The organism is Acinetobacter sp. V89_7 (assembly GCF_029967895.1).
Lineage (GTDB): Bacteria > Pseudomonadota > Gammaproteobacteria > Pseudomonadales > Moraxellaceae > Acinetobacter > Acinetobacter soli.
This window is the reverse complement of the sequence record NZ_JASCAJ010000024.1, coordinates 115343-173013: the sequence shown is the minus strand read 5'-3', so window position 1 is coordinate 173013 and position 57671 is coordinate 115343. Positions and strand designations below refer to the sequence as shown.

General features: G+C 45.8%; 60 protein-coding genes (1 of these 60 cut by a window edge). 19 read left to right on the top strand and 41 right to left on the bottom strand.

Annotated features, from left to right (window positions below):
- On the top strand, positions 1–1007 hold the 3' portion of the coding sequence (locus QLG00_RS06525; RefSeq protein ID WP_282470685.1) for a bifunctional diguanylate cyclase/phosphodiesterase. Its footprint begins 1030 nt before the window's first position; only the last 1007 of its 2037 coding nucleotides appear in the window; the start codon falls outside the window, past its left edge; it ends in the stop codon at positions 1005–1007.
- Here the strand turns inward: QLG00_RS06525 and QLG00_RS06520 are convergent.
- The 8 genes from QLG00_RS06520 to dapA all read right to left on the bottom strand — a co-directional run bounded on the left by QLG00_RS06520 (position 1004) and on the right by dapA (position 7688).
- On the bottom strand, positions 1004–1858 hold the full coding sequence (locus tag QLG00_RS06520; protein WP_119690648.1) for a formate/nitrite transporter family protein: 855 nt from the start codon (positions 1856–1858) through the stop codon (positions 1004–1006). The genes QLG00_RS06525 and QLG00_RS06520 overlap by 4 nt on opposite strands.
- Positions 1859–2066: 208 nt before the next feature.
- Positions 2067–2798: an amino acid ABC transporter ATP-binding protein gene (locus QLG00_RS06515; RefSeq protein ID WP_282470684.1), complete on the bottom strand. Its 732-nt coding sequence runs from the start codon at positions 2796–2798 to the stop codon at positions 2067–2069.
- The gene (locus QLG00_RS06510; protein ID WP_025094598.1) at positions 2776–3435 is read right to left on the bottom strand and encodes an amino acid ABC transporter permease; all 660 of its coding nucleotides are present in this window, start codon (positions 3433–3435) and stop codon (positions 2776–2778) included. The genes QLG00_RS06515 and QLG00_RS06510 overlap by 23 nt, the downstream gene beginning before the upstream one ends.
- Before the next feature lie 11 nt (positions 3436–3446).
- Entirely contained in the window at positions 3447–4112 is a 666-nt protein-coding gene (locus QLG00_RS06505; protein WP_004944663.1) for an amino acid ABC transporter permease, read from the bottom strand.
- 33 nt (positions 4113–4145) lie between these two features.
- Positions 4146–4931 (bottom strand): transporter substrate-binding domain-containing protein, encoded by a 786-nt coding sequence (locus QLG00_RS06500; protein WP_004933682.1) that lies wholly within the window; start codon positions 4929–4931, stop codon positions 4146–4148.
- Positions 4932–5419: 488 nt separating this feature from the next.
- Positions 5420–6139: a phosphoribosylaminoimidazolesuccinocarboxamide synthase gene (gene purC, locus QLG00_RS06495; RefSeq protein ID WP_004933683.1), complete on the bottom strand. Its 720-nt coding sequence runs from the start codon at positions 6137–6139 to the stop codon at positions 5420–5422.
- Positions 6140–6176: 37 nt separating this feature from the next.
- Positions 6177–6782 (bottom strand): lipoprotein-34 precursor (NlpB), encoded by a 606-nt coding sequence (locus tag QLG00_RS06490; protein WP_282470683.1) that lies wholly within the window; start codon positions 6780–6782, stop codon positions 6177–6179.
- 9 nt (positions 6783–6791) lie between these two features.
- Positions 6792–7688, bottom strand: a complete 897-nt coding sequence (gene dapA / locus QLG00_RS06485; RefSeq protein WP_048765213.1) for a 4-hydroxy-tetrahydrodipicolinate synthase — start codon at positions 7686–7688, stop codon at positions 6792–6794.
- Between the two features lie 387 nt (positions 7689–8075).
- Between dapA and pncA the strand changes: the two genes are divergently transcribed.
- Positions 8076–8705 carry a bifunctional nicotinamidase/pyrazinamidase gene (gene pncA, locus QLG00_RS06480; protein ID WP_025094599.1) on the top strand — a complete coding sequence of 210 codons (630 nt, stop codon included), beginning with the start codon at positions 8076–8078 and terminating at the stop codon, positions 8703–8705.
- Between the two features lie 50 nt (positions 8706–8755).
- Positions 8756–9715: a bile acid:sodium symporter family protein gene (locus QLG00_RS06475; RefSeq protein WP_282470682.1), complete on the top strand. Its 960-nt coding sequence runs from the start codon at positions 8756–8758 to the stop codon at positions 9713–9715.
- Here the strand turns inward: QLG00_RS06475 and QLG00_RS06470 are convergent.
- From QLG00_RS06470 to QLG00_RS06410, 13 genes are all read right to left on the bottom strand, one after another.
- Positions 9712–10179, bottom strand: a complete 468-nt coding sequence (locus tag QLG00_RS06470; protein ID WP_004933694.1) for a DUF523 domain-containing protein — start codon at positions 10177–10179, stop codon at positions 9712–9714. The two genes, QLG00_RS06475 and QLG00_RS06470, sit on opposite strands and share 4 nt — an antisense overlap.
- A gap of 2 nt (positions 10180–10181) precedes the next feature.
- Complete coding sequence (locus QLG00_RS06465) at positions 10182–10469, bottom strand: GNAT family N-acetyltransferase (protein ID WP_004933696.1); 288 nt, start codon at positions 10467–10469, stop codon at positions 10182–10184.
- Between the two features lie 106 nt (positions 10470–10575).
- A complete protein-coding gene (locus QLG00_RS06460) occupies positions 10576–11127 on the bottom strand; it encodes a VOC family protein (protein WP_282470681.1) in 552 nt (183 codons plus the stop codon).
- A 15-nt stretch (positions 11128–11142) separates the two neighbouring features.
- Positions 11143–11781 carry a maleylacetoacetate isomerase gene (gene maiA, locus QLG00_RS06455; protein ID WP_282470680.1) on the bottom strand — a complete coding sequence of 213 codons (639 nt, stop codon included), beginning with the start codon at positions 11779–11781 and terminating at the stop codon, positions 11143–11145.
- Positions 11768–13087 (bottom strand): fumarylacetoacetase, encoded by a 1320-nt coding sequence (fahA, locus tag QLG00_RS06450; RefSeq protein WP_282470679.1) that lies wholly within the window; start codon positions 13085–13087, stop codon positions 11768–11770. Before fahA ends, maiA begins: the two co-directional genes overlap by 14 nt.
- 333 nt (positions 13088–13420) lie before the next feature.
- The gene (gene glmS, locus QLG00_RS06445; protein ID WP_151840181.1) at positions 13421–15259 is read right to left on the bottom strand and encodes a glutamine--fructose-6-phosphate transaminase (isomerizing); all 1839 of its coding nucleotides are present in this window, start codon (positions 15257–15259) and stop codon (positions 13421–13423) included.
- Positions 15260–15271: 12 nt separating this feature from the next.
- On the bottom strand, positions 15272–16636 hold the full coding sequence (gene glmU / locus QLG00_RS06440) for a bifunctional UDP-N-acetylglucosamine diphosphorylase/glucosamine-1-phosphate N-acetyltransferase GlmU (protein WP_004944682.1): 1365 nt from the start codon (positions 16634–16636) through the stop codon (positions 15272–15274).
- A 19-nt stretch (positions 16637–16655) separates the two neighbouring features.
- Positions 16656–17171 (bottom strand): phosphatidylglycerophosphatase A, encoded by a 516-nt coding sequence (locus QLG00_RS06435; protein ID WP_025095638.1) that lies wholly within the window; start codon positions 17169–17171, stop codon positions 16656–16658.
- Positions 17149–18066 carry a thiamine-phosphate kinase gene (gene thiL, locus QLG00_RS06430; RefSeq protein WP_282470678.1) on the bottom strand — a complete coding sequence of 306 codons (918 nt, stop codon included), beginning with the start codon at positions 18064–18066 and terminating at the stop codon, positions 17149–17151. The genes QLG00_RS06435 and thiL overlap by 23 nt, the downstream gene beginning before the upstream one ends.
- 14 nt (positions 18067–18080) lie before the next feature.
- Positions 18081–18530: a transcription antitermination factor NusB gene (nusB, locus tag QLG00_RS06425; protein WP_004933735.1), complete on the bottom strand. Its 450-nt coding sequence runs from the start codon at positions 18528–18530 to the stop codon at positions 18081–18083.
- A 3-nt stretch (positions 18531–18533) separates the two neighbouring features.
- The gene (gene ribE / locus QLG00_RS06420) at positions 18534–19004 is read right to left on the bottom strand and encodes a 6,7-dimethyl-8-ribityllumazine synthase (RefSeq protein WP_004933736.1); all 471 of its coding nucleotides are present in this window, start codon (positions 19002–19004) and stop codon (positions 18534–18536) included.
- An 11-nt stretch (positions 19005–19015) separates the two neighbouring features.
- On the bottom strand, positions 19016–20137 hold the full coding sequence (ribBA, locus tag QLG00_RS06415; protein WP_004944690.1) for a bifunctional 3,4-dihydroxy-2-butanone-4-phosphate synthase/GTP cyclohydrolase II: 1122 nt from the start codon (positions 20135–20137) through the stop codon (positions 19016–19018).
- A gap of 295 nt (positions 20138–20432) precedes the next feature.
- Positions 20433–21746, bottom strand: coding sequence for a hypothetical protein (locus QLG00_RS06410; RefSeq protein ID WP_171063718.1), 1314 nt, complete (start codon positions 21744–21746; stop codon positions 20433–20435).
- Between the two features lie 59 nt (positions 21747–21805).
- Between QLG00_RS06410 and serB the strand changes: the two genes are divergently transcribed.
- The 3 genes from serB to QLG00_RS06395 all read left to right on the top strand — a co-directional run bounded on the left by serB (position 21806) and on the right by QLG00_RS06395 (position 24425).
- Positions 21806–23026: a phosphoserine phosphatase SerB gene (gene serB / locus QLG00_RS06405; protein WP_104124010.1), complete on the top strand. Its 1221-nt coding sequence runs from the start codon at positions 21806–21808 to the stop codon at positions 23024–23026.
- Between the two features lie 420 nt (positions 23027–23446).
- Positions 23447–23782 (top strand): ciprofloxacin tolerance protein AciT, encoded by a 336-nt coding sequence (gene aciT, locus QLG00_RS06400; protein WP_004933743.1) that lies wholly within the window; start codon positions 23447–23449, stop codon positions 23780–23782.
- A gap of 157 nt (positions 23783–23939) precedes the next feature.
- Positions 23940–24425, top strand: a complete 486-nt coding sequence (locus QLG00_RS06395) for a hypothetical protein (protein WP_004933745.1) — start codon at positions 23940–23942, stop codon at positions 24423–24425.
- A 62-nt stretch (positions 24426–24487) separates the two neighbouring features.
- Here QLG00_RS06395 and dtd read toward each other — a convergent pair whose 3' ends face one another.
- Positions 24488–24925, bottom strand: a complete 438-nt coding sequence (gene dtd / locus QLG00_RS06390; protein WP_048765245.1) for a D-aminoacyl-tRNA deacylase — start codon at positions 24923–24925, stop codon at positions 24488–24490.
- A gap of 162 nt (positions 24926–25087) precedes the next feature.
- Between dtd and pncB the strand changes: the two genes are divergently transcribed.
- From pncB to asd, 3 genes are all read left to right on the top strand, one after another.
- Positions 25088–26299 carry a nicotinate phosphoribosyltransferase gene (gene pncB / locus QLG00_RS06385; protein ID WP_004933750.1) on the top strand — a complete coding sequence of 404 codons (1212 nt, stop codon included), beginning with the start codon at positions 25088–25090 and terminating at the stop codon, positions 26297–26299.
- Positions 26300–26406: 107 nt separating this feature from the next.
- Positions 26407–27255 (top strand): rhodanese-like domain-containing protein, encoded by an 849-nt coding sequence (locus tag QLG00_RS06380; protein ID WP_119690639.1) that lies wholly within the window; start codon positions 26407–26409, stop codon positions 27253–27255.
- On the top strand, positions 27252–28103 hold the full coding sequence (gene asd / locus QLG00_RS06375; RefSeq protein WP_004944709.1) for an archaetidylserine decarboxylase: 852 nt from the start codon (positions 27252–27254) through the stop codon (positions 28101–28103). Before QLG00_RS06380 ends, asd begins: the two co-directional genes overlap by 4 nt.
- A 53-nt stretch (positions 28104–28156) precedes the next feature.
- Here asd and QLG00_RS06370 read toward each other — a convergent pair whose 3' ends face one another.
- From QLG00_RS06370 to QLG00_RS06350, 5 genes are all read right to left on the bottom strand, one after another.
- Complete coding sequence (locus QLG00_RS06370) at positions 28157–28915, bottom strand: sulfite exporter TauE/SafE family protein (RefSeq protein WP_119690638.1); 759 nt, start codon at positions 28913–28915, stop codon at positions 28157–28159.
- An 86-nt stretch (positions 28916–29001) separates the two neighbouring features.
- Positions 29002–30096 carry a cell division protein ZapE gene (gene zapE, locus QLG00_RS06365; protein ID WP_119690637.1) on the bottom strand — a complete coding sequence of 365 codons (1095 nt, stop codon included), beginning with the start codon at positions 30094–30096 and terminating at the stop codon, positions 29002–29004.
- 153 nt (positions 30097–30249) lie between these two features.
- Positions 30250–31608, bottom strand: a complete 1359-nt coding sequence (phoR, locus tag QLG00_RS06360) for a phosphate regulon sensor histidine kinase PhoR (protein ID WP_119690636.1) — start codon at positions 31606–31608, stop codon at positions 30250–30252.
- A 9-nt stretch (positions 31609–31617) separates the two neighbouring features.
- Complete coding sequence (gene phoB / locus QLG00_RS06355) at positions 31618–32328, bottom strand: phosphate regulon transcriptional regulator PhoB (RefSeq protein ID WP_004933773.1); 711 nt, start codon at positions 32326–32328, stop codon at positions 31618–31620.
- Between the two features lie 196 nt (positions 32329–32524).
- A complete protein-coding gene (locus tag QLG00_RS06350) occupies positions 32525–33223 on the bottom strand; it encodes a TetR/AcrR family transcriptional regulator (RefSeq protein WP_048765255.1) in 699 nt (232 codons plus the stop codon).
- Positions 33224–33415: 192 nt separating this feature from the next.
- On the opposite strand from QLG00_RS06350, the gene QLG00_RS06345 reads away from it, so the two are divergent.
- Positions 33416–34252 carry an SDR family NAD(P)-dependent oxidoreductase gene (locus QLG00_RS06345; protein ID WP_004933779.1) on the top strand — a complete coding sequence of 279 codons (837 nt, stop codon included), beginning with the start codon at positions 33416–33418 and terminating at the stop codon, positions 34250–34252.
- A 65-nt stretch (positions 34253–34317) separates the two neighbouring features.
- Here QLG00_RS06345 and QLG00_RS06340 read toward each other — a convergent pair whose 3' ends face one another.
- The 5 genes from QLG00_RS06340 to QLG00_RS06320 form a co-directional block, all read right to left on the bottom strand.
- Positions 34318–35685: an MATE family efflux transporter gene (locus QLG00_RS06340; RefSeq protein ID WP_111812370.1), complete on the bottom strand. Its 1368-nt coding sequence runs from the start codon at positions 35683–35685 to the stop codon at positions 34318–34320.
- Between the two features lie 87 nt (positions 35686–35772).
- Positions 35773–36942 (bottom strand): methionine aminotransferase, encoded by a 1170-nt coding sequence (locus tag QLG00_RS06335; RefSeq protein WP_111812369.1) that lies wholly within the window; start codon positions 36940–36942, stop codon positions 35773–35775.
- Positions 36943–36975: 33 nt separating this feature from the next.
- On the bottom strand, positions 36976–38283 hold the full coding sequence (locus QLG00_RS06330) for a DUF445 domain-containing protein (RefSeq protein ID WP_004933790.1): 1308 nt from the start codon (positions 38281–38283) through the stop codon (positions 36976–36978).
- 22 nt (positions 38284–38305) lie between these two features.
- Positions 38306–38878: a hypothetical protein gene (locus QLG00_RS06325; RefSeq protein ID WP_111812367.1), complete on the bottom strand. Its 573-nt coding sequence runs from the start codon at positions 38876–38878 to the stop codon at positions 38306–38308.
- 42 nt (positions 38879–38920) lie between these two features.
- A complete protein-coding gene (locus QLG00_RS06320; protein ID WP_004933797.1) occupies positions 38921–39460 on the bottom strand; it encodes a DUF924 family protein in 540 nt (179 codons plus the stop codon).
- A 208-nt stretch (positions 39461–39668) separates the two neighbouring features.
- Between QLG00_RS06320 and gshA the strand changes: the two genes are divergently transcribed.
- Both gshA and QLG00_RS06310 read left to right on the top strand, forming a co-directional pair.
- Positions 39669–41246, top strand: a complete 1578-nt coding sequence (gshA, locus tag QLG00_RS06315) for a glutamate--cysteine ligase (RefSeq protein ID WP_055414861.1) — start codon at positions 39669–39671, stop codon at positions 41244–41246.
- A gap of 18 nt (positions 41247–41264) precedes the next feature.
- The gene (locus QLG00_RS06310; RefSeq protein WP_025095628.1) at positions 41265–41777 is read left to right on the top strand and encodes a disulfide bond formation protein B; all 513 of its coding nucleotides are present in this window, start codon (positions 41265–41267) and stop codon (positions 41775–41777) included.
- Positions 41778–41836: 59 nt separating this feature from the next.
- Here QLG00_RS06310 and QLG00_RS06305 read toward each other — a convergent pair whose 3' ends face one another.
- Complete coding sequence (locus tag QLG00_RS06305) at positions 41837–43180, bottom strand: GPI inositol-deacylase (RefSeq protein WP_004933805.1); 1344 nt, start codon at positions 43178–43180, stop codon at positions 41837–41839.
- A 216-nt stretch (positions 43181–43396) separates the two neighbouring features.
- On the opposite strand from QLG00_RS06305, the gene QLG00_RS06300 reads away from it, so the two are divergent.
- Entirely contained in the window at positions 43397–43981 is a 585-nt protein-coding gene (locus QLG00_RS06300) for a YqiA/YcfP family alpha/beta fold hydrolase (RefSeq protein ID WP_004933807.1), read from the top strand.
- 15 nt (positions 43982–43996) lie between these two features.
- Complete coding sequence (gene parE / locus QLG00_RS06295; RefSeq protein WP_111812365.1) at positions 43997–45877, top strand: DNA topoisomerase IV subunit B; 1881 nt, start codon at positions 43997–43999, stop codon at positions 45875–45877.
- Between the two features lie 27 nt (positions 45878–45904).
- On the opposite strand, the gene QLG00_RS06290 is transcribed toward parE, so the two are convergent.
- The 3 genes from QLG00_RS06290 to alc all read right to left on the bottom strand — a co-directional run bounded on the left by QLG00_RS06290 (position 45905) and on the right by alc (position 48309).
- On the bottom strand, positions 45905–46672 hold the full coding sequence (locus QLG00_RS06290) for a hypothetical protein (RefSeq protein ID WP_119690064.1): 768 nt from the start codon (positions 46670–46672) through the stop codon (positions 45905–45907).
- Between the two features lie 102 nt (positions 46673–46774).
- Positions 46775–47290, bottom strand: coding sequence for an ureidoglycolate lyase (locus tag QLG00_RS06285; protein WP_048765364.1), 516 nt, complete (start codon positions 47288–47290; stop codon positions 46775–46777).
- A gap of 14 nt (positions 47291–47304) precedes the next feature.
- Positions 47305–48309: an allantoicase gene (alc, locus tag QLG00_RS06280; protein WP_004933818.1), complete on the bottom strand. Its 1005-nt coding sequence runs from the start codon at positions 48307–48309 to the stop codon at positions 47305–47307.
- Positions 48310–48522: 213 nt separating this feature from the next.
- Between alc and hpxO the strand changes: the two genes are divergently transcribed.
- Positions 48523–49680 (top strand): FAD-dependent urate hydroxylase HpxO, encoded by a 1158-nt coding sequence (gene hpxO / locus QLG00_RS06275; protein WP_149930692.1) that lies wholly within the window; start codon positions 48523–48525, stop codon positions 49678–49680.
- A gap of 61 nt (positions 49681–49741) precedes the next feature.
- Here hpxO and QLG00_RS06270 read toward each other — a convergent pair whose 3' ends face one another.
- The 4 genes from QLG00_RS06270 to puuE all read right to left on the bottom strand — a co-directional run bounded on the left by QLG00_RS06270 (position 49742) and on the right by puuE (position 52589).
- Positions 49742–50467 (bottom strand): outer membrane protein OmpK, encoded by a 726-nt coding sequence (locus QLG00_RS06270; RefSeq protein ID WP_004933826.1) that lies wholly within the window; start codon positions 50465–50467, stop codon positions 49742–49744.
- Positions 50468–50656: 189 nt separating this feature from the next.
- Positions 50657–50980 (bottom strand): hydroxyisourate hydrolase, encoded by a 324-nt coding sequence (gene uraH / locus QLG00_RS06265; protein ID WP_025095621.1) that lies wholly within the window; start codon positions 50978–50980, stop codon positions 50657–50659.
- A complete protein-coding gene (gene uraD / locus QLG00_RS06260; RefSeq protein WP_171063719.1) occupies positions 50977–51480 on the bottom strand; it encodes a 2-oxo-4-hydroxy-4-carboxy-5-ureidoimidazoline decarboxylase in 504 nt (167 codons plus the stop codon). The genes uraH and uraD overlap by 4 nt, the downstream gene beginning before the upstream one ends.
- 137 nt (positions 51481–51617) lie before the next feature.
- Positions 51618–52589 carry an allantoinase PuuE gene (puuE, locus tag QLG00_RS06255; protein WP_151965126.1) on the bottom strand — a complete coding sequence of 324 codons (972 nt, stop codon included), beginning with the start codon at positions 52587–52589 and terminating at the stop codon, positions 51618–51620.
- 259 nt (positions 52590–52848) lie between these two features.
- Here puuE and QLG00_RS06250 point away from each other — a divergent pair, with 259 nt between their 5' ends.
- The 4 genes from QLG00_RS06250 (at position 52849) to dsbD (ending at position 56546) form a co-directional block, all read left to right on the top strand.
- Positions 52849–53196 carry an HPF/RaiA family ribosome-associated protein gene (locus QLG00_RS06250; RefSeq protein WP_004933837.1) on the top strand — a complete coding sequence of 116 codons (348 nt, stop codon included), beginning with the start codon at positions 52849–52851 and terminating at the stop codon, positions 53194–53196.
- A 178-nt stretch (positions 53197–53374) separates the two neighbouring features.
- The gene (locus QLG00_RS06245) at positions 53375–53917 is read left to right on the top strand and encodes an ankyrin repeat domain-containing protein (RefSeq protein ID WP_004933840.1); all 543 of its coding nucleotides are present in this window, start codon (positions 53375–53377) and stop codon (positions 53915–53917) included.
- Between the two features lie 16 nt (positions 53918–53933).
- Complete coding sequence (locus QLG00_RS06240; protein WP_004933844.1) at positions 53934–54701, top strand: transporter; 768 nt, start codon at positions 53934–53936, stop codon at positions 54699–54701.
- A 21-nt stretch (positions 54702–54722) separates the two neighbouring features.
- Entirely contained in the window at positions 54723–56546 is a 1824-nt protein-coding gene (gene dsbD, locus QLG00_RS06235) for a protein-disulfide reductase DsbD (protein ID WP_151746050.1), read from the top strand.
- Between the two features lie 6 nt (positions 56547–56552).
- On the opposite strand, the gene QLG00_RS06230 is transcribed toward dsbD, so the two are convergent.
- On the bottom strand, positions 56553–57392 hold the full coding sequence (locus tag QLG00_RS06230; RefSeq protein WP_282470677.1) for a GGDEF domain-containing protein: 840 nt from the start codon (positions 57390–57392) through the stop codon (positions 56553–56555).
- Positions 57393–57671 lie beyond the last annotated feature (279 nt).

The window sequence follows — 57671 nt, the reverse complement described above, 5'->3', positions numbered from 1 at the left end:
GTGAAGATGAGGCCACAGCGCATCAGCAGGCACATTCGATTGCAGAGCGTATTTCTCAAGTGATTTATCAGCCTTTTGTACTTGAAAATCAGGTCATTCAAACCAGTGCCAGTATCGGAATTTTTGTATTTAAAGATGATTCCATTCCACAAAATGCACTGCTCAAATATGCGGATATGGCGCTCTATCAAGCCAAGGCCAACGGAAAAAACTGCATTTGTACCTTCGATCCTTTGATGGAATCGCAGGTGGTGTCACGCGCCTCGCTCATTTCAGATTTACGGCAGGCACTGATTCGAGATGAGTTCGAGTTGTATTATCAGGCTATTGTGGATCAGCATAAAACCATTATTGGCTATGAAGCATTATTGCGCTGGATTCATCCGGTACGTGGGCTGATTTTACCTGGCGAATTTATTGAACAGGCCGAGAAATCGGATCTGATCCATCATATTGGCAATCGCGTGTTACGGATGGCTTGTCAGCAGTTGTACCAATGGAGCCAGCATGAACATTCGGCGCACTGGACGGTATCGGTCAATATTAGTGTACAGCAATTTCGCCAATCCGATTTTGAAGACAACGTCATGCAGATCATTCGCGAAACAGAGGCCAATCCTCATCGCCTGCGTTTAGAACTGACCGAAAGTATGTTTTATCGCGATATGCACAGTTCAATTCAAAAAATGAAAAAACTGATCGAAATTGGCGTTCGCTTTTCGATGGACGATTTTGGCACGGGCTACTCATCGCTGAATTATTTGAAGCTATTGCCTTTAGATCAGCTCAAGATCGATCGATCCTTTGTAAAAAATATTGTGGATAATCCGCGCGATCTGGCGATTGTGAATACGATTATCCGTCTAGCGCATTTGCTTGATTTGAATATTGTCGCCGAAGGCGTCGAAACTCAAGAGCAGCTCGACTGCCTAAAAGAAAACCAATGCTTTAGTTTTCAGGGCTTTTTGTTTGGGCAACCACTACCGATCAAGACGCTGTACGATTAGTCCAGTTCTTCATTGACCTGTCCGTAAATCAGTAAGGTAAACACGCCTGTTCCTCCCAAAATATTGCCCAAGGTGGTCGGAAGTAAAAATTGAAGCACATAGTCATAAAGCGAGGCATGCCCCTGATATACCCAGTAGGCCATTTCTGCCGAGCCGACGATCACATGTGTAAATCCACCCAAACCCATCAGATAGGTAATAAAGAAAATCAGTAAAAACTTGTTGGTGGCCGAAGGGAGCATCCAGACCAAGGATGCAATCAGGATACCCGCAGGGATTCCCTTAATAATATTGTCTGTGGCACTCAACGCAGCTACATGATGGGCCAGCTCGTGTAAAGCCTGATCAACTTCTGGTGGAAAAAGCTGGGCGTTGAGTAAAAATAAGGCCGCCAGCGCCGTTCCGATTAAATTGCAGACAAATACAATACTCCACAGCCGAAATACGCCTTTGAGCTTATCAAAGGTAAATGGATTAAAGAGTGGAACCACCGTAGTAATGGTGTTTTCGGTAAAAAGTTGCATGTGTCCAATAATGACCAGTACAAATCCGACCGTGTAGCCCATGTTGGTGACCAGATCTACCCAAAGTGCATCTGCGGGCAAGTAGGCGGTTAGAATGGCTTTAAAAACAAAGGAGAAGCTGATAATCACGCCTGCGGTAATACCTGAGAAAATCAGCGCCTTGGTCGGACGGTTCAGCTCCTCAATGCCATCGCGGCGGATAATTTCATAAACCAAGCGGGGCGAAAGCTTTTCATGTTCTTCCACTGCCATTCGCTCTTGCCAGCTTAGATTGTTGTCGTTTTTTTCTTTTTCAACCTCGGCTTTTTCTTTTTCAGTCTCGCTCATTGCAATTTCCTTTATTGTGATCATGTGATTTTGAAATGCATATAAGCCAGCATCTGGCATTGATTTATGCGTGTTATTCTCTTTATTTTTATAAGATTTTTACAAAGAGTCCAGTATTCAACGAGGTGATTTATGTAATCTTAGATCACTGAGGACGGTAGAAAAAAGTAGGCAATACATCCTGCAGATGAATTGCCCTGAACAGGTTTTAGGCGTGAGTTAAATCAATGAACGAACGTAATTCATCGGTTTGAGGTGCTGCAAACAATGCTTTGGCAGGGCCGTATTCATGTACGCGACCTTCATGCATAAACAGCAAGTAGTCGCCCACGTCACGGGCAAAGCGCATTTCATGCGTGACCATGATCAAGGTCATACCATCTTGGGCCAAGTCTCGTACGACTGCCAAAACTTCATTGACCAATTCTGGATCGAGTGCCGAGGTAATCTCGTCACAGAGCAAGATTTTAGGCGACATGGCCAATGCACGTGCAATCGCAACACGCTGCTGCTGTCCGCCAGAAAGCTGACTCGGCATGGCATCGGCTTTGTGTTTTAAACCAACTTTATCCAGCATCAGCATGGCCAGATCACGAGTCGCCGCCTTATCGACTTTTTTGACAATCTGGACCGCCAGCATCACATTTTGAATCACGCTCAAATGTGGAAATAAATTAAACTGCTGAAAAATCATCCCGACTTTCAGGCGCAGTGCCGTTAAATCGGTTTGCCCGACTTCAAGTAAGGTCCCATCAACCTCGATGTATCCTTCGTCGATGGTTTCGAGGCCATTGATCGATCGCAACAAGGTACTTTTGCCCGAACCACTGCGGCCAATAATCGACACCACTGAACCAGCTTCTACTTCTAGTCCAATACCTTTGAGTACATGGTGATCGCCAAAGCGTTTATGCAAATTATGAATGTGAAGCAGAGCCATGAAGTTTCTTCTCAAGATAAGCTGCCAAGGCAGACAGTGGATAACACAAGATGAAATAACCGATCGCAACCAATCCAAAAACCAAGAATGGTTCAAAGGTGGCGTTGGCCAGTACAGAACCAGTTTTGGTCAGTTCGGTAAAACCAATGATCGAGGTAACGGCAGTGGCTTTTACAATCTGTACGGAAAACCCGACTGTTGGTGCAATGGCGATACGAGTTGCCTGAGGCAAAATCACATAACGAAACTGCTGTAAACGCGTCATCGCAAGGCTTGCAGCCGCCTCCCATTGACCGCTTGGAATCGCTTGTACACAGCCGCGCCAGATTTCGGCAAAATAGGCAGCGGCATAGGCTGTGAGTGAAAAGGCAGCAGCAGCCCATGGTGAAATATCAATACCCAACAGTGACAGGCCAAAAAAGGTCATAAATAATTGAATCAGCAGCGGCGTACCCTGAAAAAATTCGATATACACCACAGCAACTTTTTGTAATATCGGATCTGGGTTAATCCGAAGCATTAGAACCAGTAAGCCACACAAGCCACCGAGCACAAACACCATCAGCGATAACAGTAATGACCAACCCAAGCCATTCAGCAGATTTTGAATAATGTTCCAGAGCGTAAATTCTTGCATCATCATCATGATTAAACGCTCCCTTTAAAGCAGACACGTCCAATTCGCATCAAGATTGCGCGAACGCATACCGCCAACACCAGATACAGCACCGCCACCACAATATAGATTTCAAAGCCACGGAAATTACGCGACTGAATAAAGTTGGCGACAAAGGTGAGTTCTTCCATCGAAATTTGCGAACACACCGAAGAACCCAGCATCACAATAATAATTTGGCTACACAGCGCTGGCCAGACCCGACCCAGTGACGGTGGCAAAACCACATGTCGCAAAATTTGAAAGCGGGTCATGGCCAGTGAAGCTGCTGCCTCGATTTGACCTTTGGGCGTGGCCTGAATACCAGCACGAACGATTTCGGTACTATAAGCACCCAAATTGATAATCATGGCCAAAATGGATGCAGTCCATGCATTCATGGTCACGCCAATGGCGGGTAAGCCAAAGAAAATAAAAAACAACTGCACCAGAAACGGGGTATTACGGATCACTTCGACATAAATCCGAAACAGGGCACTAACCGGTTGAATACGCCAAGCACGGCATGCTCCCCCAATCACCCCCAGTGCCAAGCCAAACACCGTACCAATCAGTGTTAGAACCACTGTACGGCCCAGCCCTTCGGCAATCATGCCGGTGTAGGGCAGAACACTGGAAAACTCAAACTCGTAGGCCATCTCGATCTCTCATTCAAACGGACGTGGGTGACATTAGAGTTGTTTTGGAAGAGGAGCACCCAACCATTGCACCGAAATTCGATTGAGCTGACCGTTACTTTTTGCGGTTTTAATAATGGCATTGAGCTTGCCTTGTAAAGCTGCTTCGCCTTTATTTAGACCGATATAACATGGCGAGTTTTTAATAATGAATTTGGTATCAAGCGGCTTTTTGCTAAAGTGTTTACTTAAGCTTCCCGCGACCACGTTGCCAGTTGCAATCAAATTCACCTGACCTGAGTAAAAAGCCGATACGGTCGAGTTATTGTCTTCAAAACGCTTAATGGTGGTTGAGCTTGGTGCGACTTTGCTCAGCTCTAAATCTTCGATTGAACCACGTGTGACGGCAATCGTTTTACCCGCTAAATCCGCAGCAGATTTTACCGCGATATTCTTTTGTCCAAACACGCCATTATAAAAAGGCGCATACGGGCCAGCGAAATCAATGACTTTTTCTCGCTCAGGATTTTTACCTAAACTTGAAATCACCAAATCCACTTTTTTGGTGGTCAGATAGGGAATACGGTTGGCACTGGTGACTGGCACCAATTGCAATTTTACTCCTAAATCTTGTGCAATCAGTTTGGCTACATCAATATCGTAGCCCTGTGCTTTTAAATCGGTCCCCACAGTGCCAAATGGCGGAAAATCTTGCGGAATTGCAATTTTAATTACACCAGCTTTTTTAATATCGGCCAGGGCATCGGCATGAGCAAAGTTTGAAACTAAAACAGCAGAAAGCGTGGTTAAAGCAAAAACAAAGGATGTACGGTTTGACATGGTCACTCCAGCAAGCATAGGGGAGAACAGATTGTGTATCTAGATTTAGCAACAACCATGCCATGATGAAAAAAAGAAAATTAATTAATATAAGTATATGATTTTAAATTGCTTTAAGGTTTTTATAATTGAATCAATAAAAAGTTGGACTATTTAAAATGCTTAATAATGAGTATAAAAAAACGGAAATAGCCCCTTCTGGTAAGACCAGGTCAGACCAGAAGATAAACATCGATATCGAGGCTGAATCGAATACTAAAAAATATTTTTTAAAAAACTAATATTTTTCAGTATCTTAATGTGGTTTATATAGTGAAGTAAGTAGTGGATGAATGTTCTAGATGCATTAAAATGTACTTTTTTGGATCATTTTTGATCGATGCTTAATTTTTGCACCAGAATTGCCTTCGACGATAGGCTAAGAAAATAAAGATGGAGCAAACATAAAAAAACAGCGCCAAGCGCTGTTTTTTTTAAACACAAGACAATTAGATATCTGTTAAATCGATACCCAAGCGTGCTGCCACTTCTTCGTAGGCTTCAACCACGCCGCCTAAACCTTGGCGGAAACGGTCTTTATCAAGTTTCTTCTTGGTGTCTTTGTCCCACAAACGGCAACCGTCTGGAGAGAACTCATCACCAAGGACGATACGGTCGTGGAACACACCAAATTCAAGTTTGAAATCGACCAGAATCATGTTACCCGCATCAAACAATGCTTTTAACACATCATTGACTTGATAGGTAAGTTCTTTCATTTTAGCCAACTGATCCGCTGTCGCCCAGCCTAAAGCAATCGCTTGAGATTCGTTTACCATTGGATCGCCAAGGCCATCGTCTTTAAAGAACAATTCAAATGTTGGCGGAGTCAGTTCTTTGCCTTCTTCTACACCTAAGCGACGGCACAATGAACCTGCCGCATAGTTACGAATCACGCACTCGACTGGAATCATGTCGAGCTTTTTCACCAACACTTCGTTTGGTGTAAGCAGCTGTTCAAAATGCGTTTCGATACCTGCTTCGGCCAGTTTTTCCATAATAAAGGCATTAAAACGGTTGTTGACCTTGCCCTTACGATCTAGTTGTTCGATTTTTTCGCCATTGAACGCGGAGGCATCATCACGAAAGACTAAAATCAAATGGTCTGCGCTGTCTGTCTCGTATACAGATTTTGCTTTGCCAGTATAGAGCAAGGTTTGTTTTAACATGGGGGAACCTTTTTCAAAAAAAAATCGCCTAGAGAGTCTAGGCTGGCCAGTTTTGGTTAATCTGGTTTAACACTTGGTTGGCAGTCGCAGTATCGGCAAAGCTGTTACTTGGCGTAAACAGTGCCAGATTGTTACTTGTACCAACGGCAGTTAATCTGAGGACAAAAACTTGCTCACCCACTTTAATGGTGGCTTGATACGCATTTTTGTCTTGTGCAATCACGGTGTAGTTCATGCTGTTGAGCGTCGCCATGGTGTATTGCCATACCGCTTCTGATGGACCATCAATTTGCAATAATGGATTTTTGTTTCCATCGGTCACCAAACGCGGACGACTCATGCTCATGCTGGTATTAGATGCAGTTGCAGGTTGCGCTTGTACCTGTTCCGGACGAGGTGCTGCATAACGGTTACCGCGTTTATTTTCAAAATTTGGTGCATGCTGAATTGCCAGATCATCAACAATCGGCGCCGGATACAGCGGTGTAAACGGGCGCATGGTTGCATTGGCAGGCAATTCAAGCGGAGCAACATTAGATGCCTTTTTATAGTCCAAAGAATGATTATTTAAACTCAAGCTGTTACAACCGGCCAAAGCGATACTGGCGATTGCGAAGGTAAACCCAAGACGTAACTGCATCATAATTTGCTCTTATTGAATAATTCCCGCAGCTTTTAGCTGATGACGGAGAGGTTCGCGATATTGTTCGGCGAGAGGAGTCAAAGGAAGACGAATTCCAGTTTCGATTAAGCCCATCTCATGTAGCGCCCATTTCACAGGAATTGGGTTCGATTCGCAAAACAGAATATTGTGTACATTTGCAACTTGCTCATTGAGCGATTTTGCCTGCTCCGACTCACCTTGCAAAGCAGTTGCACATAACTCACTCATTGCTTTAGGAATAATATTGGCAGTGACCGAAATATTGCCTTTGGCGCCAAGCGTAATCAACTCCCATGCGGTTTCGTCATCACCCGAATACACCGCCATGTTGCCCTTTAAACCGTCGATCAATGCTTTGCCACGTGGCACGTCACCAGTTGCATCCTTAATGCCGATAATATTTGGAATCTCGGCCAGACGGATTGCCGTCTCGTTCGACATATCCACGCCAGTACGGCCCGGAACGTTGTATAGAATTTGTGGAATATCTACGGCTTCTGCAATGGCTTTATAATGCTGATAAAGGCCTTCTTGTGTTGGTTTATTATAATATGGCGTCACCAAAAGTGCGGCATCTGCGCCAAGCTCTTTTGCGGCTTTTGTCAATTCAATGGCTTCGTGAGTGGAATTTGCACCAGTACCTGCAATAATTGGAATACGTTTGTTCGCCACACGAATAATTTCTTTAATAACGGTTGTGTGTTCTTCCATGCTAAGTGTTGACGCTTCGCCAGTGGTGCCGACGGCGACAATACTGTTTGTACCTTGTTGGATATGCCACTCAACGAGCTTCTCAAGACCCTTCCAATCTACACTGCCATCTTTATACATAGGGGTGACGATTGCGACGATTGAACCTTGAATGGTCGGTGCTTGCTGAGTCATTTTAAAAAAATATCCTATTGTTCCATCCGGATGAAATAGTAAATACGAAAAGTGGACGGTCTGCAGTATTTTGAGTGTAAGTCACGGCCTAAACAAGTAGGCTGGATGACTATTATGCAAATTATGACTGATCAGAGAGATAAGAACAATATCCTTTGATCAAAGCATGTAAAAACTTTGACACAATACAAAGTCTCAAAAGGATGGTGTGGCCGATCTGTCACATAATCAGTGCGACGCATTGAATCATTGAATTTTTTAACATGACTTGTCAGCGGCGTATGAGTTGCTATGCTGTGAAATATTTAAAATATGATCGATTCCTCATATAAGAAAGACTGCTGAAGCACTCTGCGACGGTGGGCATGAATTTCCATGGAGAGAAAAATGAAACAACCCAATCACGTTGCTTTAATTGTGGTCGATGTACAAAATGGATTTACGCCCGGTGGGCACCTCGCGGTTGCAGATGCCGATCAGATTATTCCGTGTATTAATCAATTGGGTGCTTGTTTTGATACGATTGTCATCACGCAGGATTGGCATCCCGAAGATCATATTTCCTTTGCCCAAAATCATGCAGGTAAACAGCCATACCAGCACATTCAACTGCCTTATGGCGATCAGGTCCTGTGGCCGAGCCATTGCGTTCAAGGGACGCATGATGCCGAATTGCATCCCGCACTTGATTTACCTTCGGCACAGTTGATTTTAAGAAAAGGCGTTCACCGTGATATCGACAGTTACTCCGCTTTTATGGAAGCAGATCGTAAGACCACAACTGGTCTGGCGGCATATTTAAAGGCGCGTGGCATCGATACTGTCTATATTGTGGGTATCGCGACCGATTTTTGTGTGGCATGGACTGCCATAGATGCCTGCGCGGCTGGGTTTGATAGCTACGTGGTGGTTGATGCCTGTAAAGCCATCGACATGAATGGCTCTTTACAGCATGCGTGGCAAGATATGTTAAAAGCAGGGGTGAAACGCATTTCATCGCGTGAGTTATTGAACTAGGTTCAGCAAGCATGCTTTTCACTTTTGGTTTTTAAAGGTTTTATCTCTTCATGACAGCTTTACTTCGTTTTACGGCATTTGTGCAAAAAAGCTTTGCCCTTTGGGTGGTGGTCTTTGCTGCGTTGGCACTCTGGACGCCGGACTTATTTGTGTGGCTTAAAGCTTATATTCCATGGCTGCTGGGGATCATTATGCTGGGCATGGGCATGACCATGTCGCTAGACGATTTTCAAGGCATGCTGCGCCATCCTAAAGCCGTATTGATTGGCGTGGTGGCGCAGTTCGTGGTGATGCCGGGACTGGCCTTTTTACTGTGTCAATTATTTCAGTTGCCTTCAGCGATCGCGATTGGCGTGATTTTGGTGGGATGTTGTCCGGGTGGTACGGCGTCGAATGTAATTACCTATATGGCGCGAGGCAACGTTGCGCTCTCGGTGGCATGTACCAGTGTTTCGACCTTGCTGGCACCGCTGTTGACACCCGCTATTTTTTATCTGTTGGCCAGTCAATGGATTCAGATTGATGCCATATCGATGTTTGTATCGATTTTACAGGTGATTCTGGTGCCCATCGTGATTGGTCTATTGCTGCGACGTTTTTTTGCAGTGCAAGTGAATCGATATATCGAGATGATGCCACTGATTTCAGTCGTGGCGATTGTTGCGATTGTGGCGGCAATTATTGGGGCCAGTAAAGCCGCGATTTTACAGTCGGGCGCGTTGATTTTATCTGTGGTGATACTGCATAACGGACTTGGGTTTTTAATTGGCTACTGGGCCAGTCGAGCATTTAAGCTCTCGCATCGCGATGGCAAGGCGATTGCGGTTGAAGTGGGGATGCAAAATTCAGGTTTAGGTGTGGCACTGGCCGCGGTTCATTTCGCGGCATCACCATTGACCGCTGTACCGAGTGCCTTGTTTAGCTTATGGCATAACATCTCAGGCGCGTTGCTGGCGACTTATTGGGCGCGTCAAAGTCGTCAAGAAACAGATACAACATCTGTTGATTAGTGTTGTCGTTGATACCAATCTTCAAGTTCATGTTCGGACAAAACATCAAATCCGTACTGTTTGAGCAGTGCGGCAGTTACGCCTAAACCTGCCTGTTTCTGGCCATTAAAATGCCCGTTATAAATAAAGTGCGAACCGCATGAGGGGCTATTTTCTTTAAGGACAATTGCGCTGGCATTATGCAGTTTTACAATGCGTAGTGCCTGATGGGCACCTTCGATGAAGGCGGCTGTAACATCTTCACCCGTCGCATCTATCACCCGTGCGCGACCAGCCAAAACATCCTCACCCGAACCGCCCTGAATTTCGGCAGCAGGGCGAGGGGTAGGTAATCCGCCCAAGCATTCGGGACAAATACTTTTGGCCAGACCTTGTGCCAGCAGACGTTGAACCAGTGCAACAGGACAACTTTTTGCATCGTAACGTACTGGTTCACCAGCCAAACAGGCACTGACCAAAATCATATTTATGCGTCTCGCAACACATCTTGCAATTCAGGGCGTTTATCAAATACCGATTTTGCATATGGGCAAAGTGGAATGACCTTGATTTGATCTTGTCGAGCAAAGTTGATTAATGCATCGAGCAACTCACGGCCAATGCCTCTTCCACGATACGCACTTTCGACTTCGGTGTGGTCAATACTCAGGCTATGATCGCCTACCCAAGTAAAGTGCATTTCACCCGCGACTTTGTCGTCATCTAGGGCCTGAAACATGCCCTGTTTGCCATCTTCTATTTTTTGTATGTCCAAAGCATTCTCCTGCTTATACGATATTATGGGGCTGCTTATTGCGGCATGCCTCGAACATAGCATGAAAAATCAAAAAAATAGCGCCAGTATACATAACTCCTCAAAATTAGATTTCGCTCAATTCTTCAGCATGTAAAAACTGTGTATGATGTGGGGCGCGTTTGGTGCGTGTCCACTCGTCTAGCATCTCTTGTTTGATCTGATCTGTAATTTTTGCAATCTTTTCAGGCGAGCGCGGATCATCATAAGTGAGTTCGATACGGTGTCCATTCGGATCGAAAAAGTAAATCGAGTGGAAAATTCCGTGATTGGTCACGCCTAGAACGTCCACAGCATTGTTTTCCAGATGTGCTTTGGCCTCAAGTAAGGTAGCTTCGTCTTTTACACGCAGTGCCAGATGCTGTACCCATTTCGGGGTATTTTCATCTCGGCCCATATCCGGTTGATGTGGCAACTCAAAAAATGCCAGTACGTTGCCATTGCCCGCATCTAAAAACAGATGCATATATGGGTCGAAGGCTTTGGTTGAAGGCACATGATCTTCGGCAAAGGCCAAAATAAAATCCATATGCAGATTCTTTTTGTACCATTCGACGGTTTCTTTGGCGTCTTTGCAGCGATAAGCCACATGGTGGATTTGTTCGATTTTAAATGTCATGCTCATGTCCTTATTTTATGCAGCATCGGGTTGTTGTTCTGGCGCCGCTTCAATAAACGCGGGGAGGGTCATACACTGTGCATAGACCGCTTCAATGAGTGGATAGGCGCTTAAATCAATTTGAAAGCGTTTGGCGTTATAAACTTGTGGAATCAGACAGCAATCTGCCATGGTCAGCTGATCACCAAAACAAAATTTACCTGCCGTCGCCTGTAATTGGGCTTCCAGGCTATTTAGGCCAGTCACGATCCAGTGCTGATACCATTGATTTTTTTCGATATCAGAGAGCTTAAGGGTGCCTGTTAAATATTGCAGTACCCGCAGGTTATTTAGCGGATGAATATCACAGGCAATATTGAGACAAAAGGCACGAACTTGGGCACGTAAATGGGCCGCTTGGGGCAAAAGTCTTGGATCTGGATATTGCTCTTCAAGATATTCAAGAATACTCAGCGACTGGGTCAGAACATGCTCTTCGTCTTGTAAGGTCGGCACCAGCTCGCTCGGATTAAGCTGTACATACGCAGGTGAGTGTTGCTGACCGCCATCTTGAAGTAAATGAACGGGTACAATTTCGGCAGTCAGTCCTTTAATAGCAAGTGCAATGCGGACTCGAAACGCCGCCGAGCTTCTAAAATAGCTATACAGTTGCATAGTCGGTACGTTCCTGTGCTTCGGTTTCTTGAAAAGCGAATTGACGTGCCGGCAAGATCGTGCCTGTCACTTCGCCAAAGCCAATCCGTAAGCCATTTTTTTCACAATAGCCTTTCATGATTAGCGTATCGCCATCTTGTAAAAAGCCGCGCTGCTCACCGTTTGAAAGTTGTAATGGGCGCGTATTATTCCATGTGAGTTCAAGCAGCGAGCCATAAGAATCTGGAGTCGGGCCAGAAATAGTACCTGACCCCATTAAGTCACCCACTTGTACATTACAGCCTGCCACCGTGTGATGAGTTAGTTGTTGTGCCATCGACCAGTACATATATTTAAAATTGGTGCTGCAAATCACATCTGCATGTTGTTGTTCGGCAGCTTTGAGTTCTACCGATAAATGAATGTCGTAACTGTTGGCCGAAAGATCTTCTTGTAAATAAGCCAGTGGCAGTGGATCTTGTTGTGGCGAATGCGTTCGAAACGGTTCAAGTGCCTCTAGCGTGACAATCCATGGCGAGATGGAAGAGGCAAAAGTTTTGGCATTGAACGGCCCGAGTGGTACATATTCCCACTGTTGCAAATCGCGCGCCGACCAGTCGTTAAACAGCACCACACCAAAAATATGATCCCATGCGTTTTCAATTGAAATCGGTTCACCTAGGTGAGTTGCCTTGCCCACAATAAAGCCCGTTTCCAGTTCAAAATCCAGCTTGCGACAGGCTGAAAAGACAGGACGCTCCTGATCGGGCAATTTGATTTGACCCGATGGACGCACAATATTGGTACCGCTTACCACCACCGAGCTGGCGCGTCCGTTATAGCCCACAGGTAGCTCAGACCAGTTCGGCAATAACGCATTTTTGGGGTCACGAAACATGCAGCCCACATTGGTGGCGTGTTCTTTAGACGAATAAAAATCGGTATAGCCCGGAATATGTACAGGTAAATGCATCACCACATCGCTTTGCTGATAAAAAGCGTGCTGACGAAGTGCGGTGTTATCGCGAAGCGTCGATTCATTTTTAGACAATAAGCGCTGCAAGGTTTGTCGCGTGCTGTGCCAATACGCTTTACCACTTTCAATAAATTTATTTAAGGTGGGTTGGTCGAAAAACTGTTCACCCTCTTGGAGAGTTAAAAGCCCTGCACGCTCAAGTGCCGCCAGATCGACCACCCAGTCGCCGAGTGCCACGCCTACACGGCGTTTACCTGTTGTGGTTTCGCTAAAAATTCCGTAAGGCAAATTCTGAATAGGAAAATCCGAAGTCGGGAAAACCTCGATAAATGAAGATAAATGCGCGCTCATGTCAGCATTCCTTGGCATATCAGTAATCTCTTTATCTTTCATCATACGGATTTTTTATAATTACGCAATACGAAATTTATTTATGAATAATGTAATTATATTGATAGTTAAAAATTTAAATAGATAAAAAAACCTGCAATAGATGCAGGTTGAATTGTTGATGCCAAATAGAATCTAAATTTAGCGGCTTACTTCATAAGCATAAAAAAATCCACACAGCGATGCTTTTCTAGAGCATCGCTTGTGTGGATTTTTAAGTAATTCAGTATGAGACTTTATTAAGTAGTATTTATAAAGTACTCTCATACAAAATTAGTTTTCAAAATCAGTTGCTTACTCTACGGTAACTGATTTTGCAAGGTTACGTGGCTGATCGACATCTGTACCACGCAATACCGCCACATGATACGACAGTAACTGTACCGGAATACTGTACACAATCGGTGCCAGCCAAGCATTCACATCTGGAATTAAAACCACATGCTGACGGTCTTTGTCGCGAATACCGCTGTTTTCATCGGCAAACACAAACAGTTCACCGCCACGTGCCTGAACTTCTTCCATATTCGATTTTAGTTTATCGAGCATATCGTCTTGCGGCGCCAAAATGACCACAGGCATTTCGTTATCGACCAAGGCCAACGGGCCATGTTTTAATTCACCCGCGGCATAGCCTTCGGCATGAATATACGAAATTTCTTTCAGTTTCAATGCACCTTCAAGGGCAATCGGATAATGTGTACCGCGGCCCAAGAACAAGCAGTGCTGCTTTTCAACAAACAGTTCAGATAAACGTAAAATTTCCGTATTGTGTTGCAAAGTATCGAGCATGACTTTTGGACAATGCCACAATTGCGATGCAATCTCTGAAATTTGTTCAGCGGCAATTTGCTGCTTCACCTGACCAATTTTCAAAATGAGTAGCATCAATGCTGCAAGCTGAGTGGTAAAGGCTTTGGTCGATGCCACGCCAATTTCTGGGCCTGCGAGGGTTAGCAAATGATGATCTGTTTCGCGTACCATCGATGACGTGGCCACGTTACAAATGGTCAGAGTCGAGATCTGAATATCTTTGGCTTTGGCACGCTTTTGTGTGTCACGTAGCGCTGCCAAGGTGTCGGCAGTTTCACCAGACTGAGAAATACAGATATACAAAGTATTCGCCACAATCACCGGTGAGCGATAACGAAACTCGCTAGCAATCTCCACCTGACACGGCACATTAATTAATTGCTCAAACCAGTACTTGGCAATCATACCGGCGTGGTAACTGGTACCGCAGGCAATAATCTGTACGTTTTGGATCTGTTTAAAATCCACTTCGGCCAAGTGCAAGAAATCATCACGCAATGCATTGCCATTTAAGGCTTGTGAAATGGTTTGTTGAATAGCTTCAGGCTGCTCATAAATCTCTTTGAGCATGTAGTGCTTGTATTCGCCTTTCGATGCATTACTGACCGCAGCATCAAGCTCTTTAACCGGACGCTCGATTTTTTCGCCATGTGCATAAATTTCAATACTGTCACGGGTCAGACGGGCAATATCACCTTCTTCCAAATACACAAAGCGATTGGTCACAGGTAAAAGCGCCAACTGATCTGAACTGATAAAGTTTTCACCAATCCCCACACCAATCACCAGGGGCGAACCTTCACGTACGGTGATCAACTCATCTGGATGATCCTTATGCACAATACCCAGCGCATAAGCGCCTTTAAGCTCTGGCACTACACTACGAACTGCATCGAGCAGGCTGGTTTGCTCTTTGAGCGCATGATGCACCAGATGCGCCACGACTTCGGTGTCGGTTTGTGAGGTAAAGACATAGCCTAGCGCTTCTAGGTCATCTTTAAGCTCTTGATAGTTTTCAATAATACCGTTGTGCACCACAGCCACATCACCCGAAATATGCGGATGTGCATTGTGTTCGGTCGGTTTACCATGCGTGGCCCAGCGTGTATGTGCAATACCTAGAGAGCCGCTTAATTTGCTCTGTGCAACGGCCTCGGCCAAATTGGCCACTTTTCCTACACGGCGCTCGCGCAGGATATGCGATGGACTCACCAATGCAACGCCCGCAGAGTCGTATCCGCGGTATTCAAGGCGTTTGAGACCTTCAATTAAAATCTCACTAATGTTGCGTTCTGCAACGCCTCCGACGATACCACACATGCCTAATACCTCTTATTTTTTCAACTTTTGCGGACGTTGATAATTTGCTTTTTCAATTTGTTGCGCGCGCTCAAATGCCAGTGCATTGTCGCTCACATCACGGGTAATCACCGAACCTGCACCCACGGTGGCACCATTGCCAATATGTACAGGCGCGACCAGTGAACTGTTAGAGCCAATAAATGCAGCATCGCCAATCACAGTTTTAAATTTATTTGCACCATCATAATTGCAGGTAATGGTTCCTGCACCAATATTCGAACCAGCACCAACTTCGGCATCGCCCAGATAGGTAAAATGGTTGGCTTTTGAGCCGACCCCGATACGGGTATTTTTCACTTCAACGAAGTTGCCGATGTGTACGTCGTTGGCCAGCTCTGCACCCGGACGCAAGCGCGCAAATGGTCCGATCAGAGTATTTTCACCCACAACCGCATTTTCAAACACGCTGTAAGGTTGCACTTTTGTGCCAGCAGCAATACGGGTATTTTTTAATACGCAACCTGCGCCAATTTCGACAAAATCGCCCAGTTCACAATCACCTTCAATAATCACATTGATATCGATTTTGACATCTTGTCCAATTTTGAGCGTACCACGTACATCAAAACGAGCCGGATCACTCAAGGTGAGACCCTGCTGCATCAGGCTTTTGGCTTGTTGCAATTGAAATTCGCGCTCGAGCGCTGCCAGTTGTAGACGGTCATTGACGCCTTCTACTTCATAGGCCAGTTCGGGCTGAATTGATGCAATTTCCAAACCGTCGGCAACGGCCATGGCCACAATATCGGTGAGATAGTATTCACCTTGGGCGTTGTTATTCGATAGCTTTGGTAACCATGCGTGCAGTTTCTGATTACTGACGCAATAGATGCCAGTATTAATTTCCTGAATCTGACGCTGTTGCTCAGTGGCATCTTTATGTTCCACAATCGCTTGAATCTTGTCGTTGTCACGAATGATGCGTCCATATCCGGTCGGATTGTCCACATTGAGCGTAATCATGCCAATGCCAGTTGCACTTGATACGGCAAGGAGCTGATCGAGAGTTTCTTGGCGCACCAACGGCACATCGCCATACAAAATCAGTGACATGCCTTCTTGTGGTAATACGGGTAATGTCATCTGAACCGCATGACCTGTGCCCAGTTGTTCGGCTTGCTCAACCCACTGAATATTTTCTTGCTGAAATTGTTGTTGAACGTGTTCACCACCGTGTCCATAGATGGTAATAATATTTTGTGCATGCAGTTGTTTTGCCGTTTGAATGACGTGTCCGAGCAAAGGACGGCCTGCCAAAGGCTGTAATACTTTAGGAAGGCTAGAGCGCATACGCGTTCCTTTGCCCGCAGCAAGAATAATAACGGTCGTTGTCATGAATAACCTACTTAACGGTTTAGACCAGTGATAAATATATCAAAATACACAGTGCAGCCCAGAGCCCTGCAATCAGATCATCAAGCATAATGCCAAATCCGCCATGCACCTGTCGATCAATCACTCGAATGGGCCACGGCTTCCACACATCGAACAGCCGGAATAGGGCAAAACTGATGAGGGCCCATTTTACATCCATTAGATTAAAATAGATTAAAGGCAATACGGTAATCGATTGTCCTGCAAATTCGTCCCAGACAATCCGGCCATCATCGTGTACACCCATCAGTTCTGCGGTTTTCCCACAGAAAAAAATCCCGATTACACTCATCAGTGCAATCAGAGCCACACTTGGATAAAAACCGATCCAGACCCAAAACGGAATGAACAGTAAGGCAAAGGCCGAGCCAAAAGTGCCGGGTGCTTTGGGCGCCAAGCCTGAACCAAAACCAACACCACAAAATACGATGCAGCGATTGAACCAAGACATGCGTTTGAAGTCGATTGAAGGTTTAGGCAAAGTGTTGGTATCCATGCAGTTGAAGCGGGTAGTCCTGTCCTTGATAATGATAGGTCAATTGTTGTTGTGCGGTAATCTGACCAATTTTTGTGATTTTGGTATCGAGAGAATACTGTTGAAGTTGTTCAAAATGTTCAGGTGAGATGGTAAAACACAGCTCATAGTCGTCGCCCCCTGCAAGTGCAAACTGCCACTTGGCTGTATTTTCAAGCGCTTCGAGTGCAGGGTCGAGCGGTAGCTGCTCAAGATCGAGCTGCGCCCCAACATGAGATGCTTTTAAAATATGCCCCAGATCTTGGGCCAAACCGTCGGACACATCAATCATGCTTGATGCAAGCCCTTTCAGGCGTTGTCCGAGTTCGCAGCGTGGTGTTGGATAATCCAGTCGCTGCTGCAAGGCAGAGCCTAAATGTGCCAGACCATAGGCAGCGTCACCCACTTGACCACTGACCACCACATAGTCACCCACCTGTGCGCCAGATCGGCATACGGCTTGCTGCTGATCGACATAACCAAGCGCCGTCACCGTAATGGTGAGGTGCGGGCTCTGTGTGGTATCGCCACCAATGAGGTGTACCCCAAATTGATCACAGCATTGATATAGGCCACGACTAAACTCACTTAACCAGTCATGATCGACTTCTGGAAGGCTAAGTGCCAGCAAAATACTGTGTGGTTTAGCTCCCATTGCAGCAATATCAGACAAATTAACTGCAACACTTTTCCAGCCAATGGCATGGGCAGAGGTGCTAAGTGGAAAATGCCGACCCGCAATCAGGGTATCTGTACAGATGACCAGTTGCTGGCCATGTGGCGGCGTAAGCAGGGCTGAGTCGTCACCAACACCAAGTTCATCGCCATGTAAGGCCGAACGGGAAAAATATTGGTCAATTACAGAAAACTCAGCCATGCACGCAACACGCCTTAGTTGGCTTGTTGTTTTTCAGCTTCACGAAGTCGAGAAGCCAAACGATCAAGAACACCATTGATGTATTTGTGGCTATCGGCACCACCAAAATGTTTGGCCAGCTCAATCGCTTCGTCCAGAACAACACGATACGGGATCTCGAGATGGTCTCGAAGTTCATATGCACCTAAACGTAAGGTTGCCAATTCGACGCCATCCAGGGCACTGAGTTCACGGTCTAGTACCGGAACAAGTAACGTATCCAATGTTTCATGTTGTGCAACCACTTGCGTGAGCAATTCATGATAGTAGCTGAGATCGACCTTGTGCATCGCATTTTCGACACGGGTACGTGCTTCAATTTCATGCACAGGGTTGTGGCTCATTTGCCATTCATAAATGCCTTGTACAGCAAAACGACGTGCTTTACGTTTCGCTGCATAAGCGGCTTGGAGTGTTTGCGACATGCTTTAGATTGCCTTTAACAGATTAACCATTTCAATTGCAGTTAAGGCTGCTTCAGAACCTTTATTACCTGCTTTTGTACCCGAACGTTCAATTGCCTGTTCGATACTGTCAGTTGTCAATACACCATTGATAACCGGAAGACTACTTTCAAGTGCAACCACACCAAGGCCTTTGGCACATTCGCCTGCAACGAAGTCGAAATGTGGAGTACTTCCACGAATGACTGCGCCCAAAGCAATAATGGCATCAAATTTGTTAGAATCAGCCAATTTTTTAGCAACGATTGGCAATTCCCAAGCACCTGGTGCGTAAGCAACAGTGATATTATCCTCGCTAACGCCATGACGTTTCAAGGTGTCAATTGCACCTTCGAGTAAATGCTCAACGACAAAACTGTTAAAACGACCCACTAAAATCGCGTAACGGCCTTCGCTCGCGAGATGTAATAAACCTTCAATACGGCGAATTGCCATAACAACCTCGATTAGTTTTCTAGAGTTTGATCTGCGGTGATGTATTTCACCACTTCCAAGTTAAAGCCAGACAGCGCGTTAAAACGTAAAGGTGAACTGAGCAGATTCATTTTTTCCACGCCCAAATCACGTAAAATTTGTGCACCGACCCCAATCGTTTGATATTGCTGTGACAGCGCAGCATTTGATTTTAACGGTTTCGGTTTGGTCAAGCTTTCAAGGGCAGGGCCCAAATCTTGTAAATGATCCTGTCCAATCCAGACCAATACGCCACGCTCTGCGGCAGCAATGGTGCTTAAAGCACGATCCAGATTCCACGCCGGCTCACCGCCTTGCTTATTGAGTTTGAGCAAGTCGCGGGTCGGGTTAAAGCCATGAACACGCACGGTGGTAACGCCTTCACGCGGTTCACCTTTGACCAGTGCCAGATGGATATCCGGATTTCCAACTTCACGGTAGCGGAAGAGCTCAAAGTGACCGTATTCGGTTTCGATAGTTTGCTGGCTCAAGCGCTCGACCGTCTGTTCATTGGTCATACGGTAATGAATGAGATCGGCAATGGTTCCAATCTTTAAACCATGCTTTTCTGCAAAGACTTCTAAATCGGGGCGACGTGCCATGGTGCCGTCTTCGTTGATGATTTCGCAAATCACCGATGCAGGTTCAAGCCCGGCTAGTCGAGCCAGATCACAGCCTGCTTCAGTATGACCGGCACGGTGAAGAACACCGCCTGGTTGTGCCATTAAAGGAAAGATATGGCCCGGTTGTACAATATCGCTTGGTTTGGCATGCGCAGCCACGGCAGTGCGAATGGTGTGGGCACGTTCTGCTGCCGAAATACCGGTGGTGATGCCTTCTGCGGCTTCGATCGATAAGGTAAAGTTCGTGCTGTGCTGTGCGCCGTTCTGGTCGACCATGAGCGGCAGGTTTAACTGCTGGCAGCGTTCACGACTTAAGGTCAGGCAGACCAGTCCACGCGCGTGCGTGATCATAAAGTTGATGTCTTGCGGACGTACATGCGTCGCAGCAATGACTAGATCACCTTCATTTTCACGGTCTTCATCATCAATTAGAATGACCATTTTGCCTGCACGGATATCTTCGACAAGCGCTTCCACATCACTTAGTGGCATAAGCCTTTCCCTTCTCACTGTGTCCGAAGACGATTATCTTTCACAATTTGTAGCATAGTTTAGCGTGTTTTCACCGAATTTGCCTATGCTGCATGCATTTACTTTCTGGCATCCCTTTATACACAGAACCGAAGTCACTTGAAAAGCCTAAATGGATCGAAATTAAAGCATTCTGTCCACGAAATAATCAACGTTTTAGTCATAAAAAGAATGAACTTTTCGCATTTTCTGATAATTCAACCCATAAAAAACAAAAAAACCCGCCAGCGCGGGTTTTAGTGATGTGAAAGCGGACTTAAATTTTTGAGGTATGGTCTAAAGAGGCATCAATCGATGCGCGCGCCTTTTTTCCCATCAGAATCTCGGTGCGAATACGCTGTGCAGTCTCGGCGCAGTCATTGTTCATACCGTTCATCATAAAGGCATGACGGGTCATCACATTACTTGGATTCGGCATGGCAACCAACTGGAATGCCTCACCCACTACTTTAAGCTGATGGTGATTGAGGTGCAATGCAGATTCTTTGGCATGCAAATAGCCAGTCAGGCGCTGCGCTGCCTCGAGTGGATTAAGTTGCATGGCCTCAACGGCAGTCGAGACAGCAAAACGGGTTTGCAGGGCAAAACGTTTGTCTTCACGATAACGCTTGTACAGTACGTCAGAAAGCAACTGGAACACGGCACCTGTCATGAGTAAACACAGTGTACCTTGTGTAGTTGGCTTACTCATGATCAAGTTGGCGCCCTGCTGCTGAAATTCATTGACCACCTGAATCTCGTTTGGATTCACATGGTAATGCTTGCAGCTCAGCTCAATGCTTTTTTGTAAAAAGATCTGGCAGAGCTTGAAGTAGGGCACCGAAACAGACTGGTTGACGCTATTGAGTAATTGTTTCGGATCGTAAAACTGAATATTCAGTGCCACCGCCTGATCGCCTTGCGTGTGCTCAGGCAATACCACGTCTGGAATCTGAATGGCTTTTTGCTGCGCCTGCTGTTTGGCCTGTGCCACCAAGGTGATGGTATTTTGCTTTTCTGTTTCAAGCGCCTGAATCAATTGCTGGATTTCATGCTTTAAGCGAGTTTCACTGTTGATGCGTGCCAAATATTCACTGCGGCTTGGTCGAGCAATGGCGCGATATGCCAGCCAGAGGAGCAAGTGAATCACAAACATGGCCAAAATGGTCAACCACTGGGTTCTTAAGATTTCACCAATGCTGGGTTTAATCAGCGTGATTTCAATGGTGCCGACTTTCTTTTCGTTTTGCAGTGCATCCCGTACAAACACTTCGCCTTGGCGAGTTTTTTCCATACCACTGGTGGCCAGTACCTGCTTGTTGGCATCCAGAATACGGATTGAGGCCACGCTAGGGTTGGTGGCATAACGGTTGGCAATCAATGCCAAGGATACCGTATTGGCCGGTTCCAGCTCGGTCAGACTGTCGGTGACCAGTTGACTGGTCATCAGTTGCCCCTGACTCGCACGGTTCTCATTGAGTTGATGGGTGGTTGCAATCACCATTAAAAAGGTATGCAAAGCAAAACTTACGATTAATAGGCTAGCAAATAGCCCTTGTCGAGGTGCATTCAACGTAAACTTCCAAGGCAAATAGATTCAATTTCGATTATGATTCTTACAATAGTTGTAGCTCAAACCCGAGTCAATTCATGCGAGAAATCATTCTTATCTCTTTTTTGGGACCCGACCAACCTAATCAGTTCACCCGATTAATGCAGGTATTGTCCGTTCATTCCTTACATATTCTAGATGTCGGCCAGGCCGTTATTCATAATCAGCTCACCTTGGGCATCGTGGTTGCATCCGATGACGAAACCGCTACAGCACTAGCGATGAAGGAAATTTTGATTCTAGCACATGATATTGGACTGACTGTGCGCTTTAAACCCATCTCAAGTGCAGAATACGATCAGTGGGTCAGCGAAGGTGGCCGTACACGCTATATCGTGACTGCATTGGCGCCAGAATTGACCGCTTCACATTTACAAGCTGTTACCAAAATTGTCTCCGATCAGGGCTTCAATATCGAAACAGTGACCCGGTTGTCGGGCCGCCCAGCACTGGGTTCGCAGCAAGATGCACCGCAACGTGCCTGTGTACAGTTTGGTTTAAGTGGGCAAATGCTCGATGCTCAGGCCATGCGTGCGGCATGTTTAAGTCTTTCTGGTGAACTCAATATCGATGTGGCAGTTCAAGAAGACAACGCCTATCGCCGTAATCGTCGTTTGGTCTGTTTCGATATGGACTCGACCCTGATTGAGCAAGAAGTGATTGACGAACTGGCATGTGAAGCAGGGGTTGGCGAGCAGGTGGCTGAAATTACCGAGCGTGCCATGCAGGGCGAGCTGGATTTCCAGCAAAGCTTCCGTGCACGTGTGGCCTTGCTTAAAGGTTTGGATGCCTCGGTACTGCCGCGTATTGCTGAACGCCTGACCATTACCGAAGGGGCAGAGCGCCTGATTTCGACTTTAAAAGCATTGGGCTACCGCACCGCGATTTTATCGGGTGGTTTTCAATATTTTGCCGAATATCTACAAGATAAACTCGGTATAGACGAAGTACATGCCAATATTTTAGATGTGAAGGCAGGTGTGGTGACTGGTGAGGTAAAAGGTGCCATTGTTGATGGCGCCCGTAAAGCCGAACTGTTGCGTGATCTGGCACAGCGAATGGGCATTTCACTTGAACAGGCCATTGCAGTTGGTGATGGCGCGAACGATCTGCCAATGCTGTCGATTGCCGGATTGGGTGTGGCATTTCGTGCCAAGCCATTGGTGCGTCAAAATGCCAATCAGGCCATTTCGAGTGTAGGTTTGGACGGTGTACTGTATTTACTTGGGGTGCATGACAAGGATCTGACACGCGCCTAAAAGGCTCGATTTTCAGGCTTTGAACGCTGCTCGATGAGCGGCGTTTTTTATATGAAATTCCCATCCAATCCAGCCCTTTAGCCCAACACGTCAATTGATAAATTTTGAAACGTATCGCGCAAAAAAAAATTAAAAAACACTGCTTTTTGAGGATATGGCGTTGTAATGACACGCCAACAACGATCAGCTCTAGAACGGCGCTTTTTTTGATGGTTGAAAATGTGTAATGACAAAATAATGTTGCGACAGGGTGTGTCGTCACAAGCCATTTTGACTCTTTTTTTCTAAAAAAAACCCTCCATAATGCAGCTACAGACAAAAACAGATGCGTTGTTGAATGCACGATGTTGAATGCGTGAAGGGACTTAACTTGATGTTCTGCTCGGGATGCAGAAACTTAATCTTAGACGGAGGTTTAGTATGGTAACAGCCAGCTTCGCCACACTGCTTGGTGTCGGGATGATCGTGCTTGCACTAGCTGTTGTATTCTTTTCGCCGTACCGTCATTGGCTCGGTTTCATGTTTGCAGGTATGTTTTTTTGGGGCTTGATCGAGGTTGTACGTTTTGGGGTACAGACCGTATTTGAACTGCCGGTCACCTACAGTTATCTTGCGGCATTAAGCCTGTCGATGGTCACGGTCACCATCATTTTACTGCGAGAAGACAAGCGCGCACAAAAAGCCTTGGCAAATCGTCAGTATATCGAACACACCCCTGTCTATGAGGACGATCAGCAGCAATATTCGAGCCGCTAAACGGTGTGATCCAGTCATAAATCAGGTGCAGTCCGGCTGCGCCTTTTTTACTTTTTTTATCATCTTTTATGAACGAAACACAGTATAGCTGCCGATACATTTGTGCTAGGATGACCCAGTTCATTTTTTGATAAGAATACAAATAGGCTTAAATGTCATGAAACTTTCTTCTCTACCTGTCGTGAAGTTACCTCTGGTCGACTTAAGTACCGATCCGCTTGACTTACTGGTCATGGGTTTGGCTTTACGTATGAAGCAGTTGGCACGTACCTGCCCGAAATTTATTGAACTCACACATGACCGTGCCTTTCGTATTCAGATTGGCACCGATTTGGGTTTTGCGCGCCAAATCATCGTCAATCACGGTCAAATCGAGACAGCCGCGGGCAGTGCAGAAAAAGCAGATTTTATTTTGCAATTTGCCGACAGTGAGCAGGGCGTTAAAACCTTGATCAAAGGTGATCCAACCGCATTTATGACGGGGATGCAAAATGGCACGATCAAAATGGAAGGCGATTTTAGTCTGTTGGTCTGGTTTAATCAGGCAGCAAAACTGATTCCACCAAAGCTACCAAAGCCAGTGAAGCTCAAGATCAAGCAAGCTCGCCAGTTTTTAAAAGAAAAAACCGGCAAATCGTTCTAAGTCAGAATAGATGTGTACAGCAGGCGCTCGGTATCGGGCGCCTGTTTTTTTTAAGGTTAGTTTTAAATCTCGAGCTGAAACGTCACTGGGCCATCGTTGATCAGATGCACTTTCATATCGGCTGCAAATATTCCGGTTTCAACCCGAGCAAATTGCGATTTGGCATACTCCACCAATTGTTCATAGAGTACTTTGGCGTCTTGCGGTGGCATCGCTGGCCCAAAATCGGGACGCAAGCCTTTTTGGGTCTGAGCCATTAAGGTAAACTGTGACACCAGCAGTAAGCCTCCCTGCGCCTGATCGATATTCCAGCCCATTTTGCCGTTTTCATCATCGAAAATCCGGTACTTTAAAATCTTATCGATCAGTTTTTTACCTTTGTCGAGGTCATCGTCTTTACCTAGACCTAAAAAAACCAGAAGTCCATGCTGGATCGCTCCTGTGGTATGTCCATCGACCACCACGTGGGCTTCAAGGACGCGTTGTAGTAGTGCGCGCATGACAGATCTCAAAAACGAAATGTGCAAAATACTATCAGAAATACAGCAAAAGTCAGCACATTGCCACAGTGTTGACAGGACAAAGGTCTTATACAAATCAAGGTGATTCTTGCCAAAAAAATGTGGTTTAATGCATAAAGCTAACCTGCATGTTTGTTGTCTATGTCTCCAATCATTCATTCATTACTCGATACCGATCTTTATAAATTTACCATGTTGCAGGTGGTGCTACATCAATTCCCCCAGACGCACAGTGTGTACCAGTTTCGCTGCCGTAATCTGGATCAAACGGTTTATCCACTGACGGATATTCTGGATGATCTGAATGAACAACTCGACCACTTATGTGCGCTCAAGTTCAAAGATGATGAACTGCAATATTTGCGTTCCTTTCGATTTATTAAAAGCGACTTTGTCGATTATTTAGAGCTGTTTCAGCTCAAACGCCGTTTTATTCGTGCCAGTATCGATGCCAAAGGCCGTTTGGACATTAGTGTTGAAGGCCCGATGATTCAGGCCATGATGTTTGAGATTTTTGTACTGGCGATTGTCAATGAATTGTATTTCCGACGTATTCGCACTGAGGCTGTGCTTGAAGAGGGCGAACGACGCCTGCAAGCCAAACTTGAATTACTCAAGCAGTATGAAGCGCAGCACGCAAACGACGAACCGCCATTTCTAGTGTCCGATTTTGGTACCCGTCGTCGCTACAGTCTAGAATGGCAAAAGCACGTGGTCGAGTCGTTTCATCGTAGCTCACCGCATGTGTTTCGGGGTACCAGCAATGTATTGCTGGCTAAAGAATTAAATATTACGCCAATTGGTACCATGGCACATGAATTTTTGCAGGCATTTCAGGCGCTTGACGTAAGATTACGCAATTTTCAAAAAGCGGCCCTAGAGGCATGGGTACAAGAATATCGTGGCGATTTGGGTATTGCCCTGACCGATGTGGTGGGGATGGATGCGTTCTTGCGCGATTTCGATCTGTACTTTGCCAAGCTGTTTGATGGATTGCGTCACGATAGTGGCGACCCGTACGAATGGGGCGACAAGGCCTATGCACATTATCGACAATTAAAAATTGATACCAAAACCAAAATGCTAACTTTCAGCGATGGCCTGACCTTACAAAAGGCATGGGAATTGCATCAGTATTTTAAAGACCGCTTTAAAGTCAGTTTTGGGATAGGCACCAACCTCACCAATGATATGGGGCAAACGCCACTTAATATTGTATTAAAGCTGGTCGAGTGCAATGGACAGTCTGTGGCGAAAATTTCAGACAGTCCGGGCAAAACCATGACTGATAACGACACGTTCTTGGCCTATTTACGTCAGGTATTTGACATTGAAGATGTGGCACTGGTGTAAAAGTGATTGCACTTTTTCTGCTAAAGATGCATGAAAAACAGAAAGACCTGAAAAAAGCCTATGCTAAAATGAGGCATGGCAAACCTAGAGAATGTGATTAAAACGAAATGGCCGTACCTGAAATCAATTTGGGTTTATTGATAGAGCCCGACGAACTGCTGGCGTATCTGGATCATCCGCGGTTGCGTATTGTCGATTTAAGCCGAAGCTCGGTGTATGAACAATTGCATTTGGCACATGCTTACGCGCTTCGTCCGGCACAACTGGTTCGTCAGGAAGAACTCGCTACGGGACTCTTACCCGATCAGGCTCAACTTGAAGCCCTGATTCGCCATTTGAATCTTTCACCCTCACATCATGTAGTGGTCTACGACGACGAAGGTGGTGCATGGGCAGGACGACTGATCTGGACCTTACACTGCCTCGGATTTACCCAAACCAGTTTGCTTAATGGCGGGATTCATGCGTGGCTTGGGGCCGGATTACCCACCACGTCCGAGGTGGATACGGTTGAACCCGTCAGTCATTTATACCCGGTCAATACTTCACATGCTGCCCAATATCAAATCCAGTATGATGAGCTGCGCACCTTGATTGACAGTCAATCGGTACAGCTTTGGGATTGCCGCACACATGACGAATATACCGGATTAAGACTGGCTGCCCGACGCGGTGGACATATGCCCGGCGCACTTCATTTTGAATGGAGTACTGCCCTAAACCGCGAAAATCATCTAAAATTGCATCCATTTGAACGCACTCAGCACCGATTGCAACAGCTCGGCTTTCGTCTTGACCAGCCTGTTATTGTGTATTGTCAGTCCCACCATCGTTCGGGATTGGCGTATATTTTGGCACGTTTGCTTGATTGGCCGGTGCGTGCTTACGACGGGGCATGGAGTGAATGGGGCAATCGCCTCGATAGTCCTGTGATTACCGGAGAACAGCCATTTTGAGCTTAACGTCACGATTAAAAAAAGATTTATTTATAAAAGCACAATCGCTTGTGCCACAGCATCAGTTAAGTCGCGTGGTGGGTAAGCTTGCCGAGAGCGAAAATCTGCTGGTCAAAACCGCGGTCATTCAGGCGTTCAAAAGCAAATACGGCATTGATTTATCGATTGCACAACAGGCCGATGCCCTAAAGTACAAATCTTTTAACGAATTTTTTACCCGTGCTTTAAAAGATGGCGTCCGTGTGGTCGACAATGCCCAAGACAGTATTGTGTCGCCTGCCGATGGTGCTATTTCACAAATCGGCAGTATCGATGACGGTGAGGTGTTTCAGGCCAAAGGACAGTCTTTTTCGGTTGAAAAACTGATTGGCGATCCGCAACTGGCGCAGCCATTTAAACATGGGCAATTTGCAACGGTGTATCTATCGCCACGCGATTATCATCGTGTGCATATGCCGCTAACAGGCCGTTTAACTGAAACCTTGTATATTCCGGGTGAGCTGTTTTCGGTGAATCAGGTGACAGCCGAAAATATTCCGGGTCTGTTTGCACGTAACGAGCGTATGGTGTGCCTGTTTGATACCGAGCTGGGCCGTATGGCCGTTGTGCTGGTGGGCGCGATGATTGTGGCTGGAATTGAAACCGTGGTCACAGGCAAGGTGAAACCGACTGGACGCCTTGAGCTGAACCATCATGATGTGGTGCTTGAAAAAGGCGATGAGCTGGGTCGTTTTTACTTGGGTTCTACCGCGATTGTTTTGTTTGAAAAAGACAAAATGGCTTGGGAAAGCCAGTTTAAAGCCAACTCGGTGGTGGTCATGGGTGAGAAACTCGGTCACACGCTTTAATCAATATGTGTGTCGTGTACAGCCTGAGTAGACAGGCTGTACATGGTCAAAAATTATGAATGGGTCAAAGCATATTTCAGTAAAATTGAAAGCCCAGAGAAAAAAATCACCACATGAATAATTTTTAAAAATTGCGCTTTAGAGAGTTTAAGCGTGATGTGTTTTCCCACGTAGCTGCCAATCAGCATCGATGGTATAAAAAGCAGCATCAGTGCAAAGATGTGCCACGAAAAATACACTCCAGCAAGTGCAAATAGGATGACGCGTAGCAGCGTACTACAGCCAATGAGTGTGGTTTGTGTGATACGGATTTTTTGTGGGTCTTGTAAGCGACCATTTAAATAAATCGAATACATAAATCCGCCACTGCCAAACATGGCACCCAATAACCCACCGCCGAATCCAAAAGGAACAACATGTTTGGAGTCAAAGCGACGCTCAGGTTGAATTCCACTTAATGCATAAAGCGCATAAAGTAAAATAAATACCGCAAAAGCCAATAAAGACGTTTCAGGTTTAATTTTAAGCAGCAATAAAAATCCGATCAGACTACCCACACACATCAGCGGAATCAGCCGTTTAAGCTCGGTTATATCGGCTTTTTTACCATCTCTGATGAGATTCGACAGGGCAGCACATAAATCTAGAAGTGCCAGTAAGGGAATAATCTCGGCCAATGGTAAAAACTGGAGGAGAACTGGGCTGGCAATCAGCGCCGTTCCAAAGCCAATCATGCCAAAAATAATATACGAACACAGAACAGCCATGAGCATGACACTGATCTGAACGATGGAAAAATCGATAAAAGCCACGCTAAACTCCGTTTTTATTGTGTGAATCATCGACTGCGCGAGATCGAGATGTGGCAAGCAAGACCTCTACGCAGCAGCTTATGGTGTTAATGAATCTCTTTGTGCGTGACGGCTATACGTGCCTCGTGATAGTCACGACTTTGCATTTCTTGTAAGCGCGAAAAGGTGCGCTGAAATTCGAATTTGAGCTTTTCATCGTTGTAGAGCTGTTCAATCGGCTGCTCAGCAGTCAAATACAGCACTACTTTTTGCTCATACAACTCATCAATCAGATAAATAAAGCGTCGCACTGCATCGTAAATGGCGTCCGTTAACTCGGTGATATTGCTAATTAGCACATGGTCATAGCGACGACACAGCTCGATAAAATCTGCTGGACTACGTGCATCGCGGCACAGCCGATCAAAGCTGAACCACGCCACGCGCTCATGTAAGCCAAGTGCCTCTAAATCGCGATGATTGATTTGAATCAGCGTGGGATGTGCATTGTGCTGGGTCAGATGCCGATAAATACTGCTTAACCATGCATCGGCCGTTGCATCGAGGGGTGAGAAGAAAAACTGATCCAGAACATGGTGGCCTTTTACCACGCGATAATCGAGGGCATTGCCAATCTTGAGAATGTGGCAATGCGTATGAATATGCCGGATGGTCGGTAAGAAACGCTCTCGGTGTAAGCCATGCTTGTACAAATTATCTGGATCGATATTCGACGTTGCCACTAAAATCACGCGCTTGGCAAACAGTAAGTTAAACAGATTGGACAAGATCATCGCATCAGTGACATTGCTGACAAAAAACTCATCGAAGCAAATCAGTTTATATTTTTTAATCAGGTCATTGGCAATGTGCTGAAGTGGATCACGCGTGCCGCGGTAATGCACCAGCTGCTGATGAATATTTTTGAGAAAATGATGAAAATGGATGCGGACTTTCTTTTTATAGCTTAAGGACTGGTAAAAAATATCCATCAGCCATGTTTTACCGCTGCCAACGCTGCCCCACATATAAAGCCCACGAATAGGGCGCTGTATAAAAAATGCTTTGGGGCGTTCCAGTTTCTCCCAGATCTCATTTAATTGTTCAATAGCCGCCTGCTGCGAAGGATCAGCCAAAATGGCTTGCTGCTGAATCAGAGCCTGATAGTACTGTTTTGGGCTCTGGCCGGTGTACTGTGTCATGTCGATTGCTCGTATAGCCCATCTTGAAGGAGGCTTAATCAAGATTTGTTATGATTATAAAAACAATAACCGCCACTATACGCAGATTGTGGCGGTTTTAACAGATGGAATCAGCATGTTGTGCTGCCCAGCAATACAGAGCAGAGGGTGTGTTTACATCATCTGGTACAAACGTTCTTTGGGGAAAATGGCCTTGAACGTCGAACCTTCATTTTCTTTAGATACGACATCGAGATAAGCGCCGTGCTGCATCAGCACATGTTTAACGATGGCCAGCCCAAGACCCGTTCCGCCTGTGGCACGGCTGCGGGCGCTGTCGACACGGTAAAAACGTTCGGTCAAACGCGGCAAGTGTTTGGGATCTATACCAATGCCGTTGTCTTGTACGGTAAAGTAGCCGTGTTCGCCATCGTCGTGCCAACCAATGGTAATAATTCCGCCCTTGGGCGTGTACTTGATGGCATTGGTGATCAGATTACTAAAGGCGCTGGCAATTTCCATATCGGAGCCAATCAGATCACAATGGCTGTCGATATCCAGATTTAGGGTATGTCCGTAGTCGACATTGTAGGCCTGGGCGTCGTCAAAAAGCTGATTCATCAGACTTGGCATTTCAATGATCTGATTTTTGGCAATGGTTTTATTATTTTCCAGATTCGAAAGTAACAGCAGATCATTCACCAGTGCATTCATACGTTTGGTTTGTGATTGCATTTGATCGAAAGCGCGTTTCCAGCGTGGATTTAAATCTTCCTGATCGGTGAACGTTTCGATGTAGCCGCTCAAAACGGTCAGGGGCGTACGTAATTCATGCGAAATATTGTCGACAAAATCTTTACGCATCTGCTCAAGATTATGAATTCGAGTGACATCGTAGGCCACCAGCAAACGACTTTGCTCGCCAAAACGGGTCAGTTTGATCTGTACATACTGATCGTCAAACAACGACGATTTGATTTTGATGCCGTCGGGCGCCTGATCAATATGATTAAAATATTCAATAAATTTGGGCTGGCGTAAAATACTTAAAATATTGTGACCGCGATCGAGAATCTTGATGCCCAGTAAACCCTCTGCCGCTGGGTTACACCATTCAATCTGGTGCAGGTCATCAATTAGCACCACGGCTTCATTGAGTGCAATCAATGACGATTGCGCACGGTCAATCAGTCCGACCATTTCGGCCTGTACAATCCGCTCTTGACGCTGTGCGCGATATACATTGAATAACAACGCGCCCCAGATACCGTTTAAATTGGGCGGGGTATCGTAGGGACGATTCGAGATCCATTCATTGACAATGTACAACGACCGAAGCTGCAAGCCAAAAAAAATCAGAAAGGCAATAAAAATACCGGCCCAAAAGTAGCCCAAACCCAGACCAATACAGGAGGCAATCACCAGAAGAAAGGCCAGTAGGCGTAAATCCTGTTTGGCAAATGCCCATAAACTACTGTAACGAAAGCGTTTATGTTCGCGTGCCAGTTCGGGGACAGGATACGGTTCGTACATAGTCAAGTCTTAGCCTGCTGCCAAATCTGCGCGGGTCGAGAAGCGATACCCCGTGCCACGCACGGTCTGTACAAAACGATCGACACCAAAAGGTTCGAGTACCTTACGCAAGCGTCGGATATGTACATCAATAGTTCGGTCTTCAATATAGACATTGCCACCCCAGACCTGATCGAGCAACTGTGCGCGGGTATAGGCGCGTTCAGGGTGAGTCATAAAAAAGGCCAAAAGACGATACTCGGTTGGCCCCATGTCTAAGATATTGCTGCCAAAACTGACACGCTGACTGACTGGATCTAAAATCAAGCCGTTGGCATCAATCACTTTTTCACCGCTGAGTGCATTGGCACGACGCAACACGGCTTTAATACGAGAAACCAATTCACGTGTGGAAAACGGTTTGGTCATGTAGTCGTCTGCACCTGCATCTAGGCCTTGTACCTTATGGTCTTCTTCGCCACGTGCAGTGAGCATAATCACTGGAATTTCAGCCAGATTTTCGTCACGTTTGAGACGGCGACACAGATCGACCCCACTGATCCCGCCGGGTAACATCCAGTCGAGTAATACCAGAACTGGGCGCTGATCGACAATCATCTGATGTGCCTGTTTCGCATCTTCTGCCTGCAAACATTGAAAGCCTGCCATATCCAAAGAGGTATGGATCATTTCGCGGATGGGTAATTCATCATCGACGATTAAAATATAGTCATCTTTCACAGCGCAATATCCTATAGGGGTTCAAACGGTAAACCGCTTTTATTTATGACAGGCTTATTACAAAGATTAATTATGACAGTATCATTGCAAAAATTGCACTGAAGTGGATTTTTGCAATGAATTGTGACAAATAAAACCACAATCCGATCGTTTAATACCGGCGTCGTCATTGAGATTTCATCGATCTAGGCTGTGGTCAAGCTTTAGATTGAGCCGGATCGTGTGACAGCTTTTCCAGCAGTGACACAAACACAATCCGGCAGGCAAACAGCACATCATCTAGAGATTGTTTGAAGCCACCCATCACCCAGCGAATCGCCACCTGTGTGACATAACCGTTCAGACCTGAAGAAACCAGTGAAAGCTCTTGCTCGCTATAACGCAGATTGGGCATGCTCAGCATCACCAGTGCCTGAATCATGCGATCAAAACGCATCATGGTTTCTTGAATGGTGGCCTGATTATGTAATTCCTGCACCAGCATGGCATCGATATAAATAATACGTGCCAAGCGTGGATCGTCTTTAAGCGTGCGTAAGAGAGCAGTTAAGCCCGCATCGATCATGTTTTCCGGCGTGGCGTTGTGTTTCATGACGGCTTGCATCACATTATTTTGCAGCGTTTCGATCTGTTTTAAAAAGATCGTCTGAAACAGGTCTTCGCTCTTTTTAAAAGATTCGTAAAAGTAACGCTCTGTAAGCTTGGCTTGATTACAAATGTCTTTGACGGTTACAGAAAAAAAGCCTGAAGTGCCATAGGCCTCAATTCCAGCTTCGATAAGTTTTTCTCGTCTTGCCGTTTTCCGCTCGGTCAGGGACAGCCCCTTAAACTGGCGCTCCTGCGATTTTTTTTTGGAAGACGACGCACTGTGTCGATCAAGTTTGGCTGCGGTCATCGCTGCAAGGGTTCTCCGAAAGTCTGTTGTTAGTGTAGCAAGTTTTTTTACAAATGACCGAATCAGTCATCGGCTGGTGTTGGTATTTGGTGGTACTTGGACTATATTGACAATGTGGATTGTCAAAAATATAGTGATGTTGAGTGCGACGTGGCAAAATGGGTCAATCGCTCAAACTTGAAGGAAGCGAACATGAAAAATTTTAAAAATAAAGTGGCAGCGATTACCGGTGCAGGTTCAGGGATTGGTCAGCAATTGGCGCTATTGCTTGCAAAAGAAGGTTGTCACTTGTCATTGAGTGATGTAAACGAAGCAGGCTTAGAGGCCACAGTTGCGCTACTCAAACCCTATCAAATTCGCGTGACCACCAAAAAAGTCGATGTTGCCGACCGCCACGCTGTTAAGCAGTGGGCACAAGAAACTGTGCAAAACCATGGCTCGGTCAATATGATCTTCAACAATGCCGGTGTCGCGCTTGGCTCAACAGTTGAAGGCGAAAGCTATGAAGATCTGGAATGGATAATGAACATTAATTTTTGGGGCGTGATTTACGGCACCAAAGAGTTTTTGCCGCTGATTAAACAAAGCAAAGAGGGACATATTATCAATATTTCCAGTCTTTTTGGTTTGACGGCGCAGCCCACCCAATCGGCTTATAATGCATCAAAATTTGCAGTACGTGGCTTTACCGAATCGTTGCGTCAAGAACTGGATATTGAAAATTGTGGCGTGAGCGCATTATGTGTTCATCCGGGAGGAATTCGAACCAATATTGCCAACGCTGCCAAAATGAATGACAGCTTGAAAACACTGGGAATGCATCCGGAAAAGTCGATCAAATCGTTTAATAAGCTGTTGCGTTGCCCACCTGAAGAGGCGGCTCGCCAAATCTTAGATGCGGTGCGTAAAGACAAGCGCCGTGTACTGATTGGTAACGATGCCAAGACACTGGATCTAATGCAGCGTCTGTTCCCAACGGGATACCAGAAAGTGACTGCACTGGCGACGTCAATGAGTAAAAAATTCTAAGCATTTCATGCCATGCGCTGAAAAAAAGGACCGATACAGTATCGGTCTTTTTTTTATCGCCCTAATTAAATCAGTGCGCGAACGGCCTTTTTCTTCCAGACAAACTGATAATAAGCCGCCTGTAAAAAACTCAAGCATACAAAAGCCAGCGCATAAGCAATCCAGATACCTTTTAAGCCCCACATTGAACTGAACCAATAAGCACAAGGGACTTCAATCAGTAAGATAGCCACAATATTAATGATCATCGGCACATTCACTGTCCCGCTGGCACGCATGATCGAGGCAAAAATTGAACCGGCACCAAAAAATAAAATTGACCAGAGTACAATAAACAGCAATTCTTGACCCAACTCGACCACACTTGGATCAGTGATAAACATTGCCATTAAATACTTTGAAAATAAATACGCTAAAACCACCAGACTACCAGTAATGGCGATGTTCATTCCCAAAGCCGTACGCGTGACTCGGGACAATAGATCCGATTTCCCCATACCAATTGCTTGTGCCCCAAAAATAGAAGCCGCAATCGAGATAGAGAGTGCCGGAAACTGAATATAATTCAACACTTGATTCACTGCACCATAGGCCGCAGTTGCATTGGCACCAAAGCGATTGACCAGCCCGACAATGACCAGTCCGGCCACCGAGGTGGTGATCATCTGAATACCGGTTGGAATACCCAAACGTAAAATCAGTGGACTAACTTCGCGGTTATGCCGAATATGACGCAGCAGTGCCCAGTCAGGCTTCAGCGGATGATTCTTTTTATTCAGGTAAATCGCCAGAAACCCTAAAACCAATACATAACCGAAAATAGTTGCAATGGCGGGTGAGACAATGCCCATTTTGGGAAAACCAAAATAACCGCCGATTAACACGGGTGTGATCACCAGCCCAATCAAGCTGGTCATGCCGAGCGCAATCAATGGCGTGATGCTGTCGCCTACACCACGTAAGATCGAGGTATAAATAATATAGACAAACAACAGCGGACTACCCGCCAGCATCCATTGCACATAGGGCAACGACAAATGCATCACTTTGGCATCGGTGCCCAGAAGGGTCAGAATTTCACGGCTAAAGAACACGCCGAGTCCTGCAATCACACAACCTATGATGAGGGTCATAAACAACGTAGAGCCGACTACGGTTCGGACTTTTTCAATATTTTGTGCGCCCCAAGCCTGACCAATTAAGACCGTAGAGCCTGCCGATAGCCCAATAATAAACGCCATCATACAAAACAGAATTGGAAAAAAGACGGCCACTGCCGCAACGGCATTGACACCCATCATTTGTCCGACAAAGACGGTATTAATGGTTCCCGATAGACTTTGTAAGGTATTGGTTGCAATTAAAGGAAGCAAAAAAATTAAAAATGTTTTCCATAACTTCTGCTCTGTAATCAACGAGCGTTTTGGGGACATTGGCTCTCCTTGGCACGTGCGATTTTATTGATCTTTGATTTCAAAATAGCACGTGCGGGGTAGGGTATAGTGAATATATTTTCTATTTTATGATAGCCAAGGCGAGCACTCTGCAAGACGCTGTGTCGCTTGTGTGAGTGTCTGTTCTGTTTTTGCAAAGCAGAAGCGGATTAAACGCATCTTCGGATCGGGTGATTGATAAAAAACACTTAAGGGAATAGCCACCACACCATACTGTTCAGCCAAGAAATAGCACATCTCCACATCGGTTAAATCGGGTCGAATAGCGCTGTAATCGACGCATTGGAAATATGTTCCCGGTGTGGGCGTAAACTGAAAATGGCTTGCGCTGAGCCCTTGATTAAACAGATCGCGTTTGGTCTGATAAAAATCAGGAAGTGCTGGAATATGGGTGGGGTGCTGGCGCATGTACTCAGCCAAGGCAACTTGTGCTGGGGTATTACCACAAAAATTGGCGTATTGATAAATTTGCCGAAAGCCCTGCATGAGCACTGGACTGGCCACGCAGTAGCCGGTTTTCCAGCCAGTCACATGAAAGGTTTTGCCAAATGAACCCACCACAAAACTACGTGCCCTGAGCGCTGGAAAATGCAACGCGCTATAATGACGCTGCTGATCGAAGACCAAGTGCTCATAGACTTCATCGGACAACACCAGTAAGTCATGCTGTTCGACCAGCTCAATCAGCTGCTGCCAGTCGTCTAATGACCATAGTGTTCCGGTGGGATTATGCGGAGTATTGACAATAATCATGCGGGTATGTGGACGGATTGCGGCCTTCACCTCGCTCCAGTCCACCGCAAAATTGGGTGCCTTAAGCGCAATATGGACCGGAATTCCACCCGCGACCCGCACTGCCGGTGCATAACTGTCATAGCTGGGATCAAATACAATCACTTCATCGCCAGCCTGCACCACCGCTTGAATCGCTGCAAAAATCCCAATGGTGGCTCCCGGCGTGATGGTTACTTCATGCACAGGATCAATCAGGAGCTGATCGCGGCTCAGAAACAATGCTGCAACCTGTTCTCTTAGGGGCAGCCAGCCATCGCCCGGTGCATATTGATTATAACCACTGCGTGTCGCATCACACAGGGCTTCAATCAGTGCATCGGGTGCGGCAAAGTCAGGAAATCCCTGAGACAGATTAATGGCTTTAAGGCGCTGCGCCAGAGCAGTCATGGTGCTAAAAATGGTCACACCCTGATTGGCCAGCTTAAACTGAAGGGGCTGCATTGGTTGAATGTCCACGCAATAATGATCAATCGGTTATAGCATATAATCGAACAATGCACGGATAATCCCGAGTGTCAGTCCAATGAAAGCACCCACGACCACACCATTGACCCGGATCATGTGTAAATCGCCACCCACTTCATTTTCAATCTTTCCGATCATTTCGCTGGAATCCCATTCGTGAATGCGTTCACTGATGTAGCGAATAATTTTATCGCTGTACTGATCACTAAACACGATGGCCAAGCCAGTCATTTTCTCATTAAGTACCTGACGCACGGCCGCATTTTGAACCAGATTATGCCCCACCTGCTGAATGGCCACCTGCAAGTTGTGTGCAATGCCAGAGTCGGCTTTAAGTAAATCGCGCTTCACGGCATCGCATAAAATCACCACGGCACCGCTGATAAAGTTTAAGACCTGTGGACTGTCCAGCAAGGCATCTTTGCCTGCATTGAGGCGCTGGCTTGCATCACTTTGACCATCCGAAAGTTGCAGCATCAGGGTTTGGGTATATTCTTCAATGCCTTGGCGCCACGGATGTTCAGGATCGGCCAGCATCGATTCCACTTTTTCGATCAGTGAATCGATGGTACGTTGTTGTACATCAATTCCAATCCAGCTGGCTCCTTTGGCCAGTTTCCATACCCCCAGCTCTTTAAACAAGGTACGGGTCAGTTCACGGGCTTGTTCTGGGTGCGTCACAATCCATTCATGTGCGAGATCTAGACCACGCTGTAACACATCTTGATGAAAGTCATTTTCAAGCACCGCACGCAGCATTTCGCTGGCCAGTGCATTGATTTTAGTACTTTTTACCCACTCTACGCTGTTACTCTGAATAAACTGCGCGATTTGCTGCTGCCCTACAAATTCAAATAATTTCGGCACGGTCTGCTGGATCAACTGCACCACTTGGGTATTATTTTTAGGATTTTCAAGCCATTGACCGACTGCCAGGCTCAGGTCGGTCTTATTCAGGCTTTGCTCGACCACCTGCGGCGACAGAAAGTTTTCCTGTACAAAGCGTCCCATCGACTCGGCAATTCGGGCTTTATTGCGCGGAATAATTTCGGTGTGATCAAGTAAAAACTTGGGAATTGGAATTTTTCCAAAAGGATTACGAAACAGAACTGTGATGGCATACCAGTCTGCGAGCCCACCCACCACGCCCGCTTCGGCACCCAGCATAAAAATATGGATCACCCATGCATATTCAGGGAAGAATTTTGCTGCAATCATCAGCAAAATCCACATCACGACCGCACTGATCAGCGCGATCGTCGCCAGACGTTTGCTACGGTGGAGGTTGGGAGAGTGGGTTGTAGACGCTGGCTGCATAGGCTTTGCTTAGTCCTTGGGGTCAGTTTTTGAGCATATTCGGCGCAGTAGCAGGCTGAGGCATAAGCACTTCGCCATTTGGGCCCAAACCATACTTGGCACCCAGTGAGCGAAGAATCAAAGTGGCATCAAAAGCATCTGACGGCGCTGTTTTCTGATCTTTAAAACATGCAATAGTATAAGACACTTCAACCGGATCGAGATTGACCACTTGTGGGGTATCAAAGAACGGGTCCGGCCAAAAGGCAGGATGGCGTCGGTAATAACCGTAAGGGTAATACATGCTTGGCGATGAATACACCACAGCCTGACGCGGTGGTTTCTGGGCCATATTGCTTGGATCATTCAGCACCTTAAAAAAGCGAAAGCCATTTTTGAGTGTTGTTTGCGCAGCCTTGACCAAGGTGATTTCTTCTGCGGCGCCATAACTCACGGAGGAATCCGCTTTAAATCCAATGCGAAAACTTTGGCTGTTTAGCGGATAACTGGAAAATTGCCCCAGTTGATCGAAGGTTCTGGGTTTATGCGGTAAGCTGGCACAGCCGGTAAAAGCCAGACTCGTGGCAAGCAATATCGAAACAGGAAGATATTTCATAACAACCTCCAACAAGGACGAGGCAAAATTAGCCCAGACGCATCAGAAATGACTGCCGGGCTGGGTAAGAAATTCAAGCTCCTCCGCACTGGAGGTGCGCCCCAAAATAGCGTTGCGGTGCGGATAGCGGCCAAATCGATCAATAATCTGCTTATGCTTTTTTTCAAAGCTTAGGTTGGTTTCATTACCCAAGCGCTGAAACAGTTTGAGCGCAAACTCATGAATGGCTTTGGATTCACTGTGCATAAACGGCATATATAAAAATGAGCGCTGCTCTGGGCTTAACTGTGCATCGAGTTTGAGCGCGATCGCCTCTTGTGCAAGGCCCAGCGCGAGTGGATCTTGAGCAAATGCACTGGCGTTGTCACGATAAAGATTGCGTGAAAACTGATCCAGCACAATGATTTCGGCCAGACGGCCTTCTGGTGTGTGTCGCCATGACCAAAGCTCGACGGCACAGGCCTGCCGATGTATTGCCTCAAAACGTGTTCGAATCAGCTGATCAAATGCCAGGTCTTTGGCATACCAAAAATCGGTGTGTTCGGGGGCAAACCAGAAATCCAATACGTCTTGATAATTCATCGAAATTACAGCTCGTTAGCAGATATTCTTCAATAAAATCACAAATCTTGCATGTCTTAAATACCAAGTTTGTGATAAAAAAGTGCCGAAATGAAAATATTCAATTTTTTCGAAATTAGTTTTGCCGCTGCTATGCCCAACATAATTCACGTTATACTAATAACATTATGATTTTGTGTAGTAGTTCTATCATTAGCGAGCATTGTTCATGAGTCAACCCAATTCGACCTCTCAATCTGTAGTGCAAACTTGGGTGGATTCGTCATTATTAAACGGCATGTTGCGGGGCATCGAGCGCGAGAGCTTGCGCATGCAAGGCAACGGCTTTTTATCACAGCAACCCCATCCGCACGGTCTGGGCTCGGCACTGACGCATTCACGCATCACCACCGATTACTCTGAAGCCTTGATGGAGTTTATTACACCGCCCAAAGCCAGTATTGAAGAAGTTTTAAGCGAACTTAAAGACATTCATGCGGTGGTGCATGGGCATCTCGATGAAGGTGAGAAGTTATGGCCACTTTCAATGCCATGTATGCTCGATGATGAAGAAGAACAAATTCCGCTGGCCAATTATGGCACATCCAATATTGGTCGCTTTAAAACGCTGTATCGACGCGGGCTAGGTGTACGCTACGGCCGTCGTATGCAAACCATTTCGGGTGTGCATTACAATCTGTCATTTCCAGACACGTTATTTGAAGCCTTGCAGGCGCATGAAACCGACCACGCGCTTCAGCAGATGAACTTGCAAGATTATCGAAGCCATCGCTATTTTGCCCTGATTCGTAATTTTATCCGCCTGACGCCACTGGTAATTTTTTTGGTTGGGGCCAGCCCGTCCGTATGCCGCTGTTTTCTGACTGGACGCGAGCATCATTTGCTGCCACTGGTTCGTGGAACATTATATTTACCCGATGCAACCGCATTGAGAATGGGTCGTCTGGGTTATCAAAACTCGGCCCAGAAGAAACTCGGCATTCATTACAACAATCTAAATGGATATCTGGAAGGTTTGCAAAATGCGGTAAAAACGCCGTATGAGGCCTTTAGCGCGCTGGGCTTAAATGATGATCAAGGTAAGCCGATCCAGATTAATGATCATGTGCTGCAAATCGAAAACGAATATTACAGTCTGGTGCGCCCAAAGCAGGTGCCGCAAGGCGGTGAAACGCCATCGGATGCGTTACGCAACCGTGGGGTTGGCTATGTAGAGTTGCGTGCTGTTGATGTCAATCCGTATAGTCCGATCGGAATTGATGAAAACACAGCAGGCTTTTTAGAGGTACTCGCTTTGTATTGCTTGCTTCTGGACAGCCCGCCACTTGAGAGTGATGAGCAAGATATGATTGAGCGTAACCAAACTGAAGTGGTCAATCGGGGTCGCGCGAAAACGGCTCAAATTGAGACCTCTGACGGAGTTTACGCTGTACGTGACTGGGCGCGTCAGCATGTGAATGAAATGCAAGCCTGTGCCGAGTTACTCGATGAAAGCTACCAGACATCGTTGTACAGTGATGCTTTGCGCGTTATGCAGCAGCGCATTGATGACGTGAATCAGTCTTTGTCGGCACAAGTGATAAAAGACACCTTGACCCACGGTGGAACATGGAGCTTTGGCAGTGTTTTGGCCGAGCAACATGCAAATATCTATGATCAATATTCGTTAAGTGCTGAAAAACAAGCCTATTTCGAGCAGCTTGCTCAACAGTCACGTCAACAACAGTATCAACTCGAACAAGAATCCTCGCTCAGCTTTGAGGATTATCTTGCTCAATTTCGATAAAAATTTTGAGGAATGCGCATGCAGTGGAGTTATCGCTTCGTAAGTGGTGTATTGGTTCTGGCCAGTATTGTCGGCATGTCTTTTGCGCTCTACTTGGAGCATGTAAAAGGACTTGAACCTTGCCCGCTGTGTATTTTTCAGCGTGTCGGGCTGATGGCGATGGGCATCATTGCACTGATCGCATTTTTGCATAATCCAGTTTCAAATGCAGTGAAACGCTTTTATGCCTTCTTGGCTTCACTGGGGATTTTATGGTCGGTGGGTGTGGCATCGCGTCATGTCTGGTTACAGACGTTACCACCCGATCAGGTGCCTAGCTGTGGGCCGGGCCTGAACTATTTGCTCGATGCATTGCCACTTAAAACTGTCATGCAGCAAGTGTTACAAGGCTCTGGTGAGTGTGCCGCAATTGACTGGACCTTTCTGGGTCAGTCCTTACCGGTATGGTCTTTGGCGTATTTTGTGCTCATCTTGGCGATCTGCGTGTGGCAGCTTTTACGCCATTACCCGATCTACGCCAAGAAAAAATAGAAATGCAATACACAATCCCGAATGATGTTGCATCATTCGGGATTTTTTTCGAGTTGATTTTAGGTTTCCGCAATGCCATGAAGTGATGGCGTTGAATGCTGAGGAACATTGATCATATGCGTTTGGACACCTGTGGTGACATAATCTTGATGCTCAGGATAAAACCAGCGTGTGATCTGCTCTGCAACACTCGAATGGTACTGAATTTCAAAATGGTTCAGTCCATTAAAAACCGCTTTGTGGGCATCGGGAACTTTTAAATGAAAGCGTGGATTAGGGTGTTCGCCCAAAGCACTTTTTACACTGACCAGATAATCTCCAATAATCGACAAGGCCTTGTTTTTAACGTTTTTAAACTCGACTGTGCCCGCAATTAAAAAGGTATTGATATGAGACGGTAGTGGAGCCGGTTTACGATTGTCATCCATGAGCCCAATTCGGGCTTCTAAATGTTCCCAGTCATCATCTCGGACACTACCATGACGCAAGTCTAAAATCCCGTTGCTGCGAATATTGACCAGATGGCCAATTAACTTCACAAAGGGAAAGCGCCCGAGTCGATCTTGCAATGAAAAGCCAAAACGCTCAAGTACCGCGCCGTGGTGAGGCGAGCCAATACAGACCAGATTATCGACCATCTGTATCCAGCGATACATATTTTGCTTGCCATAAAACAGCGCACTGCGCGACACCAGTCCACCCATACTATGACCGATTAAATCAATACTGGTAATGCCCGGATTTCGGTTAATCAGATCTTCAAGTGTATTTGACAGGCTACGGCCATTGGCAGAAATACGCCGACCCGTATTGTAATTCAGATACAACATAAAATTGTTGTCGCGCTGGGCCAGCAGCCGCTCTCCAATGCCCCCAAAATTACGGTTTGACCAATCGGTATGATTCATGCACAGGCCATGCACAAAAATTACCACACGGCCAGCCAGATCACCTTGTTGCAAGGCGCCATAATGATCATAAAGCACCATCGGAAGTGCCAACGGATTTTGATATTTGAGTAAATAATCGCCGAGCACACCGTTTAATGCGCCCACCAAAAAATGCAGCATCGGGGTCAGCGGTTTGTCATGCAAAATTGGAAATTTTTCGATAATACGACGCAAACTGGGTGCAATAAACATACGGCCATAACGCTGCAGCATGCTGTATGAAAAGGTGTAGATATTCTGAACTTGCGGAATACGCAAAAACCGGCTGGATTGTTGTTCGCTCATCCCCAGCGTATTTTTTAAAATTTCATGATGAATGATTTGCACAATATCATGCACCCCCCACAAGCTGGTGCTCACCAGTTGCGCAAGGCCTTCAAGCACATCCGCTTGACTGGGCGGTGTACGGTCCCATTTGCAATATGTCTCATGAAGTGGAGTTAGACTGGTCATGATTATTTTCCCCGACTCACAAGGCCCGATACTTTATTTTTCATATGCTTCAGGCTATAAAACAGTTTATATGTCATCTTAAGCGCTATACAGTGCAATGTTTCAACATACTGATGAATGGCGCGTAGAGAGATGTTTTTTGTCTGACAATCGCGTATTGCAACAAAAAACCTATATAGCCTTACCGTTTTTACTCATTATACGTGGTTCGTAGTGATGAATCTGATCTATTTACATGGCTTTAGAAGCAGCCCGCAGTCCATTAAGGGGCAGCAGCTCAAGCAATTTGCCGAGAACGATCCAGAAGTATCTGTACATTTACCCGATCTAAATCTGCCGCCGCTTCAGGTCATGCAAAAACTTGATCAATTGGTTGAATCACTTTCCGATGTCGCGCTGGTCGGCAGTAGTCTGGGCGGCTTTTATGCGACTCAACTTGTCGCAAAACATCATCTGCCTGCTGTGCTCATTAATCCGGCCATGCGACCATGGCAACTGTTTCGCGAGCTGTTTGCAGATGAAGCCTTGCCATATACCGTGGCGGCTGGCTGGACGCTTGATCATCAGCAACTGATTGAACTTGAACAGATCGCGGTCGCTCAAATCGAGGTTGCCGACAAAATACTCGTGCTGTTACAACAGGGCGACGAAGTTTTGGATTATCGCGAAGCACAGCGCTATTATACTCAGTCATCGCCTGTATCCTTGATTTTCACGGATGCACATGGTAACCATGCCATGGAAGATTTTGAAAAAAAACTGCCATTTATTCTGGCATTTTTATCCTATTCGCTAAAATAAAGGAAGTCCCCCAACGTGTCACAATATACGGCTCAGTCACTTGAAGTTTTGTCAGGTTTAGATCCGGTTCGTCGTCGTCCCGGTATGTATACCGATACAACACGACCAAACCATCTGGCGCAGGAAGTGATTGACAATGCTGTCGATGAAGCATTGGCCGGGCACGCCAACAAAATCCGCGTCACCGTGTATCAAGATGGCTCGTTATCGGTCGAAGATAACGGCCGAGGCATGCCGGTGGATATCCACCCAGAATATGGCCAAAGCGGTATCGAGATTATTTTGACCAAGCTGCATGCTGGGGGGAAATTTAGCACGGATAATTATCAGTTTTCTGGTGGATTACACGGTGTGGGCATTTCTGTGGTCAATGCCTTGTCGAGCCGGGTAGAGGTCGATGTTCAGCGTCAGGGCAACCTGTATAAAATGGTATTTGAGCATGGTGAACCGACTGGCCCTTTAGCAGTACAGACGGGTAAAGCGCCGAAACGTGCCTCCGGAACCACGGTTCGATTCTGGCCAGAAGCCAAATATTTTGATTCACCTAAATTTGCACTGAAAGCACTCAAGCACAATTTAAAGGCCAAAGCTGTTTTGGCAGCCGGCTTACAAATTATTTATGAGGATCAAATCAATAACGAAACCATCGAATGGCAATTCGAAAATGGTTTGGTCGATTATCTCATGGACGAACTCGAAGATCGTGAGATTTTACCCGCACCAGCTTTTTTAAGTAGCGGACAGGCAGAGCGCGCCAGCTGTGAATTTGCCATTTGCTGGAATGTTGAAGGTGGCGAGCAGATTCAGGAAAGTTATGTCAACCTCATTCCAACGGCGCAAGGCGGTACGCATGTCAATGGTTTACGCTCTGGCGTGACAGAAGCCTTGCGTGAGTTTTGTGAGCTACGTAACTTATTGCCACGTAACCTTAAACTTTCGGCAGAAGATGTTTGGGATGGCGTGAATTTTATTTTGTCGCTTAAGTTTCAAGAGCCGCAATTTTCTGGCCAAACCAAAGAGCGTTTATCGAGCCGTGAAGCCTCGGGAATTGTACTCAATATTGCCAAAGATGCCTTTGCGCTGTGGCTGAATCAGCATGCCGAAATTGCCATGCAACTGGCGGAAATGGCCATTTCCAAAGCAGGGCGTCGTTTAAAAGCCGCAAAAAAAGTTGAGCGTAAAAAAATAGTCTCAGGGCCGGCATTGCCCGGCAAACTGGCCGACTGTGTAGGCCAAACCCGAGAAGAATCTGAGCTGTTTATTGTCGAAGGTGACTCGGCAGGGGGCAGTGCCAAGCAGGCGCGAGATAAAAACTTTCAGGCCATCATGCCGATTCGCGGCAAAATTTTAAATACGTGGGAAGTGTCGTCAGATGAGGTACTGGCCTCACAGGAAGTGCACGACATTGCGATTGCCATTGGTGTCGATCCGGGTAGTGATGATTTATCAGAACTGCGCTACGGTAAGGTTTGTATTCTGGCCGATGCAGACTCGGATGGTTTGCATATTGCCACTTTGCTGTGTGCTTTGTTTGTGAAGCATTTTCCAGCTTTGGTCGAAGAAGGGCATTTGTATGTGGCCATGCCGCCTTTGTTTCGAATCGATGCCGGAAAGGATGTGTTTTATGCCTTGGACGATGAAGAACTTGATTCAATCCTGAGCAAGTTAAAAACCAAAAATCCGCAAATTACCCGATTTAAGGGCTTGGGTGAAATGAACGCCAGTCAGCTGCGTGAAACCACCATGGACCCAGATACGCGCAGACTGGTTCAGCTGGATCTGGATGATGCACACATGACCGCGGGTTTACTCGACAAGTTACTGGCCAAGAAGCGCTCAGCCGACCGTAAGCACTGGTTAGAACAAAAAGGCAACTTGGCTGATATCAGCGTATAGCTGAAACAGGAAATAAACTATTCAAGTTTATTTCCTGTTTATTGCTGCAATCTTGGAATCCGACTCGACTTTTTGATAGATGCCATCGGCAAATACGTTGTGACCAAAGCCACATGCGGACTCACTTTCACTTTGTTTGATGGTAATAAACTGACCGATTTTGGTATCTGCATTAAATGCTAAATCGATTTTACAGTCTTGATAACGGTACTGTGCCTGTTTTTGACTCAGCGGCATTTGAATCGTGAAGTTACCCATATTGGGGCCATAAATCAGCCCGCGTAAACCAAAATAATAACCTTGAAAATCGATTTGATAGCTTTTGGCTTTTTTGCTGACAAAAACGTAATTCCATTGCCCGAAACCATTTGGTCGTACATAGGTGCCGTCAAGGCTGCTAGAAATCGCAGGTGGAGGCAACTGTTTTAAATTAAAACGACTGGTATCTGTCGTGCCATCGCGCAAGAACCATGCACGCGCCCAGAGCGGCTGTCCATTTTTGGCATAACTGAGCCCAACATTATTGTTGGCCAGATCCATATCGCGTGCAGTCAATTTAGAGCCACTTTCTTCCTGATTTAAAATACAAAAATGTGTCCATGACGCCTGTAATTCAAACTGATCGATCGCTTTGGCATAGTCGCGCTGATCGTAATATTTTTTCCCTAGCTGTGCATAGGATTTAATCTTGGCGCAGCCTTGCTTAAGTTCTTGTTCATATGAAATTTCGGCAGCACTAATTTGTGCGATTGCAGTGCCTAAAAGTAATACACTCAGTTTAAAAAATGTCGTCATTGGTCTTGTTCTGTTTTCATGTCATACACGCTATGTTAGCGAAGTTTAGCGCAATATAAAATCAAAAGCCCCGACGAATCGGAGCCAATGCGTAGCGAAACTTTATATCATTTCTTGGATGCAAACCGGTTGCTCGAATCGATAGACATCACAATTGTGGCCTGTACCAATCCGATCAATCACGGCAAAGTCGCTGGGTGCTTCAAGTGTCAGTAATGGATGATGCCATGTGCCAGCACGATAATTCACCCCCTGACTGCCATCAGACACAAACGCATGAATCTGATCGAGATCTGGTTGATCGGGATGCGTCTTTGAGGCCAAGGCCACCACAATCAGAAACTTCTGACCCTGCATCGGAATAAATGCTTGCGATCCGGCAGGATGTCGCTCAAGCATCTCGATCTGAAATGGCACAGCAGTGGCTTTGATATTTCGAAAAATACTAATACCAGCTTTGGCTTCACCCTGAATTTCCGTTTCAACAATGGCATGATAGCGCTCGGTATGCGCATCATTGATGTGAAAAAAGGCATGCCCTGTACAGCTGATCACCTCGCCAAAGGCCTGAAAGTTTTCAACAGTGAGTGGCTGAATCTGAATGTTTCGTTGCGGCATAATGAATTCTCGGTTTAGACCAGTTTGCCCCATAGACGAATACGGCTAATGCCACCATCTGGAATCATATTCACGCGAATATGAGAAATTTTTTCGTGTGCCAAAATTTCATTGATATACGCATGGATATGATCCATCTGCATATCTTGCGCTTCTAGAAGGAATGGCCAGAACATGCTTTGCGGAATTAACTGTGGGTCGGTAGCATTTTCAATATAAATGGCTTGGATTGATACTTGCGCAGGGTAATTCCCTTTAAAGTGTGCCGTATCGATCTCAATTTTGTCGATTTTTCCTGCTTTGCCCAGTGCCAGTACACACCAGTCAAATCCTGGTGCACGGCGACGTTTGGTTTCCCAGCCGTCACCCATGTTTACACCACGGCCCGGATTAATCAAATTACGCGGATGACCAAAATGTGCGTCGCTATAGGCAATGACGCGGCCACCGTTTTGTAACGCCAGTAAATCTAAGGTTTGGTCTGTATCTGTGGTTTGAATCTGGACCTCACCATAGACACGTAAACGTGCTACACCACCATCTGGGAAAATATTTAGTCGAATATGCGTGAAAATACCGTCTTGATTCACATCAAAAACATGATGCTGGCTTGGCCCTAAAATCGAATTGCCTAAAAGTGGTTGCCACTTTGCGTGTGCAGTGTCTCCATTTGGTGCATAGCAGCCCTCTAATGAGGCAGATGCCGGATAATTGCCAGTAAAAAAAGTGGTGTCAATATCGACAGCCTGAATCGTGCCTGCAACACCAAGTTTCACAATGCACCAATCATAACCAGCATGACGTTTACGACGGGTTTCCCATCCATCCATCCATTTTCCGTTGTCGTCAAACTTGTCTTCGACAAAGATTGGTGCTTCAAATTGCAGCATCCGCTTTGCCTCAGCAAAAAAATCATCTGAACATTCAACAATTTGAGCGCCAATTCTGGTATCTGCCAGATTGGTTAGCGAATGTAGTGCTGATGGGAGTTCAAATGCTGGTGCAAGAAGCGTGGCCATTGTATATTTCCGTTATAAGTAATTAATCAAGATCAACTTGACGCAAGTTGATGTGTCTTTTTAACTCAGAATGATACAAAAATGCATCATCATCGTGCTTTGTTATGCAGGGTATATGCCAATTCTAATAATCTGGTGCATTTCCCTACACGTGGCATGGATTTGGCTTAAGACAATATAAGATAAAAGTGTCGTAAAAATAAGGAGTAACACATGAATGTGGTCATTATTGGTGCAGGTATGGGCGGCTTAACGACAGGTATTGCCTTAAAAAAGTTTGGTCACCAAGTCCGCATTTATGAGCAAGCGGAGCAAATTCTTCCGGTTGGTGCCGCCATTTCCCTCTGGTCAAATGGCGTCAAATGCCTGAATTATCTCGGTTTAGCCGATAAAATTGCGCGACTCGGCGGGCAGATGGATCATCTGGCTTATGTGGATGGTCTGAGCGGCGAAGTCATGACCGAATTCAGTTTGCAGCCTTTAATTGAAGAGGTGGGTCAGCGCCCTTATCCGGTTTCTCGTGCCGAACTGCAAGCCATGCTGATGGATGAATTTGGACACGATGATATTCATTTGGGTAAGCGCATGGTGTCCTTGAAAGAAGTTGAACAAGGGGTCGAAATCCACTTTGCCGATGGTAGCAGCACGCATGCCGATATACTGGTGGGCGCTGATGGAACGCATTCAATTACTCGTGCTTACGTTTTGGGTGAGCAGGTCGAGCGCCGTTATGCCGGTTATGTCAACTGGAACGGTCTGGTCGAGATTTCTGAAGATTTGGCTGGCCCACATCATTGGACCACCTATGTGGGCGAAGGTAAACGTGCTTCACTCATGCCTGTGGCCAATGGTCGCTTTTATTTCTTTTTAGATGTGCCATTAGCTGCGGGTCTGGAAAATGACAGATCTACTTATAAAGAGCAATTAAAAGGATATTTCTCAGGCTGGTGTCCGCAAGTACAAACCCTGATTGAGCGCTTAGATCCGCAAAAAACCAATCGGGTCGAAATTTGTGATATCGAGCCGTTTGCACAGTTCTACAAAGGTCGCGTGGTTTTAGTAGGCGATGCTGCGCACAGTACCACGCCGGATATCGGGCAAGGTGGCTGTCAGGCGATGGAAGATGCGATTTATCTGGCACGTTCACTGCAAATCAATACTTTAAGTATAGAAGACGCGCTGAAACGTTATCAGGAGAAGCGCAACCAACGCGCCAATGAAATGGTACTTCGGGCCCGTAAACGCTGTGATGTGACGCATATGAAAGATGAAGCTGTGACCCATGCATGGTATGCAGAATTGCGTCAGGAAAAAGGGTTGCACATTATGAATGGCATTATTGGCAATATTGTCGGAAACCCGCTGGATTAAAGCCTTTATAGATCTAGATGAGTTGGCATCGGGATACATGGCGTATCCCGATGTTGATATTTTAAAAGTGGTATTTGACCAAGGCACTGACGTTATGCTCGTCGAAACCTTTTAAGCCAAATTTGTTATTCCAGATGGAATGCTCAATACCTAAATACAAACGTGTGTCTGGTGAAATATGTTTGCCCACGTTCCATTTGTACTGCGTGGTCCAGTTTAATTCGCTGGCATGATCGCCTTCAGCGGTTGACCAGTCCATGAATCCGTCTACCAAGAACTCTTCCTGCGCAACTTTAAATGGCAGCGCATAGACCGCTGTCATCTGGTAGTCATCGTCGGTTTTTTCGTTGTTGGCACGGTAAAAGTTCAGTGCAAAATACTGAAAATACGGCACGTTGAAATCGACCGCGAAGCCGTAAAGGAAGTTGTCAAAGTTATTGCCATTGGCACTGTTGCTTTCCCATGTGGTCGACACCAACACATCTTTGATTGGCCCATAGGCAAAGGAATGCCCAGTAATTTCACCTAAGCTAAAACGAGGTGATAGCTCGAAGTAGGTACTTTTATAATCGTCGCTGCCACGCATGCGATCCATAAAAAAGAACACATCGGCATATTTCACTTTGGCTGCATATTCAAGCGTAATGGTGGTTTCCTTTTTATCCACCACTTCGTAATTTTCTCCGTAAAGTCCTGTCACACTAAAATCTTGCCAGATCGGTTTCGCATATAGTGCGGCGCTGCCAGTCATCATCAATGCGGCACAGGCCAGTTGCGTCAGCTTCATAATTTTTATCCCCATAAAAGCGCGTCAATAATAGCGCGCCGGGGCTAAAATAAAAGCAGAATTTAAACTTTCACTAAAACTCGGCAGTTTATACAAAGCCAGTCCCTTGGCTTTGTAATGATCTGGTTTTAAAGGTGTTCCTCGCCATGATGGCACTGATAAACGAGCGTATCGCAAAAAGGCGTTGTATTAGCTGCCACGATAGGTCGAGTAAGCAAAAGGACTAATTAAAAGTGGCACATGATAATGCTCTTCTGGGTTTTCAATATTGAATTGAATCAATACATTGGGGAAAAAAGTCTTGAGCTGTTTCTGTGCAAAATAAGGCGCTACATCATATTCGAGTAAATAGGCGCCAGCGCTTATTTGCGTTAAACCAAATGCTTTTAAACGGCCATCTTGGTCGGTGCGGCCTTGGCCCAGCAGCGTGCGTGTGGTGGCGTCGTAGAGACGGACATCTACATTTTGCGCGGGTTTACCCAGATGCGTATCTAAAATATGCGTGCTGATCATGGCTCAATTCCTTGAGAAAGTCTTAAAAGGGCAATCGCTGCAAGCTGTTCATGCACGATTTGTTTTTCGGTGTCGATATCATGCGACAAACGCTGGTTCAATGCACTGAGCATTTGGTCACTGCTCAAACCTGCGGCCTTGATCAAGAAAATAAAACCAAACTTTTCTTCATAGGCCATATTGCCTTCAAAAAGTGCGCGTTGCGTGGTTTCATCTTGCTTTACCCCCGATTGCTCTGCATCGGAAAATGCAGCTTCGCGCTCAGTCAATGCTTGCTTGGCTTTCTTTTCACCGATACGCGGATGCGTCGCCAGCGCTGCTTCAATATCTTGCCATGTCCAGCGTTCGGCTTGATTTGCCGCGGTGCTCAGTAGCTCATCACGAGATGAATAGGGACGCTGTTGGCTTAGTGTCTGAGTCCATGATGGAATATGTACACATGCATGCAACACGGTCTTTGCATCGTCGATCGGCGCAGCATTAAATTCAGAAAAACGCACTGTTTTCATCCATATGCAAAAAGGTACTTCCTGATTATGGAGCAATTACAATGCCACTGGGAATAGATATCTCCAAAGCGAAATAATGGAGATATCTATTTAATGATGATGTCTATTTAGATATGTTTTCAGGCGCTTTAAGGTGCCTGATAAGGATGCTGCGTATACCAGTGTTTGGCGATATCGTTACGGCGACAGATCCACACCCGATCATGTGACTGCACATAATCTAAAAAGCGTTGTAATGCCTTGAAGCGTCCAGGGCGACCTAAAATGCGGCAATGCATACCGATAGAGAGCATTTTTGGTGCAGTTTCACCTTCAGCATAGAGCACATCAAAGGCATCTTTGAGATACTGAAAAAACTGCTCGCCACTGTTAAAGCCACCCGGTGAGCAGAATTTCATATCGTTCGATTCAAGCGTGTAAGGGATAATTAAGTGCGGTCGGGTGCTGCCATCGGGTTGGGCCAGCGTGGTCCAAAACGGCAGATCATCGCCATAATAGTCACAATCGTATTGAATCTGTGGGAACTCCGCCAAGAGCTGACGCGTATTGGGGCTATCGCGTCCGGTATACCAACCGATGGGTGTTTCGCCAAAGAGCGCTTCTAATACAGAGAGTGCCTGATCCATATACATGCGCTCAGTCTCAAGATCCATATCTTGATAATGAATCCAGCGCTGCCCATGAGAAACCACATCGTAAGGACTGTTTTTAATCGCGTCTACAATGTGGGGATGACGTGCCAAAGCCATGCCCACACCAAAAATGGTCATGGGTAGGCCACGTTTTTGAAATTCCTGATGAATCCGCCAAAAGCCTGCACGTGCACCATATTCGTACATCGAATCCATCGACATATGTTTGGACGGGAAGCTTGCTGCACCAATAATGTCCGATAAAAACTGCTCTGAACCGGCATCGCCATGCTCAATATGGTTTTCACCGCCTTCTTCGTAGTTGAGTACGAACTGGACGGCAATTTTGGCTTGATTGGGCCAGTTGGCATGCGGTGGCTGGCCATGATAACCGATTAAGTCGCGAGAGTAGGGGGTAGTGTTCAGTTGCTCGATGAGGTCTTGGCCTCTTAAATACGACGCGGTCACAATCATGCATCCTTTTTGATCAAAATGACGAAAAAAATAAAAAAATCAGCTTGCATATTTTTGAGTATAGACGGATATTGAAGTTAGAGAAGATCTTCAAAGACCCAAAAACAACATCTCACAGATGGATAAAAGGAGATAACAAGCCATTACACAATGTTGATATACAACAGCACCAAATTAAAGCATGCTCAAAACGTGCCAATTAAGTTTTGCATAGATTGTTATATAGAATTACAGATATAAAGAGGATGGGATTATGAATATTGAAATCCGCACAGATAAACACATCCAAAGTAGTGAACGTTTAATTGATTATGTTCGTGCAGAACTTTCTAAAGAATTTCAACGTCATTCAGAACGCATTACCCATTTTTCGGTTCATCTGAGCGATGAAAACGGTGAAAAACGTGGTGATGAAGACATTCGCTGTTTAATCGAAGCGCGTCCGGCAGGTTTAAAGCCAATTGCGGTGAGCCATAAAGCAAGAAATGTCGATCTATCAATTCATGGTGCGATTGATAAACTGAAACGTAACCTTGAACATACCTTTGAAAAACTAGAGCCGACACGTGGTGGTCGAGTTGAATTTGCTGACGAAGAATAAGTCAGTCATCAAAAAAAGCCCGAAAGGGCTTTTTTTATGTCATCACAATTTACAGGTATGATTGGACGACTACACGATTCAACAGTAGTATTTTTCTGAGTATGCTTTAATTCGTATCTAATAAATGAAAAAATAACAGCAAACCTTTCTTTATACTCTTTAGCTTTGTGAGATGCTCATGTTAACAGACCAACAAAAAGCCTTTGTTCAGGCCATCGAAGAATTAGACCTTGAACAGGTTAAACGCCTGTTAGCATCAGGTCTCGATCCGAATTTCATCGATCTTGAAAAAGGCCCGCCAATTTCGATTCTGTGTGACGGCTTGTTTCAGTGGTGGGAAAATGTATGCGAAGCCTATGAATCGGGTGAGCCACTCACTGAAGAGCAAAAGAAGCAACAGCTTCAAGTGCATCTTGATATTTTAGAAGAACTGATTCAGGCCAAAGCCAATTTGCATTTGTGGGATGCAGAGGAGCTCTATGGTCCGCTATGGGATGCGGCAAGCTCAGCGTGTGTCCCAGTGGTACAGCGTCTGCTTGAAGAGAAGGTTGATCCGAATACGCGTGATGAAGAAGGTCTGACGATCTTGTCATCGATCAGTGATTTATTTTTTGATTGTGACTACGACGAAATTGACTGGTCTGAAGCATTAACAGAAGAAAAACAGACATTGGAGTTACTGCGTCAACATGGCGCCAAAATGTCAAAAGAATTGACTTAAAACACAGGGTAAAACGATGAAAAAATTACAAACATTGGTTTTTATATTGGGTACAACGGCCAGCATTAGTAGTTTTGCGGCTGAATTTTCATTTGATCGTCCCGGAACCGGCTTTGGGACTGGTATAACGCCAGTGGGGAAATTGGCGTGGGAGCAGGGACTTCCATCGGTCTCTTACACCGAAGCCAATGTCGATGGGGCTAAAGAACGCGTGACCACCGTCAATGGGGACGTGCTTTTACGAACCGGTTTGACGCAAGATTTAGAATTGCAATTGGGCTGGCAGGGGCCATTTTGGTCGCAGTACAAACGTGCAGGCGTTAAAAATGAAACCCATGGTTTGGGCGATATCAGTGTGGGTTTGAAAAAAGCCATTGATCTGAACGATGACCGACTCACGATGGCAGTATTGGCTCAGGCCGTGATTGCTACAGGCAATGACGAGTTTTCTGCACATGATGATATTTATAGCCTAGGCTCGACCGTTGCCTACGATTACAGTGACTTACTTGAAACTTCGATCAGCATGTTTTACGAAGTTCAAAACAGCAACTGGGCGGTCACTGCAGTACCGACACTGGGCTATAAGTTTGGGGGCAAATGGTCAGGGTTTTCCGAGTTTGTGTATCGTAAAGCCGAAAGTCAAGATTATGAATATGGTCTAGGTACCGGTGTGATTTATGCACTCAATGATCGTACCCAGTTTGATGCCAGCGTTGGTGTACAGCTCAATGGTAATGATCGCGGTTACACCGGTGGTTTTGGTGTGTCTTACCTGTTTTAAATCTAAGGTGTAAAAATATTTATGCAGATGTCGATTCGACTACAAAATAGCATTGCCGCGAGCTTGGGTGCATGGATTGTCTTGATCTTCATGCTTGTGCAACATGCGCAGGCTGCTGAAGGATTACTGTCTCCTGAGCAGGCATTTTCGTTTAATGTTGAATCGACCTCTCAAGATCAGGCTGAATTGTCATGGAATATTCAGCCAAATTATTATTTATATCAACACAAATTTGAGGTACGCCAAGGTAATCAACCGCTCAGCCTGAAACTACCGAAGGCGATTGATCAGTTCGATGATAACTTTGGCCACACCAAAGTCTATTATGATCAGGTGCATTTTTCGATTCGCACTCAACCTTCACAGCACTATCAAGTAACGTGGCAGGGCTGTGCCAAAGATCGGATTTGCTACCCTCCACAGACCTTCGATTTTGAAACCGATGCTGATGGTCTGATCAATGCGCAAAGTACAACCGCGAATGCACCCAAACGCCTGACCGATCTTGCAGGACTTTCATCTGCAAAAAATGAAACCACCGCCACGGCAGCAGATACGGCCACACCAACCAAACCCACAAGTACAGCGCCAGTGGCACAAGATCAGGCATGGACATCACAACTTGAACAGCATTCACTCGGCTATACCGTTTTGTTGTTTATGGGCTTGGGGGCCTTACTTGCATTTACACCATGTTCACTACCGATGTTGCCAATTTTGACCTCCTTGATTGTGCGCGAAAGCAAAGGACTCAAAGCATGGGCTGTGGCATTGACCTTTGTGGTGAGCATGGCGGCTGTGTATGCAGTACTGGGATTGATTGCATCTTCTGCGGGTCTGAATTTTCAGCGCTGGTTACAGCAACCGGCCACCATTATTGGTTTTAGCCTGTTGTTTGTGGTGTTTGCCTTAAATTTATTTGGCTTGTTTGAGCTGAAATTACCACAAGCATTGACCAACAAGTTAGATCGGATTCAATCGGTACAACAAGGCGGTACCCTTGTGGGGGCAGCCGTGATGGGCATTATTTCTGCCCTGTTGGTGGGGCCTTGCATGACGGCACCGTTGGCCGGTACCTTACTCTTTATTGCCCAAACCCAAGACCAGCTTCGCGGCGCGTTGTTGCTGTTCTGTCTGGGCTTTGGTATGGGCATTCCGCTGTTAATTGCCACCTTTTTGGGCACCAAAATTTTGCCAAAAGCCGGCGACTGGATGAACCAGATCAAGGTGATCTTTGCCTTTATTATGCTGGCGCTGGCGATTTACTTTATTCGTCCCTTGTTGCCAGATGTCATCATTCAGCTGTTGAGTTTAGTGTTAGGCCTCGGATTTATCATCTACGCGGTGTATCGACTCGTAAAATATCGCGACCAGTTAAAGTGGCTATATATGGTGCTGTTGCTGCTGGTGATTCCGTTTGTCGCTTATGATCAGTATCAACATACGCAGCGTTGGCTCACCGATACACAGGCCTCAAGCAATACATGGCATGTGGCAAATACGGCTGAAGACTTTCAGAAGCTCTTGCAAAATGCGCCTGCCAATCAAGCCGTGATTATTGATGTGTATGCCGACTGGTGTGTGGCGTGTCAGCCGATCGAGCATCGTATTTTAAAAGATGCCGAGGTACAGACCGCCCTTCAGCCGTATTATCTGATCAAGCTGGATTTAAGCCGTTATGATGCCTCTCATCAGCAATTGCTGAATCAATGGGAAATTTTAGGGCCACCCACTTATGTGTTTTTAGATCGTCAGCATAAAGAAATTCGCGGCCTTAGATTGACTGGTGCCTTTAGTAAAAATGAACTTTTGCAACAGGTTCATGCTTTTGAAGCGCAGCGTTAAGACACATCAATGATGTGCAAATTGCTGGATATCACCCGTGTAGCTTTTGACTTGATTTCGACCACAGGCTTTGGCCAAATACAGCGCCTGATCGGCTTGAGTTAAAATTTGCGAGCTATCCTCAGCCTCGTTGCAACTTGCGACACCAAAGCTGGCACTGACCTGAATATGCAGATGTTTAGAGGGCGAAATGATCAGCGTTTCTAGTGCGAGTCTATAACGCTCTGCAACCTGTCTTGCTGCGCGAAGCGAGGTTTGCGGCAACAGTACAATAAATTCCTCGCCACCAAAGCGTCCAATTTTGTCTTGCTGGCGTGAGTGTTGGCACAGGCATTCAGCGATTGCAATGAGCACTTGATCACCAGTGTGATGTCCATACTGATCATTAATATGCTTAAAGTGATCGACATCCAGCAAAATAATGGCATAGCTTTGAGGAGTGTGATCATGCTGTAATGTATTGAGCGCCTCGTTAATGCTACGACGATTTAAAAGATTGGTCAGAAAATCTAGTTGACTGAGACGCTTGATTTCATATTCACGCTCGCGCCATTGAGAAAGTAAAATTTCAAATAAACCAAAAAAGCCAATCAGGATAGGCACTGAAAAAAACACCATACTACCCACCCAAAAGTTATGCTGTGCAGGTGATGGTTTTAGGGCAGCGATATTAAAAACTGGTGCATAGGGAATGTATTGCTTCAGACTTAGATAGGCAGTTATGAGGAGTAATAAGGTCGCTGGAATCAAGGTAATATAAATGAGCCAGCGGTCAAATAAAATTAAACCAATGACCACTGTACTGATATACCCTACTGCGGTGGCGGGGCTTAAAGAACCCGTCATATAGCTCCCATGGTATAGGATCAGCGCAAACAGATAAATAGTGACAATAGGAATAACTTTCTGGATCCAGATTCTATGTGCATGATAATGACACAGATACATCAAGAAAATTAAAAGAGTCAATGTGAGGCTGCAGACCCACATGTCAATTTTGATTAATCTAATATTTACATATTTCCATAGCTCTGGGTGTAGCAGTACGAAAAGCTTCCAGATAATCCAGCTCAAAATCATGCCAGATGACAGCAGGATGATGAGTTTGCATTTTTCAAGAACCGT

Excerpts from the sequence above, each read along its gene's own strand:
- QLG00_RS06460 (WP_282470681.1), bottom strand. The coding sequence starts at position 11,127 with ATGACATTTAAAATCGAACAAATCCACCATGTGGCTTATCGCTGCAAA.
- QLG00_RS06505 (WP_004944663.1), bottom strand. The coding sequence starts at position 4,112 with ATGGCCTACGAGTTTGAGTTTTCCAGTGTTCTGCCCTACACCGGCATG.
- QLG00_RS06510 (WP_025094598.1), bottom strand. The coding sequence starts at position 3,435 with ATGCAAGAATTTACGCTCTGGAACATTATTCAAAATCTGCTGAATGGC.
- QLG00_RS06290 (WP_119690064.1), bottom strand. The coding sequence starts at position 46,672 with ATGACGACATTTTTTAAACTGAGTGTATTACTTTTAGGCACTGCAATC.
- purC (WP_004933683.1), bottom strand. The coding sequence starts at position 6,139 with ATGTTAAAACAAACCTTGCTCTATACTGGCAAAGCAAAATCTGTATAC.
- alc (WP_004933818.1), bottom strand. The coding sequence starts at position 48,309 with ATGGCCACGCTTCTTGCACCAGCATTTGAACTCCCATCAGCACTACAT.
- serB (WP_104124010.1), top strand. The coding sequence starts at position 21,806 with ATGCGAGAAATCATTCTTATCTCTTTTTTGGGACCCGACCAACCTAAT.
- thiL (WP_282470678.1), bottom strand. The coding sequence starts at position 18,066 with ATGGCTGAGTTTTCTGTAATTGACCAATATTTTTCCCGTTCGGCCTTA.
- dsbD (WP_151746050.1), top strand. The coding sequence starts at position 54,723 with ATGCAGATGTCGATTCGACTACAAAATAGCATTGCCGCGAGCTTGGGT.
- QLG00_RS06475 (WP_282470682.1), top strand. The coding sequence starts at position 8,756 with ATGACAGCTTTACTTCGTTTTACGGCATTTGTGCAAAAAAGCTTTGCC.
- dapA (WP_048765213.1), bottom strand. The coding sequence starts at position 7,688 with ATGACTCAGCAAGCACCGACCATTCAAGGTTCAATCGTCGCAATCGTC.
- QLG00_RS06285 (WP_048765364.1), bottom strand. The coding sequence starts at position 47,290 with ATGCCGCAACGAAACATTCAGATTCAGCCACTCACTGTTGAAAACTTT.
- QLG00_RS06340 (WP_111812370.1), bottom strand. The coding sequence starts at position 35,685 with ATGTCCCCAAAACGCTCGTTGATTACAGAGCAGAAGTTATGGAAAACA.
- QLG00_RS06470 (WP_004933694.1), bottom strand. The coding sequence starts at position 10,179 with ATGATTTTGGTCAGTGCCTGTTTGGCTGGTGAACCAGTACGTTACGAT.
- QLG00_RS06245 (WP_004933840.1), top strand. The coding sequence starts at position 53,375 with ATGTTAACAGACCAACAAAAAGCCTTTGTTCAGGCCATCGAAGAATTA.
- QLG00_RS06395 (WP_004933745.1), top strand. The coding sequence starts at position 23,940 with ATGAAACTTTCTTCTCTACCTGTCGTGAAGTTACCTCTGGTCGACTTA.
- QLG00_RS06380 (WP_119690639.1), top strand. The coding sequence starts at position 26,407 with ATGGCCGTACCTGAAATCAATTTGGGTTTATTGATAGAGCCCGACGAA.
- maiA (WP_282470680.1), bottom strand. The coding sequence starts at position 11,781 with ATGCAACTGTATAGCTATTTTAGAAGCTCGGCGGCGTTTCGAGTCCGC.
- fahA (WP_282470679.1), bottom strand. The coding sequence starts at position 13,087 with ATGAGCGCGCATTTATCTTCATTTATCGAGGTTTTCCCGACTTCGGAT.
- ribE (WP_004933736.1), bottom strand. The coding sequence starts at position 19,004 with ATGGCAATTCGCCGTATTGAAGGTTTATTACATCTCGCGAGCGAAGGC.
- QLG00_RS06250 (WP_004933837.1), top strand. The coding sequence starts at position 52,849 with ATGAATATTGAAATCCGCACAGATAAACACATCCAAAGTAGTGAACGT.
- QLG00_RS06310 (WP_025095628.1), top strand. The coding sequence starts at position 41,265 with ATGCAGTGGAGTTATCGCTTCGTAAGTGGTGTATTGGTTCTGGCCAGT.
- phoR (WP_119690636.1), bottom strand. The coding sequence starts at position 31,608 with ATGTACGAACCGTATCCTGTCCCCGAACTGGCACGCGAACATAAACGC.
- QLG00_RS06500 (WP_004933682.1), bottom strand. The coding sequence starts at position 4,931 with ATGTCAAACCGTACATCCTTTGTTTTTGCTTTAACCACGCTTTCTGCT.
- uraH (WP_025095621.1), bottom strand. The coding sequence starts at position 50,980 with ATGATCAGCACGCATATTTTAGATACGCATCTGGGTAAACCCGCGCAA.
- QLG00_RS06270 (WP_004933826.1), bottom strand. The coding sequence starts at position 50,467 with ATGAAGCTGACGCAACTGGCCTGTGCCGCATTGATGATGACTGGCAGC.
- QLG00_RS06305 (WP_004933805.1), bottom strand. The coding sequence starts at position 43,180 with ATGACCAGTCTAACTCCACTTCATGAGACATATTGCAAATGGGACCGT.
- QLG00_RS06300 (WP_004933807.1), top strand. The coding sequence starts at position 43,397 with ATGAATCTGATCTATTTACATGGCTTTAGAAGCAGCCCGCAGTCCATT.
- QLG00_RS06335 (WP_111812369.1), bottom strand. The coding sequence starts at position 36,942 with ATGCAGCCCCTTCAGTTTAAGCTGGCCAATCAGGGTGTGACCATTTTT.
- QLG00_RS06240 (WP_004933844.1), top strand. The coding sequence starts at position 53,934 with ATGAAAAAATTACAAACATTGGTTTTTATATTGGGTACAACGGCCAGC.
- glmU (WP_004944682.1), bottom strand. The coding sequence starts at position 16,636 with ATGACAACGACCGTTATTATTCTTGCTGCGGGCAAAGGAACGCGTATG.
- QLG00_RS06435 (WP_025095638.1), bottom strand. The coding sequence starts at position 17,171 with ATGGATACCAACACTTTGCCTAAACCTTCAATCGACTTCAAACGCATG.
- QLG00_RS06330 (WP_004933790.1), bottom strand. The coding sequence starts at position 38,283 with ATGCAGCCAGCGTCTACAACCCACTCTCCCAACCTCCACCGTAGCAAA.
- hpxO (WP_149930692.1), top strand. The coding sequence starts at position 48,523 with ATGAATGTGGTCATTATTGGTGCAGGTATGGGCGGCTTAACGACAGGT.
- aciT (WP_004933743.1), top strand. The coding sequence starts at position 23,447 with ATGGTAACAGCCAGCTTCGCCACACTGCTTGGTGTCGGGATGATCGTG.
- QLG00_RS06320 (WP_004933797.1), bottom strand. The coding sequence starts at position 39,460 with ATGAATTATCAAGACGTATTGGATTTCTGGTTTGCCCCCGAACACACC.
- pncB (WP_004933750.1), top strand. The coding sequence starts at position 25,088 with ATGTCTCCAATCATTCATTCATTACTCGATACCGATCTTTATAAATTT.
- QLG00_RS06350 (WP_048765255.1), bottom strand. The coding sequence starts at position 33,223 with ATGACCGCAGCCAAACTTGATCGACACAGTGCGTCGTCTTCCAAAAAA.
- zapE (WP_119690637.1), bottom strand. The coding sequence starts at position 30,096 with ATGACACAGTACACCGGCCAGAGCCCAAAACAGTACTATCAGGCTCTG.
- pncA (WP_025094599.1), top strand. The coding sequence starts at position 8,076 with ATGAAACAACCCAATCACGTTGCTTTAATTGTGGTCGATGTACAAAAT.
- QLG00_RS06345 (WP_004933779.1), top strand. The coding sequence starts at position 33,416 with ATGAAAAATTTTAAAAATAAAGTGGCAGCGATTACCGGTGCAGGTTCA.
- QLG00_RS06520 (WP_119690648.1), bottom strand. The coding sequence starts at position 1,858 with ATGAGCGAGACTGAAAAAGAAAAAGCCGAGGTTGAAAAAGAAAAAAAC.
- nusB (WP_004933735.1), bottom strand. The coding sequence starts at position 18,530 with ATGTCGCAAACACTCCAAGCCGCTTATGCAGCGAAACGTAAAGCACGT.
- QLG00_RS06490 (WP_282470683.1), bottom strand. The coding sequence starts at position 6,782 with ATGATGCAGTTACGTCTTGGGTTTACCTTCGCAATCGCCAGTATCGCT.
- QLG00_RS06230 (WP_282470677.1), bottom strand. The coding sequence starts at position 57,392 with ATGACGGGTTCTTTAAGCCCCGCCACCGCAGTAGGGTATATCAGTACA.
- dtd (WP_048765245.1), bottom strand. The coding sequence starts at position 24,925 with ATGCGCGCACTACTACAACGCGTCCTTGAAGCCCACGTGGTGGTCGAT.
- QLG00_RS06515 (WP_282470684.1), bottom strand. The coding sequence starts at position 2,798 with ATGGCTCTGCTTCACATTCATAATTTGCATAAACGCTTTGGCGATCAC.
- gshA (WP_055414861.1), top strand. The coding sequence starts at position 39,669 with ATGAGTCAACCCAATTCGACCTCTCAATCTGTAGTGCAAACTTGGGTG.
- ribBA (WP_004944690.1), bottom strand. The coding sequence starts at position 20,137 with ATGCCACTAAGTGATGTGGAAGCGCTTGTCGAAGATATCCGTGCAGGC.
- glmS (WP_151840181.1), bottom strand. The coding sequence starts at position 15,259 with ATGTGTGGTATCGTCGGAGGCGTTGCAGAACGCAACATTAGTGAGATT.
- QLG00_RS06325 (WP_111812367.1), bottom strand. The coding sequence starts at position 38,878 with ATGAAATATCTTCCTGTTTCGATATTGCTTGCCACGAGTCTGGCTTTT.